The sequence below is a fragment of the Spiroplasma endosymbiont of Nomada rufipes genome, from assembly GCF_964277355.1.
GTDB lineage: Bacteria > Bacillota_I > Bacilli_A > Mycoplasmatales > VBWQ01 > Spiroplasma_E.
Genome location: NZ_OZ195517.1, coordinates 749727 through 807397, shown reverse-complemented (window position 1 = coordinate 807397; position 57671 = coordinate 749727). Strand labels below are relative to the sequence as shown.

The following is a 57671-nucleotide window of genomic DNA, read 5'->3' as shown; positions in this document are numbered from 1 at the left end:
ATTTGTATTTAAATGTATTAATGCTAAATTGTAAAGGTAAGTGCAACTAAATTATTTTTCTATCCAAATATTCGATTGGTGAAAGATAATTTAATATTTTTCTCGGTCTTTGATTTAAAGACAATATAAATTTATGAACTTCATTTTTATTAGTTTTTGAAAAAATAAATTTTTTAGGAAATTTTTCTCTAATTAAACCATTAGTATTTTCATTAGTACCTCTTTGTCAAGGTGAATATGGATTGGCAAAATAAATTTTTACATCTAAATTTTTTTCAAGTTGTTGTCAATTTGAAAATTCTTTGCCACGATCAAAAGTAATAGTTTTAACAATGTTTTTAGGAAGAATTGATAAATAATAACTGACATTTTTATTAATAACTTTAGTAGTTCTGTTTTTAACTAATATTGCTAAAGTAAATCGTGATACTTTTTCAACTAAAGTTATTAAACATGATTTGCTTTTACCTCGTGATGATACTATAGTATCTCCTTCTCAATGACCAAGTGTTATACGATCATTAACATTTATATCTCGTTCTTTAATTGATTTACCATTAAACTTGCCACGATTCTCTTGAGATTTTCGTTTTTTACATTTTCTTCTTAAATTTTTACTAGTAACTTTATCAAGCATTCCAAAATAAATTCAAGTATAAATTGTTTTAAAACTAATAACTCATTGTTTATGAAAATTTTTAATTCTGCCATAAATTTGTTCAGGTGATCAACCTAATAGTAATTTCTGTTCTATATATTTTACTAAATTTTTATTTTTAAACTTGTGAAAAGAAATATGTGATTGTTTTCGATTTTCAGCTTTATTTTGTGCAATTAATGAAAAATAATGATTATTATCTTTATTTCTATTAATTTCTCGAATAATAGTACTAATACTTCTGTTAAGACTTTTAACTATTTTACTAATTTTTATTTTAAATTTCAATTGATTCTCAATATAAATTCTCTCATCTATGCCAAGATGTTTATAACTCATATAAAAAATCCTTACTTTTTTTCTAAATTAAATTTAGAATTATGAAACTTTTATATGAGAATTTTTTTGCAATTTTATTTACTTGCACTTACAAGTATAATTCAGCATTCAGCAGATATTAAAGATAAATTAGAAAAAGAATTAAAAGCTGATTATCAAAATAATAAACTTACTAATTTTAAAGTTCTTTTAGAAATACCAAAAAAAGCAAATTTTAAAATAGCATCTTTAGAAAAACAAATTACTAATTTAGAAATTAAGCAATATGAATTACATGTTCAAATGCAAACATTACAACAAAAAAATAATGAATCAAATTTGAATCAAAGAAATATTAATAATCAAACAATAACTATCCAATTAAATAAACCAGAATTGACAAATAAAACATTAGTTAATAATTTAACAATGTCATTACAATTTTTAAAACCAACAAGTAATTTTAATTAAAATTAAGAAAGTTACTTAAAAGAATAAAAATAAATATTTTATTAAAATATTCATTAATTGTTAATAAGACAAATGATGATTTAGTAATTTAAGGAAATTTAATTGAAAATGTAGATTTTAAATAAAATATTAGTATATAAAATTGATAATAAAAATATTCAAAGTATAATATAAAAATTCTTAATTAAAAATTGATTGAAACTAATTATAGTTTTCAATCAATTTTTTTAATATTTCTTTAGAAACTTGTGGATTTGCTTGTCCTTTAGTTAGTTTCATTAATTGACCCATAAAAAATTTCATTGCTTTTTCTGGATTGACTTTATAAATAGTAATCATGTTTTCATTTGCTTTTAAAATTGTGATTAATATTTTTTCTAAATCATTACTATCACTTACTAAAGTAATACCTAATGTTCTAATAAGATCGGTAGGGCTTTTTTCACTATTAATCATAATTGCATTTAATAACTGTTTACTTTGTTTATCATTAATTTTTTGCTCACAAACCAGACTAACTAATTGTGATAGATTATTAGCAGTAAGTTCGCTGTTTTTAATAGTAGTGTTATTAGTATTACAATAAGCTTGCACAGGACCTACTAAATAATTAAAGGTAGGTAATGCTAAATTATTAATGGCAACTGTTTGTTCAAAAATAGTTAATATTTCTACTTTGTCAATTAATAAATTAATATCTTTTGTTGGTAGATTATATTGTTTTTTTAATCTTTCCATTATTTCTTTAGGCAATTCAGGAAGATTTTTAGAAATCATTTTGATTCATTTTTCATCTAGTTGAATTGGAAAAATATTTGGTTCAGGAAAATATTTATAATCAATTTTATTTTCTTTGCTACGCATGCTAACGGTTTTATTAGTTTTTTCATCAAATCTTCTAGTTTCAAGATTAATTTTTTGTTTTTTATTTAAAATATTAGTTTGACGATTAATTTCATCATTTATTGCTAAAGTAATATTATGTGTAGAATTTAAGTTTTTAATTTCAACTTTGGTACCTAAAATATCACTACCATGTGGTTTTACCGATATATTAATATCACATCGTAATGAGCCTTCATTCATTTTAGCATCACTAACTTGTAAATGAATTAATAATTGACGTAGAGTATTAATATATGCTACTACTTGTGCACTTGTGTTAAAAATTGGCTTAGTAACAATTTCCAATAAGGGAATTCCCGCTCGATTATAGTCTAATAATGTTTTTTTATTATTATGAATTTGTTTTGCTGTATCTTCTTCAATATGTAAGCGTTCAAAACTAACAATAAATTCTTCATTATTTACAACTATTGGTAATTCACCATTTGTGCCAATTGGATGAAAAAATTGTGTGATTTGATAACCTTTAGGTAAATCGGGATAAAAATAACTTTTTCGATCAAAACGTAAGAGTTGATCAATATTCATTTTTAAAGCAGTACATGTTTGAATTGCCATTATAATAACAGCTTGATTAACTGTTGGTAATGTTCCTGGATATCCGCAATCAATGGCATTAATTTGAGTATTTGGTTTTTGACCAAAAGTATTGGCGGCGTTGGAAAAACATTTAGTTTTAGTTTTTAATTCACAGTGGATTTCAATACCTATTACAACATCATATTTATTATTCATGATCATCACCTAGTAGTTTATTATTAAAATTAATTTTTTTACTTAAAAATGAAGCAATATTCAATATAACTTGATCATTGAAAGGTGCACCATTAATATTAAAACCAATCGGTAAACCATTAACAGTAGTTAATGGAATATTAATGCTTGGTCCACCATTTAAATTAGAAAGTAGTAGTAAGTCTTCTAAATAATCATGTTCACTTTTAATAACTTTTTTTTGTTCTAATACATCTTTAATTTTTGGAGCTGGATTAATATTTGGCATAATAATGAAAGCATCATATTTTTTAAAGATAGTATTTAAATGTTCAACAATTAATCTTCTTACTTTTTTAGCTTTGTTAAATAATTCTTCTTGATAATTTTCAGATAAAGCATATGCACCAATAATGTATCTGCGTTTTACCATATCACCGAAACCAAATGTTCGTGAATTTGTCATAACTTCTTGATAATTTTTACCATTTTTACGAACACCAAAATTAATACCAGTTAGATTTGCGTGGCAACTAGTTGCTTCAGCAAAAGAAATAATCATATAAACTGGTAATAAAGATTGTAATAATTCTTTATTAAATTTAATTTGTTGAACTTTTGCACCACCATCAGTTAAATGCTTTATTGCTTCATCAAAACTAGATTTAACTATATCATTTCACTGATAATCATTATAATTTAAAATAGCAATATTTTTACCTTCTATATTTTGATTTAAGTTTTGAGTATAATCTTTTTCTTTACTTTGAACACTAGTAAAGTCTTGTTCATCAAATAAAGCAATACTATCCAAGACAATGGCAATATCTTCGACATGATTAGTAAATATACCAACTGTGTCTAAACTTGGAGCATAAGGAAAAACACCATTTCTTGAAATTAAACCATATGTTGGTTTAAAACCAACAATACCACAATAAGCGGCAGGTTTACGTATTGAATCACCAGTATCTGTTCCTAAAGCAAATGGTACAATTCCAGCAGCGACTAAAGCTGCACTGCCACTAGAACTACCACCAGTGATATGTTTTAAATTCCAAGGGTTTAAGACATGACCAGTAGCTGCATATAAACCATCTCCACCCATTCCTAGTTCATCAAGAGCAGTTTTAGCTATATTAATGGCTTTATTATTTGTTAATAACATATTAACAGTACTGTCATAATTAGGAATAAAATTAGCAAGAATTTTTGATGAACCTGTTGTTAAGAAATTAATAGTAGCAATATTATCTTTCATTACAAATGGAATTGCTGCTAATAAATTATCATTAATTTCTTGTTCAGTAATTGATTTTGTTTGTTTAATGGCATTTTGTTCCAGTGAAGTAACAACAGCATTTAATTTTTTGAATTGTTCTAATCGTTTGTATACTAATTTAGTTAATTGATCTGGAGTAAGTATTTTTGTTTTTAATAATTCATGAAGTTGACGAATTGAAAGTTGGTGGTAATTAATTTTCATGATTAATCACCTGATTAATACTAATGTAATTATTTTCAACTTCTGGAGCAATATTTAAAACAGTTTTAGATGTTAAATGAGTTCCAACATTATCGGAACGTAATAAATTATTAATAATAGGAAATGGGTAATTTAAAGGTTCAATATCATTTGTATTAATATTTGTCACAATTTCCATTTGTTTTTCAATAGCTTTAAATTCTAGTAAAAGATTTTCACATTGTTCTTCGCTTAAATTGAACATAAGTTCTTTAGCAAATTCATGTAGCATTTTTGTTGTCATTTTCTTTTCAATTTTATCCATTTTTTGCTACCTCTTTCAATAAATTTTGTAATTGCTCTTCATTAATAATTTTAACATTAAGTTTGCGTGCTTGTGTTAATTTATTTCCTGGATTTTCTCCAACAATTAAATAAGAAGTATTATTACTAATAGTATTGGTAATTTTAGCACCATAGTTATTTAATAATTGAATGAATTCGTTACGACTTTTAGTTAAAGTTCCTGTTAAGACAAAAGTTTTACCATTAAATACTTGTGATTGGTTTTTTTGTAAATAATTAAAGTTAAGTTTAAAGTTTTGCAAGTTAGTAATTAGTTGTTGATTAGTAGGATTAAGGAAATAATCAATAACACTAGTAGCAATTGTTGGACCAATTTCATTAGTATTAGCTAGATCATCAAAGGTTGCTTCCATTAAGTTATTTAAAGTTAAATATTTTTTTGCAAGAATAATTGCTGTTTTTTGGCCAACATGGCGAATTCCCAAACCGAATAAAAGTCTTTCTAAGGAATTTTGTTTTGATAGAATAATTGAATTAGCAAGATTAGTGAAAGATTTTTCACCAAAACGTGGTAATGATAGTATTTCTTTTCGTAAATTAACTAAATTGTAAATATCACTAATAGTTTTAATTCATTTTAAATCTAAAAAACGTAATAATATTTTTTCATTTAAACCAATAATATCCATAGCATTTCTTGAACAGAAGTGCATTAATGATTTAAGAATTCGTGATGGACAATCACTATTAATGCAAAATTGATCAACTTCTGGCGGAACTTGTTCCAATTTTGTTTTACACACTGGACAATGGATAGCTTTTTTAAAAATAATATTGTTTATTTGACGATTACTAATAATTGGGGCAATTACTTCTGGAATAATATCACCCGCTTTTTTAACACTTACTAAATCATTAATACGTAAATCACGATTAATAATATAATCACCATTATGAAGTGTGGCAAAAGTAACGGTAGTACCAGCAATTATCACTGGTTGTAATCTAGCATTATAGGTTATTTTTCCTGTTCTACCAACAGTTGGAAATATATCTAAAAGCTTAGTAACACTAGTAACAGCAGGAAATTTATAAGCTATTGCTCATTTTGGTGCCTTATTAGTTCTTCCTAACATATCATAACTGGTTAGATCATTAATTTTAATGACAATACCATCAATTTCATATGGTAATGTATTTCTCAACTTTTCATATTTTTGAATATAAGTTAATACTTCTTCAATATTTTTACATAACTGTCATTGTTCATTAATTTTGAAACCATATTTTTGTAAGGTAAATAATGCTTGTTCATGGGTTTTAATATTATCATTAGTAGCATTAATATAATAGTAAAGAAAACCATCTAATTTTCTTGAATTAACAATATTAATATCAAGTTGGCGAATAGTACCGGCTGCAGCATTGCGAGGATTAGCAAAGAGTGGTAAGTTTTGTTGTTGTGGTTTTTCATTAATGCGATTAAATTCTTCTTTACTTAAATATATTTCTCCTCTTACTTCTAATTTAGAATTAATTGGTATTGTTTTTGGTATTGTTTTAATTGTCAAAATATTATTGGTAATGTCTTCACCAGCAATACCATCACCTCTGGTAGCAGCAGTTTTTATTTTTCCTTTTTCATAAGTTATAGAAATTGATAGACCATCAATTTTTAGCTCACAAACATATTCAATGTTATTTTCTGATAATGTTTTTTTAATTTGTTGATCAAATTTTAGTAAATCTTCATAGTTAAAGGCATTACCCAAACTTAGCATTGGTTGTTGGTGAAAAATTTTTGTTAAAGAATTAAGTGGTTTATTACCAACAGTTTTAGTTGGAGAATCATTACTATTAAATTGGGGATATTGTTCTTCTAATTTTATTAATCTATGATAGGCGCTATCATAAAGTTCATCACTAACAGTAGGTTTATCTAAAACATGATATTCATAATTTCATTGTTTAATTTGGTTTCTTAATTGTATTATTTCATTTTTAATATCATTATTTTTGTTACTCATATTACTTTCTCCCCTAATTGGTTTGTTAATAAGACATAATTAATTATAAATGAATTATTACTTTAATTGTAATATTGTTTTATAAAAGTATAATTTAGTAATGTAAATAAAATAAATAAATAATAATATACATTTTTTAAAAAAAATGATTATAATAAAATTAGTATTAAAAAAATAATGGCTAATTAAGTATTTAGTTTTTAAACTCCTGTTAAGTTTATTTTAACTTAAAGTTTTTTTTATATATAACTAGACACATTTTTTAATATTAACCTTTGATAAGTTTTAAGTATAGTATTAAAACTAAAAATAATTACTTTAATTTTATATGAGTTAGGAGTAAGTTATGAAAGATACATATGCATCTGTTCGTTTAGCACAAAAGCCAGAAAATGCTTTTGCTTGTCATCGATGTGGTAGGGTTATTTTAATTGCCGAATTTTTAGAAGCAAAAAATATTCAATTGAATTGTAATCGATGTGGTTTTAAAAAGCATGTTGAAAAAATTAAAATAGAAAAAAAAGCAGAAATTGAAAAAACTAGAATTGCTGCTATTTCTTCGAAAAATTCTTCTAAAAAATAATTTAGATTAGATTAATATTAATAATATTATAAAAAAAGAACTCAATTGAGTTCTTTTTTACTTATTTTTTAGTTTTTTCATTTAAATACTCTTGATAATTGTTATTTACTTGTTCTCAATTGATAACTTTTAATAATGCTTGTAAGTATTTCTCTTGTTCGTTTTTATATTGTAGATAATGTGCATGTTCTCATACATCAATAGCGATCAATGGATACATATTCAAGAATCATGGATTGTCTTGATTAAAAGTTTTGCATAGTCTTAATGTACCATTATTGTCAATTACTAATCATGCTCAACCACTTCCAAAAATATCTATGGCAGTTTTTGTTAAAGCAGCTTCAAATTTTTCATAAGATTCAAAGCGATTAATTATTGCTTTAGCAATAGCTGATTTTTCATTAAAACCTTTATTTTTCCCCAATAGTGAAAAGAAAAGATTATGATTAATTACTCCCCCACCAAATTGTCGAATGCTACTTTGTAATTTTTTTACATTACAAGTTTCTTTATCCTCACATATATCTTCTAATTTACAATAATTACTTAATAAACGATTTAGTTCCCCTTTAGTTTCAAGATTATAATCAGAAAAAACTTTCGGATGTTTATCCATCACTAATTTTAAAGAAGTTAAATATTTCTTATGAAGTTCTTCATAATGATGTTTCATTGTTTCTTGTGAAATATAAGGTTCTAAAGCATCATAATTATATGGTAAATCGATAATATTAATCTTGTATTTAGGCATTCTTTTCTATCCTCCTTTTCTTTTTAAACTCTTCACATATAAATATTGCATTACATTATAATAAATTAATGTAAAATTACAAGTTTATTATATTACAAGATTTCTCACTATATGTTATACTAAAAATTAATATTAAATACTAATTTTACTAACAAAGGGTGAAAGTTTTCGTGCAGTACTTATACATGTTTAATAAAAAATCTAATCAAATTAATGTTTCTCACAACAATGATATCATACGTAGAATTAATGTAAACCAAACTGATAACATTAATAGTAATAATTTAGAAAAAAATGAACAAAAACAGTCATTTATTGATAAATTTACTTCAAAATCACTTAGTTGTGATGACACCAATAACTTTAATTTCAAAACAGCCAGTTGGACTCTAACAATAATTTATCTTATATCTTTTATTATAATTCCAATTCTTTATAGTTTAATCAAAACTTATGCTGTAAAAGATACTAGTCAAAGTTCATTTCTTAGTCTTTTTATTTTTAGTTTATTGCCAATTTTTGGGTTAGTTGTTTCACTTGGTATTGATTGAGAAACTATGATTAAAAAAGGTGGGTGGGCTGCTTATAGTCATAGTGTGTTTGGTTTTATTAGTGTAGTATTTGTTCTTTTATTTTTTATTGCAACAAAAGTTATTAGTGGTAAAGATGATGATGTAACTTCGCTTGCTACTACATTTTTAATTCAACAGTTATTTCAAATGTTAGGATCAATTTTAGTATTAATATTTTGTAGATCATTACGTGAGAGAATTATTAATACTTTAAAAGAAGCAAAATTAGATTTAATAACTTGAGTTACCATTTTTGCTGTTATTGGTACTATTTTAAATATTATTTTCAACATAATTCCTAAATTTAGTGAATTTAATATGTTAACAAGTAATAATACTTCAAAAAATCAAGATGTTTTAAACTTATTAATGAATAGTCCATATGGCATTTTTGTTTTAGTTCTTAGTACTATTTTTATTGCTCCAATTAATGAAGAAATATCATATCGTCATGGTACTTTTACCATTGTTCGTTATCGTTGGTTAGCATATGCTGCTTCGTTAATTTATTTCCCATCAATGCATGTTATGGATAGTGGTGATTGAAATAATATGATTGGTTATTTAGGATTTAGTATTATATTACCCTTATTATTTATAATGACACGCGGTAATACTACATATACTATTGGTTTACATGCTTTTTCTAATCTAATTGCAACTATTTCTGGTTTTATTAATAAAAATTAAAAGGAGAAATTATGACTACCCTAACAATTACTGCCAATGATGCTGATCAAACTTTAATTAATTATTTAAAAAAAGTATTTAAAACACTACCACTCTCAAAAATTTATCGTTTATTTAGAACAAAAAAAATCAGAGTTAATAATAAAACTACTACTGATTTTAAATATCGCTTACAAGAAAATGATTTAGTAGTCATTTATGAAAGTAATTTAGTTGTTAACTATAAACCAGAAAAAATTACTAAAGAAGCACCAATTGAATTGTTTTATGAAGATGATAATTTTTTAATTGTTAATAAAGATCATAATATTGTTGTCCATCAACCATATGGTTCTTGCTTAGATAACATGGTAAAATATTATTTACAACAAAAATACCCGAAGAAGAAACGTGAGCAAACATTTAATATTAGTCATCAGTATCGTTTAGATAAACTAACTAAGGGTTTAATTATTTATCCAAAAAATAAAATGACACAAAACGCACTTCATAATGCTACCAAAAATGGTCAAATTATTAAAAAATATTTGGCTATTTGTTCTGGCCAATTAACTAAAAATTTAAATATTTCTGGTTATATTACTCATGATGAGTTAACAATGAAGATGAAATTTTCAATTGAACCAAGTGAACAAAGTAAAAGTTGTAGCACCTCTTTACACCAATATTTAATACTAAAGACTTTACTTTAGTCGAGTGTCAATTAGTTACTGGTAGAAAACATCAAATTCGTAGTACTTTACAATTTTTAAATTTACCAATTGTTGGTGACACTAAGTATGGGTCAACAATAGTTACTCCTAATAAAATTGCATTATTTGCTTATTATTTGTCATTTAATGATTTAGAAGAACCATTTACTTATTTGAATGATCAAAATTTTATAATAAAAGATTTAAAAACAGATTTAATTAAACAGATTAAAAAAGAAAAATGATAAAATTAATCTATACTAATATATAGATTACGTTTTTATTTTTTTGCTATTTTTTTATTTTTAATAGTGATTAATAATATTGAACTTTTAATTTTGGGTTGTTAACATATTTAAGTAAAAAACAAAATTAATTTTATTTATATAGATTGGGTGAAGTAATGACAACTAAAAAAGGTATTTTTAATACAATTGTTGGTGTTATCATGACAATTGTTATCTCTATTTTACAGTTAACTTTTCTTTATGTTACTGGTTTAGCATACGGTGAAAAAATTAATGGTTTAATTCGTGTTATTATTTCTTTTTTGACTTACTTTAGTTTGACAGAAGGAGGACTTGGTTTAATTACCATTTTTTCTTTATATCGTCCTTTACAAAATGATGATTATGAAACCGTCAACGATATTATTAATACGACAAGAAAAAATTATCATCATTCAGGAAGAATATATTTAATTATTCTTGTCAGTGCTGGTTTTATTTTAGGATTAGCTAGTGTTCATTTACCAGAAATTGGTTTAGATATGGAAATTCCTTTTTGACAAGTAGCACTTATTATTATTTCTTTAGGATCACGTGAATTAATCTTTTTTTATTTTAGTGGTGCTTATCAAAATTTAATTCAAGCTGATCAAAAAGGTTATTTAAATCGTTTAATTTTTATTTTTTCAGAGATTATTATGTATATTTTACTAATGACGTTATTAGTTATTAGAAAATCTGATGGTAAACCAATAGATATGTATATTCCTTTTTTTGCTTATTTTGTTTGTGGTGTATTAAAAGCATTTGTTACTTTTATCGTTATTAAAATTGAATATCCATGATTACAACATAAAAAATGAACACAACAAAAAAGGATGCTAAAACAATCATGATGAGTAGCCCTGAATCGTTTACCTGACATGATTATTTCTAACATTGATATTATTTTAATTACTTTATTTTTATCACTGACAACAACATCAATTTACACTATTTATATTATTATTGCCACAACAATGCGCTCAATTGCTTTAATTTTAATTAGTTCTTTTCGCGAAGTTTTTGGATATTGAATTGCCAAAAGTGGACGAATTAGATGAACTGTGTATACTAAATTTGAGTTATATGCTTATATGATTGCTGGTTTTTTATTTATTAATCAATTTATTATTACTCAATATTTAGTGTCTGCTTTAAGTATTACAAATATTAATAATTCTGATGGTAATTTTGATTCTTCAAAAAATCTTTTTATTAATTTATTTTTGTCACAACCATGATTTATTTTACTTTTATCTTTAAAAAATACAATTCAAGTGGCAACCGAACCAGGAAAAGTTATTGTAAATGCTACTGTAAAACACAAAGAAACAATTTGAGGTTCATATATTCAATCAATAATAAATCTTGTTTTAGGTGTTATTTTGGGTTGAATACTATCAAATTTAGGTTGAAAACATCAAAGTTATCAATATTTATCATTAAGTTTATATATGATTCTTTTATCAAGTTGTATTGGTTGAGTTTATCGTTTAATTTCAATCTGAGTTTATGTTTGAAAACATTTGACGTATAATAGTGATTTACGTTTTATTATTCAAAATACTTTAGTGTTAATTATTCCAATTTTAGCAGTAACATTATTTGGATGTCTTTATTTCTTTGATAAATATCCACCAACATATAATTTCACAGATTATAGTTTTGTATTACGAGTTATCGGTTATTCATTATTATATTCATCAATTTTAATTTTTGGTTTAGCAATGACTATTAATTTTCGTCAGTTTTGATCAATTTTTAATTTTAAGAAATTCTTTACTAATTTATTTTCACGTAAACGTAAGCAAAAAGCATTTATGAATCAAGAAGTACAAGAATTTTTTAAAGATAGTAATAAACCTAAAAATAACTTTACTAATAAAACATTTGATTGAACTGCTACTTATCAAAGTACCAATATGAACGTTGATGACTTTATTGAACAAGAGTTGTTACGAAGAAAAAAAGAAGTAGATATTAAAAGTGAAACAAAAGAATCTGAAAATTCTTCTATTCGCGTTGGTATTTATAAAATTAGAGGTTAGTTTATTTAAGGAGTGAATTACATGTTATTAAATGAAGAATGATTTGCAGAAAATATTGTTGAAGAAAAATATTTAGAATTATTAAAGCGTAATTATCCTCAACATCAACTTAAAGATTTATTATTATTAAACATTGATTTACGTTTATTGTATTTAAAACATATTTTAATGATTGAAAATTCTTTAAAAAATGCTTTATTACATCAACTTTTTAATGATAATGTTCAAAATTTAGATAATGCTACTTTTCTTAATCCAGAACACCTAGCTCAAATGAAAACAGCTTTACGTTTGATTCGTGCTGGTTATAATAAATATAATAGAAGTGGTGTTTTAAAATCACGAACAATACGCAGTTTAATAGAAGTTATGTCATTTGAATGAACAATGAAATTATTACAAACTTTAAATGATAAAAGTATCGCTAAGATTGCTCATTATTTTGATATCAAAGAATTTAATGATAGTAAAATTTTATTAGAACAGTTAGAGTATATTAAAGATGTTCGTAATTATTTATCACATAATTTTAAAGTATTAGCAATTCAATTTAAGTATAAAGAACGGTTCGCTTATTATGAACAAACTTTAAATGCCAATAATGATCATCATTATTTGCACTTATTAATTACTCGTTTTTCTAGTAAAAACCAATTACTAGTGCCATTTAATGTTGATTATGAAAATTTATTTAATAGTTATGATGTTAAAATTCATGATTGTGTTAAGGAAGATAATCAAAGTATAATCCATACTTAGTATAGAAAAATTATTAAATTTTAGTAGATTTAATTTAATAAGTATATTATAATTATATCAATTAATTACTAGTTTAAAATAAACCATTGTCATTTAAAAATGACAATGGTTTATTTTATTTAGAATTAATGAAACTTGAAGAAAGTAGGAAAAAAATGAAATCAGAGTATAATGAAAAAAAAGATTTAAATATTACAGAATTAAAACGACTTGATTTATTAAAAGAGTTATTTTCCGAAGAAATTATTAGTAAAAAAAATCTTTTTCAGATAATGAATCATTTTTATAAAAACTTAGAAGTAAAATATAAAGGTATATCTAATTATTTTGCTCCAACTATTGAAAAAACTGAAAATAGTATATTACTTAATACAATTTTTAATTTAAATAAAATGAAAATCACAGATAATATACAAAAGGGTTTTTTAAATTGTTTATTATTGAAAGGTAATGCTGAACAATTATATGCAAGTTTGTTAAAAATATCAGAAGTACAAAAGGCGCTTGATCAATTTATTGAAAGAAATAGTCAATCAGTTACAAAAAGTTTTTCTGCAACAGTAGTATTAGATATCAATAAAGAAGATACAGTATCTACTTCCGTTATTGAAAAAAATAATATTTCTTTATAATTAATTATATTTATAAACTTAAAATATTAGAAAATAATAAAAAAACATTAAAGAAAATGGCTTAAATATTTAAATATTTGCTAAATTGTAAAGGTAAGTGCAACTAAATTATTTTTCTATCCAAATATTCGATTGGTGAAAGATAATTTAATATTTTTCTCGGTCTTTGGTTTAAAGACAATATAAATTTATGAACTTCATTTTTATTAGTTTTTGAAAAAATAAATTTTTTAGGAAATTTTTCTCTAATTAAACCATTAGTATTTTCATTAGTACATCTTTGTCAAGGTGAATATGGATTGGCAAAATAAATTTTTACATCTAAATTTTTTTCAAGTTGTTGTCAATTTGAAAATTCTTTGCCACGATCAAAAGTAATAGTTTTAACAATGTTTTTAGGAAGAATTGATAAATAATAACTGACATTTTTATTAATAACTTTAGTAGTTCTGTTTTTAACTAATATTGCTAAAGTAAATCGTGATACTCTTTCAACTAAAGTTATTAAACATGATTTGCTTTTGCCTCTTGATGATACTATAGTATCTCCTTCTCAATGACCAAGTGTTATACGATCATTAACATTTATATCTCGTTCTTTAATTGATTTACCATTAAACTTGCCACGATTCTCTTGAGATTTTCGTTTTTTACCTTTTCTTCTTAAATTTTTACTAGTAACTTTATCAAGCATTCCAAAATAAATTCAAGTATAAATTGTTTTAAAACTAATAACTCACTCTTTATGAAAATTTTTAATTCTGCCATAAATTTGTTCAGGTGATCAACCTAATAGTAATTTTTGTTGTACATATTTTACTAAATTCTTATTTTTAAACTTATGAAAACTAATATGTGATTGTTTTCGATTTTCAGCTTTATTTTGTGCAATTAATGAAAAATAATGATTATTATCTTTATTTCTATTAATTTCTCGAATAATAGTACTAATACTTCGATTAAGATTTTTAGCTATTTCACTAATTTTAAATTTAAATTTCAATTGATTCTCAATATAAATCCTTTCATCTATGCCAAGATGTTTATAACTCATATAAAAACTCCTTACTTTTTTCTAAACTAAATTTATCATTATGAAATTTTTATATGAGAATTTTTTGCAATTTTATTTACTTGCACTTACAAGTATAATTCAGCATTATTCATAATTTATTTATATTTTTTTCTGCTTAATTAATATTCAAAAACATTTATTACAAGTTTTATTTGCAAATGATGAATTTTTATAACATATATCACAAGAACTAATTTTTCTATAATTTCTACTATATTTCATAAGCATTTTATTCCTTTCTTTAATTTTTACTTACAGTAATTAATAAAATTATTAATCCAATTAAAGTTGAAATTAAAGTAATAATTATTTTTATTTTCAAGAACTTTTTTTGATGTTCTTTTGCTATTTTTATTTTTTGTTCTATTAATTCTTTTTTTGTCTTTTTCTTCCATTTTTACTTTCTTTTCTAATATATTCTATTGCTTTTAGCAGCATAAAGAATATATATTTTTATTTTTAGATTATTAATACTATTAATTATATTTTTTAAGAAAAATGGGCTCAAAAATAAATTATGAAATTTTAAAAAACATTAAGGCATTCGATTCAATATTTATTTAATTTGCGTTTAACAAATTAATATTTTAATTGAACCGGCACCGCTTAATTTTTTTTACAAGTTTGAAATTTATTTTTTCGCCCAAAAAAATTTTTCAAAAAACAATAAAAAATAAAACCAACACTTGCTCACTGGGGAGTGGCAAGGTTGGTTAAATGCTGAATTATACTTGTAAGTGCAAGTAAATAAAATTGCAAAAAATTCTCATATAAAAATTTCATAATGCTAAATTTAGTTTAGAAAAAAGTAAGGAGTTTTTATATGAGTTATAAACATCTTGGCATAGATGAAAGGATTTATATTGAGAATCAATTGAAATTTAAATTTAAAATTAGTGAAATAGCTAAAAATCTTAATCGAAGTATTAGTACTATTATTCGAGAAATTAATAGAAATAAAGATAATAATCATTATTTTTCATTAATTGCACAAAATAAAGCTGAAAATCGAAAACAATCACATATTAGTTTTCATAAGTTTAAAAATAAGAATTTAGTAAAATATGTACAACAAAAATTACTATTAGGTTGATCACCTGAACAAATTTATGGCAGAATTAAAAATTTTCATAAAGAGTGAGTTATTAGTTTTAAAACAATTTATACTTGAATTTATTTTGGAATGCTTGATAAAGTTACTAGTAAAAATTTAAGAAGAAAAGGTAAAAAACGAAAATCTCAAGAGAATCGTGGCAAGTTTAATGGTAAATCAATTAAAGAACGAGATATAAATGTTAATGATCGTATAACACTTGGTCATTGAGAAGGAGATACTATAGTATCATCACGAGGTAAAAGCAAATCATGTTTAATAACTTTAGTTGAAAGAGTATCACGATTTACTTTAGCAATATTAGTTAAAAACAGAACTACTAAAGTTATTAATAAAAATGTCAGTTATTATTTATCAATTCTTCCTAAAAACATTGTTAAAACTATTACTTTTGATCGTGGCAAAGAATTTTCAAATTGACAACAACTTGAAAAAAATTTAGATGTAAAAATTTATTTTGCCAATCCATATTCACCTTGACAAAGAGGTACTAATGAAAATACTAATGGTTTAATTAGAGAAAAATTTCCTAAAAAATTTATTTTTTCAAAAACTAATAAAAATGAAGTTCATAAATTTATATTGTCTTTAAATCAAAGACCGAGAAAAATACTAAATTATCTTTCACCAATCGAATATTTGGATAGAAAAATAATTTAGTTGCACTTACCTTTACAATTTAGCAAAAATGATGATATTTTTATTGGAACAAGACTTGGACCTGATAGTGGCAGAGAAGGACGATTATATAAAATGAAAAAATTTTGTATATAAGTACAAACAAAAAAACAGATTCAAAGTATAAAAATAAAAAACACCCTTGAAAGTGTTTTTTATTTAAATTATGCAACTAATTTCTTTTCAGAAGCTGTGCTTGATGATGCTAATGGTTCATTTTTATTCACTTTATTTGCGTCAAAAGGACTAACTTCTTCATCTAAATCAATACCAGAATCATCAAAACTTACATTTCTTAGTTTTTTTTCTAAAATTGCATTTTCTCTTATTAAAATACTAATTTTTTCTTTAAAAAAATCAATCTCTTGTTCCTTGGCTCTTAGCATATTATCTAAAGTTGTAAACTTACTAACATTTTTTTCATTACGTTCATTTTGAACTTTTTTATATTCGTTATTTTCAAAATCTAATTCTTTAATTCTCTCTTCATTTTTTTCTAAAATTTGTTCCAATTCTTTAATCTTAGTCTTATTTTTATCTATTTTTTGCTTTATTTTTTCATATTTTTCGTTCATATCTTGCAATTTTTTTTCCTTACTTTGTAACTCTTTTTTTAATTGTTTAGTTTCATTTCTTAATACTTCATTTTCTGTTCGTAATTTTTTTTCTTTATCAATCATTCTTGCAAGTTCTTGAATATGATTTTTTATCTTATCTCTTTCTGTTGATAATTGCACAACTTTTTTAAAGTTAATTTCAAAATAATTAATTAATTTTTTAGTAATTTTTCTCTTGTAAAAACCAAATGTTAAAATGTTTAATCATTTTCTACTTTTTCTTGCATTTTCTAATGCTTTACGTTCAATTACTAAAGCATCAATGTCTTTTTCTAATTTTGATAAGTTATCAATACAACTTTTAAATTCATTATTGAATGAATTTCTAACAAAAATTGAATATTCTAATTTTTCAAGTTCCTCTAATTTACTTGTAAATTGCTTATATAATTCTCTATTAGCACTATTTATATTTTCAAAACTAAATAATGATAATAATAAAGAAATTATAAATATTATTTCTTTATGATCCTTCTTTTCGCCAATTTCTAAAGGAGTATCACCATTTTTATTTTTAATATCTATACTAGTATTAATACCACTTGCTTTAATGAGTAGTTTTACCATTTCAATATCTTGTTTTATAACTGCCAAATGTAAAGGGGTATTACCATCTATATCTTCAATATCTAATTTTGCACCAAGTGAAATCAGCTTTTTAACACTTCTTATTTGCCCTTTTCAAACAGCGATATGTAATAATGTTTCTTTATTTTGATTTTGCATATCTAGGGGAACACCTTTATTAATTAAATAATCAAAATCCCTATCATATCTAATAATATCATTATCAGTATTACTTTGTGAGTTTTTTTCATTTTTTAAAAATTCATTTTTAAGTGCCATTTTATATTTCTCCTAACAAAAAAACTCATTTACCTTAAAATTAAAGTAATGAGTTAAATTAAAACTTATATTAAATAAATATTTTTGTTAATACTAACATATTTTAAAACTTTTGCAATATATAATTTATTATTGTGTCATTATTTAGTGATAATTTCCTATTAGTTATCGAGCAAAAATTTCCCAAAAGTAAAGTTAAATATACTTGGTGATAAATATGGAAAGAAGCATGACTATGAAAGAAAAATATAAGTTTAATATTATAAATGACATTATTATTAATAAATTATCTAAACATCAAGCTAAGAATAAACTTAACCTAACTATTAGAAGAATTAACCAATTAATTCAAATTTTCAATAAAGAAGGTAAAGTTGGTTTTATTCATAAATCCCGAAATAAAATTTCTAATAAAACAACAAATTTTGAAATCAAAATTAAGATTATAAATTTATATAAAACCAAATATTATAATTTTAATTTTCAACATTTCCATGAGAAATTAAACAATGAAGAAAAAATTAAAATTTCATATAGTACACTTTATACTATATTAATTAAAGAAAAAATTACTTCACCAAAAAGACATAAAAATAAGAAAAATAACTTGCATCCTACAAGAAACCGAAGAACAAATTTTGGTGAATTAATTCAAATGGATGCAAGTAATCATCATTGATTTGGTAAGGATAAACCAAAAGCTTTTTTACATGCTGCAATTGATGATGCTACAGGCAATATTGTCGGACTATGATTTGATCATCAAGAAACATTAGATGGTTATTATAATGTTTTTTATCAAATTTTAACTAAATATGGCATACCAAAAACATTTTATACTGATAATAGAACAGTTTTTGGATATAAAAAACAAATCGATGCTGGCAAAATAAACACGGAAAATGATACTTATACTCAATTCCAAAAGTCTTGTAATGATTTAGGTGTTGAAATTATTAGAACTTCCATTCCACAGCTAAGGGTAGAATCGAACGCTTATTTGGAACACTTCAAAGTCGCTTAATTAGTGAACTTAGACTTAATAAAATTAAAAATTTAGAAGAAGCTAATCAATTTCTTAAAATATATATAAGTATTTTTAATAAGCAATTTGCCTTACCTATTGATAATAATAAATCTGCTATGATTAAAGCTCCAAACCAAGAAGAAATAAATATTTATCTTTCAAGATTTTCTAAAAGAAAAACGGATAGTGGTTAAACTATAACATATTATGGTAAAAAGTATTTTCCTTATAAAAATAGCAAAGTTCAATACATACAACCTAGAACTGATGTAATTGTACTTAAATCGTTTATTTTTATTAATGAGTTATATCTTAGTTATAATCATCAAATATATGAATTAAAAGAAATAGCACCAAAACCAATTATCAAAGAAGAGTTGATAAAAACGCTGAATTATACTTGTAAGTGCAAGTAAATAAAATTGCAAAAAATTATCATATAAAAATTTCATAATGCTAAATTTAATTTAGAAAAAAGTAAGGAGTTTTTATATGAGTTATAAACATCTTGGCATAGATGAAAGGATTTATATTGAGAATCAATTGAAATTTAAATTTAAAATTAGTGAAATAGCTAAAAATCTTAATCGAAGTATTAGTACTATTATTCGAGAAATGAATAGAAATAAAGATAATAATCATTATTTTTCATTAACTGCACAAAATAAAGCTGAAAATCGAAAACAATCACATATTAGTTTTCATAAGTTTAAAAATAAGAATTTAGTAAAATATGTACAACAAAAATTACTATTAGGTTGATGACCTGAACAAATTTATGGCAGAATTAAAAATTTTCATAAAGAGTGAGTTATTAGTTTTAAAACAATTTATAGTTGAATTTATTTTGGAATGATTGATAAAGTTACTAGTAAAAATTTAAGAAGAAAAGGTAAAAAACGAAAATCTAAAGAAAATCGTGGCAAGTTTAATGGTAAATCAATTAAAGAACGAGATATAAATGTTAATGATCGTATAACACTTGGTTATTGAGAAGGAGATACTATAGTATCATCACGAGGTAAAAGCAAATCATGTTTAATAACTTTAGTTGAAAGAGTATCACGATTTACTTTAGCAATATTAGTTAAAAACAGAACTACTAAAGTTATTAATAAAAATGTCAGTTATTATTTATCAATTCTTCCTAAAAACATTGTTAAAACTATTACTTTTGATCGTGGCAAAGAATTTTCAAATTGACAACAACTTGAAAAAAATTTAGATGTAAAAATTTATTTTGCCAATCCATATTCACCTTGACAAAGATGTACTAATGAAAATACTAATGGTTTAATTAGAGAAAAATTTCCTAAAAAATTTATTTTTTCAAAAACTAATAAAAATGAAGTTCATAAATTTATATTGTCTTTAAATCAAAGACCGAGAAAAATATTAAATTATCTTTCACCAATCGAATATTTGGATAGAAAAATAATTTAGTTGCACTTACCTTTACAATTTAGCATTCATAATATTATTAAATGTTATATTATTTAATTTAATATCAGAATATGAAGTTGATCCTAAAAAAGTAGCTGTCATTATATGTCATTTTCAATAAATATTATTATCATCATGTCAAAGTTCTAAATAAATATCAATGGCAGTTCCTACACCTCCTGGGTAATTTGGATCATATGGTGGTCACGTACTAATATTGACTTGAAAAATTGAATTATCAATATCTTTTTGTTGATTAGTTTTTATATTTGTTGTTGTGACTTGAGAATTTAGAGATTTATAGTCTTCTTTACCACTTCCCGTTGAAACTTTTAAATATGAATTAGCATCAAAATTAAAAGTTGGATATTTATTAGTAAAAGTATTTCAATCACTTGCATAGTCAGTTCATTTTACTATTGTATATGTATTAGAATAATCACTATAATTTGAACTAAATCAATTATATGAGTCATTTCATTTATAATTTAAGATATTTTCTATATTTGATTTATCAAATTCAGTATAATAAACTTCAATTAAATTATTATCTTTATCAAAAATATAATTAATTGAATAATTTTTATCATTTACGTTCATTGGTGCACTATATATAAAATTAAAAACATTATTATTGCTACTAATTAAATTAATAATAATATTAATTAAATTATCATTAATTTGCCCTTTTAAACTACTTTGTGTCATAAAATATTGGCCTATTTTATTAGCAATAGTATTATCAATTAAATTATTTTTTGCTGCTTTTGCAATATAATATAAACCTAATGTTTCACTTAAACTACTACTATGTTCAACTTTATCAGCACCTGCTTGTTGCGAAATATCAATATGTTTTTCAACTCCACCAAATTGAATATATTGTCAATCAGTATTATCACCACTAAAATATTTGTTAGAATATTCACTTTTACTATATGGATTATATTTATCTTTAACTGTGGTAATTTTTTTATGAGTAATCATTTCTTGTTTAGTAGCATCAACTTCGACTTTATCTTTTGGTGGTATTACAGTATCCTTTTTATAAACTAATTCACCTTTATTATCAACAGTAAATAATGTTCGTGCTGATGTCTTACCATCACTTAATAAATAATCAGCATGACTAGTATCATAACTATAATAGTTATTATCTATTTGATTAGTAATTCAATCACTACTACTTAAATAACCATATTGATTATTCAACACTGAAGATAAAGTATCATTTATTGATGATTTATTTGTAAATAGTTTATTAACAGTAGTGTTAGTAACATCAATAGTATTAATAATACTACTTGTTAAAGTTAATGTTGTTAATGTATTTAATGTTATTAGTAATTGTTTCATGTTACATTCTCCTTTCGTTTTAAGTTTACTAAAAATTATTTTATAAAAAATATCTGACTAATCTATACTAAATATAACACTTTATTAATTTTATTTAAGAAGATTAATAAAATGCTTATTTTAAAAACTAAATTTAGTATGTAAGTACTTAATTTCATTGAGAAATACTTTTAATATAAAATGTATTAATTAAAGAAGGATGTCATATATCTGTACCATAACAGTCAATATGAATTATTATTCCATTAACACCCACATTATTTAAAAATTTTGTTAAATTAACTTTAAATATAGAATTTCAAAAATTTTTAAAAGTTCAATTATCACCAATTTCATGCTCCATATTACTATAATCAAATAAGTTTCCATTAATAAAATACTTATAAATTACATCTCAATTATTTTGATTATTAATTAAATAATATAAATCCTGATAATTAATATAAATATCACCTGTATAATCAACTGAAGCAAAAGGACCAGGACTAACATGAGTTTCAAAATTACTTGTATTACTTTTTTCGTAACTATAATGATTATAATTTAACTCAATAATATTATTATTATGATCAAAAATATAACTAATGACATAACTTGTATCATCATTTGAAAATGGCATATTTAACATAAAATTATAAACGTATTTATTATTAATAATTAAATCAATAATTTTAGTAATTAATTCATTATTAATTTTTCCTTTTAAACTACTTTGTGCTATAAAATATATTCCCAAATTAATAGCAACTGACTGACTAATCTTATTTTCAATTACTGCTTTAGCAATATAATATAAACCTGATGTTTCGCTTAAACTATTGCTATATTCAACTTTATCAGCACCTAATTGTTGTGAAATATCAATATGTTTTTCAACTCCACCAAATTGCAAATATTGTCAATCAGTATTATCACCACTAAAATCAGTAGATGAATACTGACTATTACTATAAGAATTGTAATTTGCTTTAACTGTAGTTATTTTTTTATGACTAATCATTTCTTGCATCGTATTTTCAATATTTAATTTTTGATCAGCAGGAATAATAACATCAGGATTATAAATTAAAGTTCCTTCATTATTTACTAAAAAAACATCTCTTGCATTAGCAAAAGTATAACTTTTTAAAGCTGATGTGTCATAACTATAAAACTTATGATCAGTTATTGAATGATTAGTTATTATATCACTATCATTTAAATAGCCGTATTGATTATTAAATAATGAAGTTACAGAATCACTTATTGATGATTTATTTGCTAATAATTTATTAATGGTAGTATTAGTATCATCAATAGTATTAATAATACTATTACTTGCCAAAGTTAATGTTGTTAATGTACTTAAAATGATTAATAATTGTTTCATATTACTTTTTCTTTTTTTTAACTTACTAACTGGTAATTAAAATTAAAATTAAAATCAGGGAATGTTAAAGTAGCACGATCACTAATAGTTTTGCCAGCAAACCTTTCTGATAAATCAAGAGTATAAAGTGTATTATCTTTAGTTGGTTGTGTTTCGCTGTCAGTAAATACTAGTTTTACATTATTTAACTCTCAACCTGATTTTGTTGTTACTGAAACATCGGTTTCTAGAAAAATACTTTTTGTTTGAGTAATTAAATCTCAGAAATTATTTACCTTACCACCTTTAATATCTTTACTAATATCAACTGACATACCACTTGGTTTTGTGTCACCATCTAATAAATAATTCATAGTGAACTGTCCAGTAAATGCATTCTCAACTGGACGATAAGAATTGTTATTAATTGTATTTAATAAACTATCTTTATTAGTAATTCAATTACCTAATAAATTATCTTGTTCATAAAAATGTTGATCTTCTTGTAAAATATTTGCATCTTGACCATCTTTTAATCAAATACCTTTTAATGCAAAATCTTTTGGCGAAGGATAATTACCAGTAATATTATTTTTATTATGACCATGAACAATAGCTTTAGCACTTAAAGAACCATCTAATTTATAACTATTATCAGCAGCTTTTATTGTTATTTCAATATTTTTACCTAATTTATTATTAAAAATATTATTACCAACATTTAAATTTGTTGATATTGTATAATCACTATCTTTAATATTAAGATCTGAATAATTTTTTTGGAAATAAGATTGACAAATCTTCTTTACACTCTCAATAATTTGACTATTAACAAATTTAACATCTTCTTCTGATAATTTACTATCGGCATTAATAAAATTACCATTTTTATCTTTTTGATTATCTAAAGTAATTTGAAAGTTTTTATTATCTTTATCATTATTATATTGTGTTTCAATTTCATTAGTTAATTCTTTCATGCTACTTAAATCAGCAATATCATTTTTAACATTTATAGTGCAATTATCTTTTTTTCCTGTAAAATTTCAAGGATTATTATCTAAAGACGTAATTGAAAATTGAACAGGAACAGATGTAGTAAAATTTTTTGGTTCTGAACTATTTTGAAATTCAATTTCGTAATAATTATGTTTAATTTCTTTTTTGGGTACATTTAATGCTTTACTTAAAGTTGTTTCAAATTGATCTTGAATTGTTGGAATTAATCATTTATCTTTTATTGAATCAATAGTAGCATTTTCAGGATTAGTAATATTAATAATTTTATCAGGAAAGTTAACTGGTAAACTAGCAATATTAATTGCAACTTGATTTATAATATTAATATTAATTTCGATATTAACGTTAGTATTTTCAATACCAAAAATTGATGCTTGATCATTAGTTGTTAAATTTAAAACATAACTTTTAGACTCATTAAAGTTCTTTGGCAAAATAAAAGAAGTATTAGTTATCGGCTTTTTATCCTTACCAACAGTAAACTTAACTGCTGGATTATAATTAGCATTTAAGAAAAAATTAATTGGTAATAAAGTTAAATTATCATTATCAATATCACTTTCAATTTTAGGATCAGTTTTTTGTAAATTATTATCAATACTACTTAAAACATTTGTAAAATCAATATTACCATTATCAGCAGCATTTTCAATAACATTAAAATTAACAATATTTGTTGATTTACTAAAATAAGCAATAGTAGAATTTAAACTAATAGGTTTAGAGTTACGATGATGCTTTTGATAATAATCATCTCATAATTTATTATTAGAATTCGGATTAAATTCAGAATTATTGAAAGCAGCAGTAGTATGTAAGAGTAATATCGTAGTAACTGTTGTAGAACCAAATGCTAATAAATACAACGAAAATAATAAGATTCTTTTCTTCTTATTTTTTTTAACATTAATTGTATATATTGAATTAGATCCTGTTTTTATTTTTTTATGTTTATCCTGATTAACCATATCTTTACTCGGGCTATTACTATTTATTTTATATTTCATTTTAACAATCCTTTCCTAGCATTATTTTTAAAATAATCTAAAATGAAAAATATAGCTTAACGCTTTAACTTGCTATTTTTAACTAAAATATTAAAATAGGAAAAAATATTAAAATACTTTAAACCTTAGTTTTAATAAAATAAAACTAAGGTTTAAAGTAAACCAATTAAATTTAGTTTTTATATTTTAATATTAATAATTTTAATAATCATATAAACTTTGCTATACACCTATTAAAATTATAAGGAAAGAAATACTCTGTCCTTAAAAATAATATTACACTTATTATAAAAAAAGACAATATTCTTTTTAAAAAAAGATTGAATATTTTTAATTAAAAAGAACACTAATAATAAAATAATTTTCAAAATAATTTTTCTTAATTAAGATAAAAATTAAATTAAATAGTCATTGAATTTTTAAATTATGATTAATTTTTTTTAATATTACATTCAACATGCATTGGTTGTAAATTTTCTAAACTATTATTATTTGGATCACCATCAATGTGATCAATATTTCAAGCAAATGCTGAAGTTGGTTGTTCACCTTGATAAGCACCTTTTATCATTGGCAAACAACACCACGGACAAGGAGCTTGCACATTCAATGTTCAAAATTCAGATAATCCTTTAAAATATTTCTCCATTTTTTGAACAGAATAGTTTCATATTTTTTCTTTGTCTTCTTTTTCTCACTTTTTACGACGTGCCACAATGAATTAACCCCTTTCGTATTAAATTATACTATAAGTTACAATATTTTTTTATATTTTTTTAAACTTAATATTACAATTTATTTTATTAACGTGCTAATAATCTATTATAAGCAGTTTGCATTTGTGGGTCAAAACTACGAGTATATAAACCGTTAAAATATCCTTCATGATGCTTACTTGGATCTAATGGATTGGGTAATTGGCCATTTTTTGGAATATATACATGCTTTCAAATTTCTGCTGAAAAATTAGTACTAACTTCATCCATGGCTGCTTGTAAAGGTGAAGTATAACCAAATTCACTACTTAAATCAACTTGTGTTTGTTTTTGCATTATATAATTAATAAATTTAAAAGCTAAATCTTTATGAGGAGAATCTTTACTAATTACCATATCATCATTTCAAACATTAGTCCCCATATATGGTCTAACAACAAGGTACTTACCATTATAAGAATCAGGATCATCAGCAATTGCAGATAATAAATCACCGTTATACATCATTGCTACATCCCACTTATTTTCATTACTAATTTCATCAACAATATCATCATTTAATAATTTTGTATTTTTATTTTTGATAACTGGTTCTAACCAGTCACTTGCATCTTTAATTTCAATTGGACTATGAGCATTAATATTATCACTAAATTCATTTCCTACTTGATTATATTGACCTGAACCGTTATTTTCTCCTCATTTATTTTTATAGTGTAAATCAGTAAGCGCAGTCATAAATAAGTTATGCATATCATCATTTAAAACGATACGTTTACCTAATTTTGCAGCATCTGTTAAAACACTTCATTGAACATTTGAACCATCAGCTTTAATACCAAGATCACTAAGATTATTTGTATTAGTAGTATTAATTACTAATACAACATCACCTCAAAAATAAGGAATACTATAACTATTTAAACCAAATTCATTTAAAATTCCATCACTATTTTCAACTCGATAATTATTCATTAATTCATATAAATCATGATTAATATCTTCATTGGGATTAAAATTAATTCTACTATCATACTCAATATCACCTACAGAATTTTTTGATGCAATTGGAAAAAGTCTATCTTCACTTGCTAATTTAGCCACCATATAATCACTAGGAACCATTACATCATAACTAGTAGTATACAATTTAGCATACAATGATTCATTATCATCAAAAGTTGAATATTTTATTTTAACTTGATATTTATTTTCAAATTCTTTTAAAATATTGGGATTCATATATTCGCCTCAATTAGCAATTGATAAATCATAAACATTAGTATAAATGTAGAAAGCACCCAAACTAATAAAACTTGATAATAAGATGATACTAATCATAATTAATTTTCACGGTCATAGTAAAAAACGATATTTCTCTCTTCTTGATTTTGAGCGTTCTTCTTTTAACTCTTTCTTTTTTTTAATCTTATTCTTTATATGTTCAATTCAAATTGATTCCATCTCAAGTTTTGCTTCAAGTTTAGAAATTTGATTAATAAGTTTCGGGTGATTTTTAATATAATCCTGAATTTTAATAATATCTTGCTCAGTTACAATTTCAAAATTACCATCACTATATAATGATTTACGTTTTCTACCTTTACTCTTAACCTTTTTATAGTTAAAACCATTTAATTGTAAATAATATTTAGTTAACAATTTCTCAGTTTTAATAATTTTTTTATCATGATAAATACCTTTATCAATTTTTTCATTACGTTGTTTAATTTGTTTTTTGCAAAGAACATAAGTATTTCAAGAAATAATAAGTACTGCAATTAATAAAATAATTATTGTTGAAAAAGCATTAATATAAGGCTTAATTCGTTTTAAAGAATAAATAAAAGTTGAAACGTTAGAAGTATTACCGCCAGTAAAATAAGAAATTAAAAAATCATCAAAACTCATAGCAAACGCAATAGCTGCTCCAGCAATAATTGCTGGTTTAATTGTTGGTAATACAATTTTGCGTAACGTATATCAAGGTGTCGCACCTAAATCTTGACTTGCTTCTAATTGTGACATATTTATTGATCTAATTTTTGGTAAAACAGTAATAATAACATAAGGAATATTAAAAGAAATATGAGCGAAAATTAATGTTCCAAGACCAAAACTAAAACCAAATGCCATAAATAATAACATTAAAGAAACAGCAGTAACAATATCAGCATTAACTAAAGGAATATTAGTAATCCCTAAAGTAATATTACGTGTTATTTTTTTTGTTTTACTTAAACCCAAAGCAGCAAACGTACCAATAATAACAGCAACAAAAGTAGAAATAAAAGCAACAATTAATGTTACACTAACCGATTCTCAAAGTTCACTTTGTTGAAATAAATCGTAATAAGGTTGCAATGATCAAGAATTTCAACTACGAACTGAATCGCCACCATTAAAAGAGAATATCATTAAAACTAAAATTGGAGTATAAAATAATAAAAATATAATAGCTAAATAACTATTTTTAAAAAAAGATCTCATTAATTAATACCTCCTATTTTTTTACCAGTAGCTCAACTACCAATCGCTTTTAAAGTAAAAATAATAATTAAAACAATAATACCTAAAATAACAGAAATAGCAGCACCATAAGCAAAATTAGCACCACGATAAAAATATGATTCAATAATATTTGCAATTAAAATAGTTTTTCCTTCACCAATATATTTAACTACTACTAGTGAAGTCATAGCACTTAACATCATTAAAGTAAAACCAGAAACAATACCAGGCACTGAAAAACGAAAGGTAACTTTTCAAAATGTTTTCATCTTAGAAGCTCCTAAATCTTGACTTGCTTCTAATAAATTGCGATCTGTTTTTTCTAAAGAATTATAAATTGGTAAAATAACGAAAGGCATAAACATATAAACCATTGCTAAAATAATACCAATTGGAGTTCCTAATAAAACATTAGGACCTAAAATACTAAAAATAATTTGTAATCCAATTGTACGTAATAAAATGTTAATTCAAATTGGTAAAGTAACTAAAACTCAAATATTTTTTGAAGCAATTTTTGTTGACATAAAAGCTATAATATAAGCAATGGGATAACCAAAAATAACAGCAATTAAAGTGGCAACAAATGAATAACCAATTGAACGTAATAAAACCATAACATAACTATTTTCTTTAAAAAAAACATTAAAATTACTAAATGTAAAACGAAATATTCAAGCATTATTAGTTGCTTTAATAATTGAATATAAAATTACAATTAATAATGGCAATACAATTAAAATTACCATCACCAATAAATATGGATAAGCAAGCGTAACTCATGATTTAAAACCAAAATTTACTGATTTATCTTTGATTTTATTTTTAATAAAACTTATTTTTTGGTTTGTTTTTTTTCAACATAACAATGCTTTTTTCTTTTTTACTCGTTTCATTTTCGATTTATTTTTTGCTACTTCTTGTAAAGAAACATTATTTTTTTTAAGCTTAAACCATTTTTTAAATCTATACTTTTTTTTATTTTGATTATCAATAATTTTTTCTGGATTTGAATTATTAACTAACATATCTTGTGATTTTAAAATTTGTGTTTTAATATTACGTTTAAACAAATTTTTCATTTTACTCTTCAATTTCCTTTCACATAACATGAATATCTTCAACATTTCATTTTAAACCAACACGGTTACCTACTTCAAAATTATCAGTAGTATGAACTATCCATTTGCGTTTATTAGTAATAATTTCAATTTCTCATAATAATCCTTTAAAAGCAATAGTTTTAATAGTTCCATCAAAAAAACCACTACCTGCATTAACTAAATCAATATCTTCTGGTCGAATAACAATATCAATATTACGTTCTTGTTCACCAAAACCAGTATCAGAGCATGCAAATTTTTTACCGTAAAAACGAACACAATAATCATTAACAAATACACCATTTTCAATAACATTCGAGCTACCAACAAACTGTGATGTTCATTTATTTTCAGGCTCATTGTAAATATCTTGTGGTGTCCCAATTTGTTGAATTTGACCTTGATTTAAAACAACTACCCGATCTGACATAATAAATGATTCTTCTTGATCATGAGTAATAAAGATAAAAGTAATATTAATTTCTTCTTGAATTTTTTTTAATTCTACTTGCATTTGTTGACGTAATTTCAAATCCAAAGCAGCAAAAGGTTCATCTAATAATAAAATTTTAGGATTAAGAACTAATGCTCTAGCTACTGCTACTCTTTGTTTTTGACCACCAGATAAATCATTAACATCTTTATCTTCCATACCATTTAATTTAACCAAATCTAAAGCTTTTTTAACTTCTTTTTTGATTTTTTCACGATCAATTTTTCTTAACTTTAAACCATAAGCAATATTATCAAAAACATTTAAATGTGGAAATAAAGCATAATTTTGAAAAATAGTATTTATTTCTCTTTTATGAATTGGAATTTTAGTTAAATCCTTACCTTTAAACAATAATTGACCATTGTTTGGTTGTTCAAAACCAGCAATAATCCTTAATAATGTTGTTTTACCACAACCACTAGGCCCAAGAATGGTAAGAAATTCACCTTCATGAATATTTAAACTAATTCCTTTTAAAACAACTTTACCATCATATTCTTTGGTAATATTACGTAATTCTAAAATATTTACACTCATAATTTCCTCCTTTAAATGGTTTAAAAAATTGGTGGATTTGAAACTCATAAAATAGTTGCAATTGAATTATTGGGATTTTCTAAATAATGTTTTTCATTACCTTTAATATAAAATGCTTCATTAGCTACTGCTTTTACTCTAGTTGCACCATAATGAACAAATACTGTTCCACTTAATACATATCCAAAGATCTGACCTTGAAATGGCGGAATTTTATTTGAATTACCAAATGGTTTTAAACTTAAAATTACTGGTTCTAATGTTAATTTTTGAGCATTAGGAATAATTCATTTTATTTGATAATCTTCTTCGTCACTAACAGTAACATCTTGTGATTTAAAAACTATTTTTTCTTTTACTTCACCAGCAAAAAAGGTTGATAATGGACAATCAAAAATGTCTAAAATACTTTTTAGTGTTTCAATACTAGGTGAAGAAACATCATGCTCTAACTGACTAATAAATCCCTTTGATAAATCACAACGTTTCCCTAACTCTTCCATAGTTAAATTGTGTTTCAATCTTAAAGTTTTTAACTTTCTTCCAATTTTCATATTGATTATTTTCTCCTTTTGTTTATTTATACTAAACTTTAAGTTAAATAATACAAATAAAATTATATAATATTTTTTTAAAAAAACAATTATTTATTTTATTTTTAATAAATAAAATAAATATAAAATTATTAGTGTAAAAATGTGTAATAAAAAGAATATTTTTTTCATTTTTCTACTATAAAATTAAAATAAAATTTATTACTTTATTTTAAAGTAATAAATTTAAAAAATATATTTTATTTTTTTAGTAAAGAAGAAATTGATGTGTTTTAATAAATTACCTTTTACATTGTTGATGTATTAGAATTGTATACACTTGTTGAAGAATATAAATTTTCTAAATTTGAATTTATAATTTTTTTTGAACCTTCAAAATCTAATTTTTGCTCTTCTTGTTTTTCATCATCTTTTTTTGCTAACATTTGAGTTATTTCAAAACCACCATCGATAGCACCACTAATGGAACCAACAGCAGCTCCACCAGCAACTAAACCAATAATAGTAGGAGTACCAAGAATAGCAACCCCTCCGGCTGCACAAGTAATAGAGGCTACATTAGTAACAATATTAGCAACATCACCCCCATCATCACCAGTAACAATAGTAGCAGCATTAGCAACCGTAGAGGCAACTAAATTAACAGCCGCAACACCAATACCAACAACTTTTGCAGCGCCAGTAACAACTCCAATAGTACTACCCGCTGCAACACCCGCTGCAATAAGTTCAATGGGAGTAACATTATTTTTTACTTTATTATTTAATTTTTCTCTTTTTTCCATAACGGGCATATCTTTTAATCTTCCTTATTTGAAATTTAGAATAAAAAACCTATTTACTTTAAAATAAAGTAAATAGGTAAAAAACTTATATTAAGTTTGATGTTATTATAACATAATACATTAGTATATATTAATATTCATGCTGAATTATACTTGTAAGTGCAATTAAATAAAATTGCAAAAAATTCTCATATAAAAATTTCATAATGCTAAATTTAGTTTAGAAAAAAGTAAAGAGTTTTTATATGAGTTATAAACATCTTGGCATAGATGAAAGGATTTATATTGAGAATCAATTGAAATTTAAATTTAAAATTAGTGAAATAGCTAAAAATCTTAATCGAAGTATTAGTACTATTATTAGAGAAATTAATAGAAATAAAGATAATAATCATTATTTTTCATTAATTGCACAAAATAAAGCTGAAAATCGAAAACAATCACATATTAGTTTTCATAAGTTTAAAAATAAGAATTTAGTAAAATATGTACAACAAAAATTACTATTAGGTTGATCACCTGAACAAATTTATGGCAGAATTAAAAATTTTCATAAACAATGAGTTATTAGTTTTAAAACAATTTATACTTGAATTTATTTTGGAATGCTTGATAAAGTTACTAGTAAAAATTTAAGAAGAAAAGGTAAAAAACGAAAATCTAAAGAAAATCGTGGCAAGTTTAATGGTAAATCAATTAAAGAACGAGATATAAATGTTAATGATCGTATAACACTTGGTCATTGGGAAGGAGATACTATAGTATCATCAAGAGGCAAAAGCAAATCATGTTTAATAACTTTAGTTGAAAGAGTATCACGATTTACTTTAGCAATATTAGTTAAAAACAGAACTACTAAAGTTATTAATAAAAATGTCAGTTATTATTTATCAATTCTTCCTAAAAACATTGTTAAAACTATTACTTTTGATCGTGGCAAAGAATTTTCAAATTGACAACAACTTGAAAAAAATTTAGATGTAAAAATTTATTTTGCCAATCCATATTCACCTTGACAAAGAGGTACTAATGAAAATACTAATGTTTTAATTAGAGAAAAATTTCCTAAAAAATTTATTTTTTCAAAAACTAATAAAAATGAAGTTCATAAATTTATATTGTCTTTAAATCAAAGACCGAGAAAAATATTAAATTATCTTTCACCAATCGAATATTTGGATAGAAAAATAATTTAGTTGCACTTACCTTTACAATTTAGCATACAGTTCAATACTACTGATTGTAAACATTCTTTTTCTAATCCTAATAATTGCTTTGAAATAGTTATTTCTGTTGTTAATTCTTTACGAAATACTTGTGTTGCTGCTACTCAAAGTATTTTTAACGCAGCCGCTTTTTTATTAGGTGATGTTTTTAACTTTAATCTATCTAAATGACTAATCTTTGTTTGACTTTTTTCTTTATTCATAAATTTTCTCCATTCAAATTAATAATCTTATTTAATTTTATTATATGACCAAGTTCTCCATTAATACCTAATATTTTAACTATTAATAAATTCATTATTTAAATAACATAGTTATTCGAAAATTATTATTTTTATTTATTTTACTGTTTTATTTAACATATCTTTTTATCTTCCTTTTCTCTAAAACTTTAATTTAATAAAAATTCCTAATATAGATAAATTTCTATATTAGGAATTAACTTTATTAAATTAGTAATTAAAATTATAGTTTATTTTTTTAGTCTATCAATAAATATGCTTATTACTAATTTTATTAACACTATAAAATGTAAGTAAATATTATCATCTTAATAAAAAGACTTTCATTTTATTTAAAAACTAATATTAATAGTCAATAATATATTAATATTATTCATTTTTCCAGTCCAATTAATTACACGACACTATCTTAATTTTTAATTTGATATAATTATAAAAAGAGTAAGTATATTAAAAATAGATTGGGGTATTTTTATGATAGAGGAAATAAATTCTAGTTCAATGAAAGAACCAAAAATTTATCGTATTGGTCTATATAGCAAATTAACAATTCTTATTAATGGCCTTATAATTACTACGAGTTTAATGATAGGTTGGGCTTTATGAGCAACTATTGGTCGAGATGCAATTGATAACTATATTAAATGATTCAATAATCCACAACAACCTAATTCTAATTTACAAATTAGTTTCAATATAATAAGTATTATTGTTTTCATAGTCTCTGGTTTATCTTTAGCATTAGTAGTCGTACCTTTTATTTTTTTAAAAACTAAAAATAGTGTATCAGCACTTTTTTGTTTAATAAGTTTTATTTTTTCAGCAATATTTGTTATCTTTCTTATTGTATTTTTTATTTTTAGATTTAAAACTTTTACTTTCTTAGCTAATAAAAAAGACGGCGAAATAATAAATACAACTGGTAACTTTCTAATAGCTTTTTTACCATGAATGTTGGCTGAACTATTTGCAATACTTTTATTAATCCACAGTCTCTGATTAATTATTAATATTACCTCTAAATACAAATCAAATACACTATTAATGCCTATTGTTAAACCAAAAGCAAAACAAGAAACAGTAATAGCAAAACAAGAAGTTGATGATACGATAACGCTTCCTAACGTCGTACCAATACCAGTACCTCAAAATAACGAAGAACAACAAGTAGCAAACCAAGAAACTAACAATACTGTTATTAAGCAAGATCTAACACAAGAAAAAATAATCACTAACCCTTCAACAGCAACTGTCCATTATACTAATCATGAACTATCACAAACACCAACGCAAGCTGCTTATCATGCCGAAACTGTTTCACCAACACCAGGTACTCTTACTAATCTTAAATCCGAATCTATTACAAATGAAGAAGAAATTAATGATAATATCGAAAATGCAACAACATATTCAGAGCCAACAGTTGAAAAAACAAGTGTAGAAGATACAACAATATATTCAAAATCACCAACAACAGAAAGTAATATTAATAGCGAAACTAATTACCAACCAAAAAATCAAGGTGGTTTTGATGTTAAAGACAGTAGTTATTATGAATCTGAAACATATAATTTTAATGAACAAGCAACAACAATAACTGTTGAAGAAAAACAACCAATAATAGAGAAAACAAATACAAATACAAAAAAAGAAACAATCGAAGTGCAAAAAGTTACTACTCACCATTGAACATTAGAACAAATTGAAGCTGTTTGAGAAAAAGCGGAAATAATTGATGGTGTTAGTGATAAATTATATCGTAAAGATTATGGTGGTGCTTGAATGTTTCGTGATTCATTTACCACTGATTATAGCGCAGCAGATAACTTAGAAACTTACTCTTGAACTATTGTTCTACATCGTCCTACTAGTCAACAAGGAACAACTGAATTATATAATCTAGATCCAATGAATATTGTTAATGCAAAAAGTAAAGGTGAAAATTACCCTTCTTGAAAAACTAAAATTTCTTCAAAAGGAAATAAAAATATTGCAAAAGAACAACATTGAAAAGCACGAACATAAATATAATAAAAAAGATTTATTTTAAAATAAATCTTTTTTATTATGCTGAATTATACTTGTAAGTGCAAGTAAATAAAATTGCAAAAAATTCTCATATAAAAATTTCATAATGCTAAATTTAGTTTAGAAAAAAGTAAGGAGTTTTTATATGAGTTATAAACATCTTGGCATAGATGAAAGGATTTATATTGAGAATCAATTGAAATTTAAATTTAAAATTAGTGAAATAGCTAAAAATCTTAATCGAAGTATTAGTACTATTATTCGAGAAATTAATAGAAATAAAGATAATAATCATTATTTTTCATTAATTGCACAAAATAAAGCTGAAAATCGAAAACAATCACATATTAGTTTTCATAATTTTAAAAATAAGAATTTAGTAAAATATGTACAACAAAAATTACTATTAGGTTGATCACCTGAACAAATTTATGGCAGAATTAAAAATTTTCATAAAGAGTGAGTTATTAGTTTTAAAACAATTTATACTTGAATTTATTTTGGAATGCTTGATAAAGTTACTAGTAAAAATTTAAGAAGAAAAGGTAAAAAACGAAAATCTAAAGAAAATCGTGGCAAGTTTAATGGTAAATCAATTAAAGAACGAGATATAAATGTTAATGATCGTATAACACTTGGTCATTGAGAAGGAGATACTATAGTATCATCACGAGGTAAAAGCAAATCATGTTTAATAACTTTAGTTGAAAGAGTATCACGATTTACTTTAGCAATATTAGTTAAAAACAGAACTACTAAAGTTATTAATAAAAATGTCAGTTATTATTTATCAATTCTTCCTAAAAACATTGTTAAAACTATTACTTTTGATCGTGGCAAAGAATTTTCAAATTGACAACAACTTGAAAAAAATTTAGATGTAAAAATTTATTTTGCCAATCCATATTCACCTTGACAAAGAGGTACTAATGAAAATACTAATGGTTTAATTAGAGAAAAATTTCCTAAAAAATTTATTTTTTCAAAAACTAATAAAAATGAAGTTCATAAATTTATATTGTCTTTAAATCAAAGACCGAGAAAAATATTAAATTATCTTTCACCAATCGAATATTTGGATAGAAAAATAATTTAGTTGCACTTACCTTTACAATTTAGCAAATGAACTTAAAGTTGAACATAATCTAATTAAATTTGTTGGTGATATTTTACAAGAAGATACTGCTTTAACAAAATATTTTGGTGATTTAGATGATGAATCTGGAAGTTTTACTATTAATGTTGGCATTGTTGAAATTAATAGCAAAAGTTCAAAATTAGGATGTAATATCCGTATTCCAGTTAAAACTGATTTACAATAAATTTTAAATAGATTAACAAAAATATTAAAACCTTATAATTTAACAATAAAACAACAACATTATGATAAACCATTATATATGCCACAAAAATCAATAATTGTTATTAAATTAATGGAAATTTATCAAGAAGTTACTGGTGATAAAAAAGCAAAACCAATTGCAATTGGTGGTGGAACTTATGCTAGAGCAATGCCAAATTGTGTAGCATTTGGTGCGATATTTGATCATACTAACTCAACTGAACATCAATATAATGAATGTATTAAAGTTGACGAATTATGAAAATCAATTTTAATTTATGTACGTGCTATTAATACACTGGGAAGTTTAGAAATTGGTAAATTATAAAAAAAGTTAGAATAGTTTATTCTAACTTTTTATATTTTCATTCAAATAAATTTTATGCAATTGAAAGAGTTCTAGGACAACCAACAAAAGCAGGACCATTAATACTATTAATAACACTTACCAATTCATCATTAAAGTTATTACTTAATTGTCGTTCATCACTACTATTAATACTCATATAATTACTATTAGTTACTATTTCCTCTAATTCATTATTTGGAGTAGACGTAAAAAATTTCTGTCATTGTTTTTTAGCATATTTATTTAATATTTTATTACCAATAGTATCATTGATAATTAAACCAAACATAATTTAAAAGACTCATACATTTTGATTGTTGAGAAAGTAATGATTCTAACTCATCATTTTCATTATTATTATTTAAACAATTAAAATATCTTTTGAAAGCAAACCACATATGTGTTTTTGTTAAATATTCTATACCCTTATCTATTAAGATAGAAGTATAACATAAAACTTCTGCTCGTATAATTGTTGATAAAATATTTGGGCCATAAACAATTTTACTTCAATATTCAGTTAAACTAGTTAAAGAACCAACTGAATACATACTAGAAGCCGTAATCATAAAATGATTCGAAATTCAATATCCAGCTTTTGCTATTAGCATTTTTCCAAAGATAGCTGTTTTTGAAAGACATGAATAACCTTCTTCAACACCAATTTCAGGATATAAAGATAAAAGCGGACTCATTTATTGATCAGCAGTTCTATTAAATATTGTTCTTCCCTCTTGTCAAATTTTTTCTGCGCCCCATTTTCATAAATTCATTGCTTGTGTACTAATTACCAATTGTACTGGAGTTACTCCAAAATCAACTAAATTATTTAAAGGATTTACTTTATTTCAATCAAATGATCCAATACTAGTAACTGCTACCTGAAATACTCGTTGTACAGTTTTCAAACCAACTGCTGCTGTTAATAAACTAGCTGTTCCAATTATTTTTTTAGTATCTGATCATATTAAACTACTTCAACTATTATTAATAGTATTTGCTTCTATATTGCTATCTATATCATTATTTATTAATAACTCTTCTTCTTGTGGCATTTTTTCTCTTCTCTCTATTTCTTTATGCTGAATTATACTTGTAAGTGCAAGTAAATAAAATTGCAAAAAATTCTCATATAAAAATTTCATAATGCTAAATTTAGTTTAGAAAAAAGTAAGGAGTTTTTATATGAGTTATAAACATCTTGGCATAGATGAAAGGATTTATATTGAGAATCAATTGAAATTTAAATTTAAAATTAGTGAAATAGCTAAAAATCTTAATCGAAGTATTAGTACTATTATTCGAGAAATTAATAGAAATAAAGATAATAATCATTATTTTTCATTAATTGCACAAAATAAAGCTGAAAATCGCAAACAATCACATATTAGTTTTCATAATTTTAAAAATAAGAATTTAGTAAAATATGTACAACAAAAATTACTATTAGGTTGATCACCTGAACAAATTTATGGCAGAATTAAAAATTTTCATAAACAATGAGTTATTAGTTTTAAAACAATTTATACTTGAATTTATTTTGGAATGCTTGATAAAGTTACTAGTAAAAATTTAAGAAGAAAAGGTAAAAAACGAAAATCTAAAGAAAATCGTGGCAAGTTTAATGGTAAATCAATTAAAGAACGAGATATAAATGTTAATGATCGTATAACACTTGGTCATTGAGAAGGAGATACTATAGTATCATCAAGAGGCAAAAGCAAATCATGTTTAATAACTTTAGTTGAAAGAGTATCACGATTTACTTTAGCAATATTAGTTAAAAACAGAACTACTAAAGTTATTAATAAAAATGTCAGTTATTATTTATCAATTCTTCCTAAAAACATTGTTAAAACTATTACTTTTGATCGTGGCAAAGAATTTTCAAATTGACAACAACTTGAAAAAAATTTAGATGTAAAAATTTATTTTGCCAATCCATATTCACCTTGACAAAGAGGTACTAATGAAAATACTAATGGTTTAATTAGAGAAAAATTTCCTAAAAAATTTATTTTTTCAAAAACTAATAAAAATGAAGTTCATAAATTTATATTGTCTTTAAACCAAAGACCGAGAAAAATATTAAATTATCTTTCACCAATCGAATATTTGGATAGAAAAATAATTTAGTTGCACTTACCTTTACAATTTAGCTTATTAAAACATAAAAAACACATTAGTAACAAACTTTACAAAAGTGGTTATAAACCATATTTTGTTAAATTGATTTTATGTGTTTTAACATTATTATAAAGGATTATCACTTAATAATCAATATATAAATTCAATAATTTAAAAATATTTATTTTGGTATTTATTATATATTTGTTACAATTATTAAGCATTTATGAAAAGTATTAAGGAGTAAAAAATGACAGAAAAAAAACGCATTGTTGTTGGTATGAGTGGTGGTGTTGATTCATCAGTAACAGCAGCACTTTTACAAGCAGAAGGCCATGAAGTTATTGGTCTTTTTATGCGTAATTGAGATTCACTTTTAAATAATGATTTAAAAGGTAACAATAATCAAGATATTTGTCCACAAGAACAAGATTATCTTGATGCTTTAGCTGTTTGTCAAAAATTAAATATTAAATTAGAAAGAATTGATTTTGTTAAGGAATATTGAGATAATGTTTTTACTTATTTTCTTGAAGAATTTAAAAAAAGTCGTACTCCTAATCCCGATATTATATGTAACAAATATATTAAATTTGATGCTTTTTTAAAATATGCACAAAAAAATTTACAAGCAGATTATATTGCAATGGGGCACTATGCACGAATTAACTACAATCCAATTACTAAACAATATCAGTTATTAAAAGGAATTGATGATAATAAAGATCAAAGTTATTTTTTATGTCAATTAACACAAAAACAATTAAAATATAGTTTATTTCCTTTAGGTAATAAAACTAAAACTGAAGTTAGGGAATTAGCAAAAAAATATAATTTACCAACAGCAACAAAAAAAGATTCTACTGGCATATGTTTTATTGGTAATCGTAATTTTCAGACATTTTTAACAAATTATTTACCAGCTAATCCTGGCAAAATTGTTGATATTAATACCAAAACTACTATTGGTAATCACAATGGTGTTTACTACTATACACTTGGTCAAAGAAAAGGTATTAATCTTTCAGGAATGAAAGTTCCGTATTTTGTTGTTGAAAAAGATGTTACTAATAATATCCTTTATGTTGCTAATGATAATGAAAATAAATGACTAATGAATAGCGGTTGTACTGTTAAATCATTGAATTGAATTAATAATAGTACATTAAAAAACTCTTTAAAATGTAATGCAAAATTTCGCTATCGTCAATCTGATATTGCTGTTATTATTAATTTTATTAATAACGATGAAATTAAGGTTGAATTTTCAGAAAAGATACGCGCTATTACGCCCGGTCAAACCGCTGTTTTTTATGATGGTGATATTTGTCTTGGTGGTGGAGTTATTGATCAAATATTTTGCTAATCAATTATTAAAAAACTAATATAAATGATAAAATTTTTAATTGCATATTTTTTTATAATTTTCAAGATTCAAAAATTACTATTAAACTATTTTTTTAGTTTTTAGATACTTTTATTGCATTTTCTTTTTTACGTTTTTAAAATATAAAATAACCTATTATTATAAAAGTTATAGAAAAAAACAAAAAGAGATTTTAATGAAAAAAAATATTAACAATATTAACTACCTTAGCATTTACAATAACTATTGAAAATTGTATTAGTAATAATAACTTAAGCACAATCACATTACAAAATGATTGTTTAAAAAAAATAATGTTCATCAAAGCAATAATGATTTTATTTTTTCTGATTTATATAAAAATAATAAAGGCAAAATATATGTAATAACTAATGATGGTATTTATAAATATACTAATGATAAAAATACATTTATAAAAATGAAAGGCATAAATGGATTAATAATAAGTTTAAAATTTGATGCAAAAGATAAGATTAATGCTTTAAAAACTAATGACATTTATAAATGTCTAGTCAATAAAAATTATAATATGGGAATATTTAATCAGTAAAACCTAATTATAATTAAGCAATATTTAGTTTTTATTTTGATATTTTTTTCTAAAATTAAATTTTAAAAAAATATTAATTTAAAATTCGTGGTTTAGATTGAAAAGTATTACTAATACCATTATTACTACTATTACTATCAACAGTATTATTTATAATTGGCTTAATACGCATATCAAATATAGTAATAGCAACATTTTTAATACTAATAAAAAATTGCTTTAAAAAATCTAATTGTTCAAATGTAAAATTTAGTTCTTGATTAGTAATCAAATCATTAATTTTTTTAATATCATAATTATTTTCATAATACACAGCAAAATTATCACATTGATTTTGTTTGATCAACATAAAAAAAGAATCAATAGTATTATTATCCAACTCTTCAATTGGTAATGCTTTTAAAATTTTAGGTTCAGTATCATTATAAGTTGTTGTTACTTTATATAAAATTTTTAAATCATTATCAATTTTATATTTTTCTAATTTATAATTTTTTAATTGATTGTTATCATTAACATAATATGATTTGTTTGCCATTTGATTACCACCTTTAAATAAAATAAATGCTTTTTCAATTTAAATAAATGAAAAGAGATTTAAAAAATCAAGTATTAGTTCTTATTTAATTTTACAACTAAATTATTTAGAAATAAAGTAAATCTATAATAAAATAATATATTTTATTATAGATTTAAATTTAATTTATATTAATTAGAAAATTTATTATTTACCTGGAGTTCCAACAGCCATTTTTTGTGCAAGAATAACACTATCAAAATGTAACTGTAAAAATGCGGGTTCACCATCATTAAAAGTTTTTATTTCTTCTGTGCCGGTAGGTGAACTAAAAAAATGAGTTGTAAAAGATGTATTTAATACTTTAAGTAAAGACTCAAACTTTGTTTTGTTTAATTCATCAGTAAACTCTAATTTAAAACCAGAAGTTTGCTGATCGGCCTTGAATCCTTGATCAGCAGTTAGTTTTAAATCAGTTAAAGGTTCTTTTATAATATTACTTGTTATTACCTTTGAAACATTTAAATTTGCTGCCTTTATATTAATATTATAAGATTTAACAAGCTTAGCAGCAGTTTTGTTACTCATAATATCAATTTGACAAATACCATCCGCTACTTTAAAGTCAGTTGTGTCAGCAACTGATATTTCACCTGGAGCAGCAGTTTTAATTGTTACAATTAAATTGGTAATAGCATCAACATCGGATTCTGAATAATCATTATCTTGATTACCAGATGTAAATCCCAATTCCCTTAAAAAGGTTGCAGCATCAACATCTTTTGCTTTCCATTTACCAGCAGCAGAACCTTCAACTAATAACTTTTCTTTAAACAAATTATCTTTAATAAGATTAGTAGAGTCAGCAGTGATAATACAAGTTCCAAGATTATCAAAATTTATTACTTCATCAATTATAATTGTATTTTCATCACTATATCATCCTAATAATTCTGCATATTTCCCATTTAATTGCAGATTATTAGGAATATTTGAACCATTATTACCGCACGCAACGACTGAAGGAGTTGCTCCTACTGTTAATGCAAGGGCACCCATTAATCTTAACATATTTTTCATATTCACATATACCTCCAATAATATTCTTTAAACTTATTATAATAACTATAAATCAATAACTTAGTTACTTTTTTTAATATAACATTGTATAATAAGTTCTCCAATATTTATTATATACTATATGTTTATAATGTTTAAAAATATGAAAAATAAACATTTTTTAAAAATAAAATACTCCTTTTAATTTAAAAGGAGTAATAATATTATTTTTATTTTATAAAATTATGCAACCGTTAATGTAGTTTTTACAGTAGTAGATCAAAATTAACATCACCTGTTTTATAACTTATTTCTATTTTTTTACCTTCTGCTCATGTTCCTTCAGCATCAGTCGATTCCATTTGCGCAGAAATTTTTAAGCCAGTTAACGTATTTAAAGCCATAAATTGTTTTCCATTATCTGTTTTATCAACAATACTTATTGCTGCTCCTTGTTTAGCACCTTCGGTAATAGTTCCATCTTTTACAAATAAAATATTTGAATTTGTAACAACATCAGTATCTGCTATTGTAATTTTACCAGCTATTGCAGCAAAACCAGCAGCAATAACACCTTTTTTTTATCAGCTTTTAACTTAATGCCATAAACATCACCAAGTGCCTCTTCACCTTTTTTAAATCGGAAGTTAAAAGTACCACCAGTAATAGCATAATCTTTACTATCATCCATTTTAGCTAATTCTGGTTTAATATTAGTAACTTCAGCAGTTATTTCGTCTAATACAGCTTTTTCAAAAACTCCATCAGCAAAAGTAGTTCCCTCTTTTGGTTTAACTTTTAATACATTAGTAATAAAATCAAAACATGCTTGATTTGCCGCTTTATCTCCTTATCCTAATAATTTACCAGCTTTAATTGCTGATGCTTCAGCAACAGCTCAACTAACATTATCCTTGACAGTTGTATCAAGTGAAGCTGTTTGTACACCTTCTCCTTTTTCATCTGTTAACCCTAATTGTTTTGATACTTCTACGTTCATGGCTACACCAGCTTTATCACCACAAGCAACAACCGAAGTAGTAGCTGCTGTTGTTAATGTTAATGCACCCATTAATCTTAATATATTTTTCATATTCATATATAGTACCTCCAATAATATGACTTTTGAACTACAAATACAATAACCACAATTTAGAATTACTTCTAAACATAATATTGAAATTAATCCAATTAACATTATACATCATATTTTACTTTCTACCATCAATATACTTTATAATAATATAAAAAAATATTCATTATTAACACCTTTAATATTACTATAAAAATTTGTCAAAAATAATAAATACTAAAAATGTATTAGTTATAATAACCAATACATTTTTAAACTTTTTTTATTCTTCGTCTTCACGCCATTCGCCTTCTGACATCAATAATTCTTTACGTACATTTTTAGCAATCGTATAATTAGGGTTTTTATCATCACCATTAATTAAAACATTACGTACTAAATAATTTTCAATTTCATTTTGTAGATTTTTTGCAACAAAAGGTCAATCATCTTTCACTCTAAATTCGCTATCCAATTCTTCTTGTAATTTAGGATTTGTAAGCATTCTTTTTCTTTGCATTGGTTTATAATAAGCAAAGTATCAAATTAGAGCAAACGCAATGCTAGCAATTAAATAAACTAATTGTAAAACATTAGAAGTTATATCAGATATTCCTTTTGTAGTATCAGTTCCACCTTTACCAATAAGACTTGCACCCGAAATTAAACCATTGATTAAAGATCTTAATCATTCTTCAAATTGTCAAACTAAGAAAAGTGTTGCTGCAAGTCAAATAATAATTTCAAAAATATTTTTTTTCAATTTCTTTTCTATAGATAGTTTAATTGCAATGGAAAGTACAAAAACATAAATAATAACCATAATAATACCGGCTTCAGCAGTTAATGTTCCATAATTAACAATCGAACTTAAAACTAATTGTCCATCCTTATAAACAGGATGTAACGTATCAACTATTACTCCAATAATATCAGGTAAAATTAATCATACAAAAGCTGAAGAAAAAGTAATAATTAAATTTAATCTAGAAGCTTTAAATGGAATGTTATCTTTTGATAATTCTTTATATTTAGGTGAAATATATCCCTCAACAGATAATGGTTCTAAAATAGCACCACTATATAAAGCATTTTGCATTCCAGCATTAGACTTTAATGAAATAGTACAAATTAACATTACAAGGATACCAATTATTCCTAATCATTGTGCATGAGCTTTATCACCTAAAATTTTAAAAATACTTAAGTTGGGATTATCTGAAAAATTACCAGCAACAGCACCAATCATAAGGATTGTTACTGCCATATAAAAAATAGTAGATAAAATCATAACAATAACTAACGAACGACTAATATTTTTTTCAGGATTTCTAACATTTTTACCAATTGTTGAATAGGTTTCAAATCCTAAAAAGAAAAAGAAACACATGGCAAAAGCTTGTGAAAAGTTATTGGCAGTTAATTGTTGATGAGAAGTAGTCATATCTCAATTTGAAGTTCCTGCCATCACAAATAATATAATAGTTGCTATGATTAATAAAAAAGTTGTTCCTCATTTTAAATAACTAGAAATATTCACAAATTTTTTAAATGCAGCCATTCCTAAAAATAATACACAAGAAGCTAAACCATAAATTAGAATTCCAATCAAATCTAATCCTAAATGTTGTCATACTCCTCAATTAGCATATAAAAAAGAAGATGGATCAGTAAAGTTAATTCTAATCATTGATACAATTTGTGAACTAACTATAACAGGTAAAGTAGCATACTGTAAAAAAGAAATTAATCAACCTCAGAAGCGACCATAACTACTTCTAACATAAATATAAGCAGCACCATTATTACCCGGATGTACTCTTGAAAGTCTTGAGAAAGCTCAAGCACAAGTTCCTGCAATTAATCCTTCTACTAAAAAAATTCAAATCATATGAGAACCTAAATTTAAACTATCTTTATTAATTAAAATTGCAAAGTTAGCAGTAAAAGTAATTCCAACAGTATAATTAAAACCAAACCAGACTAATTCTGATAAAGTTAATTTATGATTTGTCCTTTCTTTTTTATTAAAAAGTTTTAACATAATATTCTCCTTTCAATTATAATAATTATATACCTTTAAAGTGATTTCATTAATTAATGAAATAGTCAATAAAATCAAAAAAATAAAAAAATATATGTAATTTATAATAACTAATTTTATTTTAAAATACTACTAATATTTAATTAAATTTTCAAATAATACTAATAAAAAAATAACATTTTTTTAAAAACTATTATTATAATAATGTTACTTAAATAAAAATACTACTTTTTTAATAAGTTATTTTAAAAAATAAGCTTAAACATCTTTTATTCTACATGATAAATAGTGTATTATATAATAATACTTTTAAAAAAATAAAGAAGGAGGTATTAATCATATATGGGAATTACCAAAAAGAAAAAATTTCGTTTATTTCCATTTAAAATGCCAACAGCAATTACAGTCTTATTCTTTATTATTGCTCTAATTATTATTATTTCTTGGATTCCAGGAACAACAGGTAAATGATTAGAAGATGAATCAAAACTTGTAAGCACTGATAACCCCTGACAAGAAGGTGGGCCATTAGGTATCATGGACTTATTTTTGGCTCCAATTAAAGGTTTCATTGGTAGCAGTGATATTATTGTTTTTGTTTTAGTAATTGGTGGATATATTGGCATAGTTATGAAATCAGGTGCACTAGATGCAGGAATTGGTCGTTTAGTTAAACGTCTAAACGGAAAAGAAATTTGAATTATTCCTTCAATTATGACTATCCTATCGATTGGTGGAACAGTTGAAGGAATGTGTGAAGAAACTATTCCTTACTATTTAATTATTATTCCAGCAATGTTAGCTGCTGGTTTTGATGTTGTTACAGCTGTATTAATGATTTTATTGGGTGCTGGTGTTGGTGTTATGTTTTCAACACTTAATCCCTTTGCTATTGCCACAGCTTCACAAGCTAGTGGTTTAAATCCGGGTGATGGAATCATCTGACGTTTAATTTGTTGATTTTTAGCAACTATCGGTACTATTGCTTTTGTTATGTGATATGCAATCCGTGTTAAACGTAATCCCGAAAAATCAGTTGTTTTTCACTTACATAGTGAGCATCATGAAGAATTTATTAATAAAGAAGAAATACCTGAATTTACTAAACGTCGTAAAATTATTTTAGCACTATTTGGATTAACATTTTTAATTATGGTGCTTTGTATTATTCCATGAGGTAAAATTACAGGAACAACTATTTTTGATGATTTTCACAATACATTAATTAAATATTTTCCATATTTCACAAGTCAAATTAATGCATTTGGTGACTGAAATATTGAAATGTTAGCTTTTTTATTTTTCTTTGTTTCAATTATCATTGCAGCAATTGATTGAAAAGGCGAAGAACAATATGTTCGTAATTTTATTAGTGGTTCTTCAGAATTATTAGGTGTTGCTTTAATAATTGCTGTTGCTGGTGGAATTGGCTGATCATTACAACATTCAGGAATGCAACATGTTGTTGTTGGTCAATTGCAAAGTATTGATAAATTGCCAAGATTTGCTATTGTTATTATTGGTTTTTTTGCTTTTCTTTTGATTGCCTTTGTTATTCCTTCAACATCAGGATTTACAAAAGCTGTTTTCCCTATTGTTTCAAAAATAGTAATTCCTTTAGGATTAGGTTCAGGAATGATTACTACTTTTGTTATGGCTAGTGGTTGAATTAATTTATTTGCACCAAGTGCAGGTGTAATGATGGCAGGACTTGCCATTGCTAAAGTTCCCCTAACAAGTTTTTATCGATCAATCTGACCATATACTATTGGTATTACTGTCTTTGCCTTAATAATGTTAAGTATTGGAACTTTATTACCTCAATCAATATTTTAGTAGAATTTAAAGCACTATGTTAATTAAAACTTTTCTCTAATTAGAGAAAAGTTTTTTAATTTTTATTTCATTTTTATAAAATTAAACATCGTTTGGGAAAACATTCACTTTCACGATCTGTTTGCGTTTGTTCATTATTTAGTAGACTTAATTGATCATCTGCTAATTCTGAAATTTCTACAACTTCATCTTCTGGTAAAAAAATTTGTTCTAATATTTTATTAATATTATTTCAATCATTTACAAAATTTTCACTCATTTTACTGTCTCTAATTATTTTTCCAGTAGCAGGATCATATTCTGTTGATTGACAAGAATTTAACAACATTTCTTCAACAAAAGCAGAAACTTTATAAATAATTAATAATTTTTGGTTAATATTATCATCACTTTTTTCTTTCTGTAATTGCTGTTTATACTTACTTAATTCATCTCATAATGATTTAATATTTTCCTTTTTTGCTTCTATTTTTCTAAAAATTTCTATAATTTCTTTATAATCAACTTTTATTTCAGATAGTAAAGATTTTAAATTCATATTTTTCCCCTTTCAAAATAAAAAACCTACTTGCTTAAAACTTAAACAATAGGTCAAAAACTTATATTTTTTTATTTATAGAAATATTATACTTTATTATTTTTATTTTTTTCAGATATTACTTTATAACAATAAATACTAATATGATTTTAATTTTTAATTAAAATCTTAAATATTTTTAATATATTTTGATTATATTAAAAAATAAAATTATAAGTGTTTTTTATTTAATTTTACTATTAATAATTTATAAATACACTCTTAAAGGTGTAAAAAAACCATAAAATTTTTTTTATGTATTATAATAGTATTAGTGAGTTATTTAAAATAATATGTTTTACATAAGATTATTGAAGATAATTTCTCACATCTATTCTAGATTTAACTGAGGAGGTTAAGAAAAAAATGAGGAATATGAGAACATTATTAAAGTTATTAGGTGCTAGTGTCATAACAACAGTGCCAGTAACTACTGTTATAGCTTGTGGTAACAACAAAGAAGATCAAGTAAAAATATTACTAGATCAAGTATCAATCAATTTATATTTAACAAATGATGAAGGAAACGGTTTAAAAACTATTAGACTTGATTGAGAAAAAGATACATCCTTTTTCGGAATTGATAATTCCGATATTTTAGTAACTAAAATATTAGAAAATGAGGCAACTACTGGTCAAGTCAAAGCTAAAGATAAAGACAGTTTCTATTTTTTAAAATCTGTTTTACAACAGAAATTAACATCAGGAACAACACCTGAAGATGGTACTTTTGATGCAGCGGAAGTTGCTAAAATTAAAAATAAAATATCTAATATAAAAGTTTCTACTAGTAAATTTGTAGAACCAAATGATGATGAAAAACTTGTAGTTGGTGATGGGACATATAATTTACAATTCTTTAAAGAAGATGGTAAAACAAATTTAGGGGATAAATATACAGTAAAAGTAATGACTGGAACTGATGCTTTATTTAATATTTTTGCAAGTGATAGTCCTGCTAAGTTAAGTTATAATGAATTTTTTTATGAAGGAAGTTCTATTGAGCATTTCCAAGCGGGTTATAAATTAGAAGAAACTGTTAATAAATGATTAAAAGATAAAACAGAAGTACCATTAATAAGCAAAAGCAGAACTGAAAAAGCTATTAAATTTAATAACTTTGAACAATTAGTTGGTTGAAAAGCAAAATTTAATGTTATAAGTTTTGAAAGAAGAGGAGCATTCCCTCGTCCAAATAATTTAACAGACGGAGATGAACTAACACTTTCTATTGCTTTAGTAAAAAACCAAGAAACTATTTCTTTAAAGTCAACAATAATAATAAGAATAAACAATTAATAGTAAAATAATAATGATATGATTAGCATAAAATCATTATTCAATTTTTCTAAAATATATTAATTAAGGTAATACTAGTCTAGTATTACCTTATTTTTTACTTGCTAAATTGTAAAGGTAAGTGCAACTAAATTATTTTTCTATCCAAATATTCGATTGGTGAAAGATAATTTAATATTTTTCTCGGTCTTTGATTTAAAGACAATATAAATTTATGAACTTCATTTTTATTAGTTTTTGAAAAAATAAATTTTTTAGGAAATTTTTCTCTAATTAAACCATTAGTATTTTCATTAGTACCTCTTTGTCAAGGTGAATATGGATTGGCAAAATAAATTTTTACATCTAAATTTTTTTCAAGTTGTTGTCAATTTGAAAATTCTTTGCCACGATCAAAAGTAATAGTTTTAACAATGTTTTTAGGAAGAATTGATAAATAATAACTGACATTTTTATTAATAACTTTAGTAGTTCTGTTTTTAACTAATATTGCTAAAGTAAATCGCGATACTCTTTCAACTAAAGTTATTAAACATGATTTGCTTTTACCTCGTGATGATACTATAGTATCTCCTTCTCAATGACCAAGTGTTATACGATCATTAACATTTATATCTCGTTCTTTAATTGATTTACCATTAAACTTGCCACGATTTTCTTTAGATTTTCGTTTTTTACCTTTTCTTCTTAAATTTTTACTAGTAACTTTATCAAGCATTCCAAAATAAATTCAAGTATAAATTGTTTTAAAACTAATAACTCACTCTTTATGAAAATTTTTAATTCTGCCATAAATTTGTTCAGGTGATCAACCTAATAGTAATTTTTGTTGTACATATTTTACTAAATTCTTATTTTTAAACTTATGAAAACTAATATGTGATTGTTTTCGATTTTCAGCTTTATTTTGTGCAATTAATGAAAAATAATGATTATTATCTTTATTTCTATTAATTTCTCGAATAATAGTACTAATACTTCGATTAAGATTTTTAGCTATTTCACTAATTTTAAATTTAAATTTCAATTGATTCTCAATATAAATCCTTTCATCTATGCCAAGATGTTTATAACTCATATAAAAACTCCTTACTTTTTTCTAAACTAAATTTAGCATTATGAAATTTTTATATGAGAATTTTTTGCAATTTTATTTACTTGCACTTACAAGTATAATTCAGCACTTCAAAATAATATATATTATTTTAATTCTTCGCTATTAACTTTCATTGCTGAAATTTGTTTTAATTGAAATTGTTCATGCACTACTGCTTCAAATTCTAAAACAACACCTACTTTAAACTTAAGAAAAGCATCATTAACATATTTTTTATTATTAAAAATTAAAACTGCCAATTGTTCAAAAGCATAATTTAAAATTTTATCAGAATTTGGTTCTAAAGAAAGATAACAAAATATTTGTTCATTCCTTAAATATTGCGATATCCCAAAACTATTATTTAATTTATCTAATTGTTTTCATAAACATGGTGTTAAAATAATTTTAGCAATACCATTAGCACTATACTTAATACCATCTCTTTCGTAAGAAAAACCATTATTTTTAATAATGGTGTTCATTTCTAATTCTTTATAATTAATAGTATATTCGGTTATTAACTCTGCAAAAATATTATCGTTACCTACTCAATCAGCGCTAAATTCTAGATTTTTATTAACAGTAATAATAAGAGCATTTGTTATTTTTTTTACTTCATTGTAAAAATAGTTCTCATTGTTCAAGAATAACAAAAACTATTTCATCAATCAAAGTATATGGCATTGAAGATTCTTCTGCTAAAGCTGAAATTTTAGAAACAATATTACTACTTAACAAATTAGATAATAATCTTACCTTATCACTTATTTGTAAATTTTTATTTTTCTTGTAAATTTTAATAATATGTTTACATGTACTTTTTTTCAAAACTAATTTAGCAGTACCGCGACGTTGATTTGAAAAATATACAAATGCTAATAAATTATAACCGAATCTCTTTGTCATTATAATTCCCCTGACTATCTTAATAATTCCCCTGACTATCTTAAATTATAAATTAAAAACTATTTTACTTTAAATTAATATACTTTAATTATAACAGAACTAGAAAATTTAATAAACATATAAGTTTATTTCAAAAAAATTAAATTAAAAATCTCAATAAGATTTGTCCATAATCATTAAGAAAAGCAATAATAAAAAATAAATAGTAAAAATAAATAGTATTATTTCATATTTTTAGATATAATTATTCTAATTTAATAAATGTATATACCTAATATAGCTATTTTTCTATATTAGGATTTTTATTAAATTAAATATCCAAATAAAAAAGGAAAAATAAAATGTTAAAAAAAATATATAAAGAAATATTTTCAACTATGTTAGTAATTGATAATAAAGATAATAAATTTTGTTTTAAAATAAATATAATTAAAACTTCTAATAAAATTAGACAAAAATACAATATTAAAAAAGAAATAATCAATGACTTATTATTACCATATAAAAATGTTACTAGTTATTCTACTGAATTATTTCCACTACACTATTTATTAGAAAATATTAGCAAAGACATTATTAACAATAATGCCTTTCAAAAAATATTAAATAAAAATATAATAAATAAAATAGAAAAAATCTATAAAAAATATCAAGATTTTGACCATGACTTTCAAAAAAGATTCTTTTATTTAGAAGTTGCCTATAATATTAAAACACCTACAAGCCAATTAGAAAAGAATTTACAAAAAATTGGACTTCAATCATTTAAAAATATTTTAATAAATCAAGGAACTAAACCAATTAAAGAAATTTTTAATATTCAAAATAATAAATTATTAGCAACAGATATAAATAAATTAGATAATAACTTATTACCAGTAAATAATTGTAATAATAAAAGTTTCTCTATTATATAATTCCGCTATATTTTTTAACGGGCGCACAACTAATACGATGAATATCACAAATACCATAATTTTGTAATGCTATCTTATGATTTTTTGTATAATACCCTTTATGATTTTTAAACCCATAATTAGGATATTGAGTATCATAATCAATCATAATTTTATCTCTTACTACTTTAGCAATAATCGAAGCGCTAGCAATATTAAGTGATTTTTGATCACCTTTAACTATTGCTTCAACTTTTCCTAGAAAATTAGGAAATTGCGGTTTTTCAAAATCAACTAAACACACATCAGGTACTATTTTAATTTATTAAATGCTTCTATCATTGCTAAAATACTAGTCTGCTTAGGATTATGAATATTAACAAATTGATGACTTTTAATACTAACAACAACTGTTAGTGCATTATCAATTATAATTTGATACATTGCTATTCGTTGTTTTGCTGATAATTGTTTTGAATCTTTAATTAAAGGATGATTAAAGTTTGGTTTAAGAATAACGCTTGCAACAACAATTGGTCCTGCAATAGCTCCCCTTCCCACTTCATCAAAACCAGCAATTAATGTTCCTGATGAATAATTATCAATTTCGTATCGTAAACTACTTTTCATGTTTTAAAATCTTAGGTGGTATTTCAAATGAAATTAATCCTAGTTTCCCTACTTGTAAATCATTAATAAATAAATTCATGGCACGATGAGCATTATCTTCATCATTAGCCAATTTTAAATGATATTTTTGTGCTAATTTCTTAAAATAAAGAAATAATGTTTCATCATTAATATTTTTAATTTCAAAATTAATATTATAATATTTTATTAATCTTTCATAATAATTCTCAAGTAAAAAGGTTAAAGCAAAATTAGCCATTTCTTCTAAAAATAAATGTTTAACAGGAATTGCTTTAATTAAAGCTAAAATCATTACTACTTTTTGATCATTCATTTTTGGTGGTAAAATACCAGGACTATCTAACAAATCAATCGTTGGATTTAATTTAATTCATTGTTGACCTCTAGTAACACCAGGTATATTAGCAGTTTGTGTTACTTTACGTTGCAATAAATTATTGATAAATGTTGATTTACCCGTATTTGGTAATCCCATAATTAATACCTTAATTTTTGGATTAACAATACCTTTTGCCAATTCTTTTTCCATTTGCGGTTCCATTAATTTAGTAATTAAATTTAACAACTGTGGTTTCATTTTTGTAGTTAATGATTTTGCCAATAAAACAGAAAAACCTTGACTTTCAAAAAAAGTAACTCATTCTTTAGTAAAATTATCATCTGCTAAATCAACTTTGTTAAGAACAATAATTCTTATTTTTTTCTCTAATAAACGATCTAATAAAGTACTTTTTGTTGCTAATGGTGCTCGTGCATCTAAAACTTCAATTGCAACATCAATAATTGGTAACTTAGTTTCAATTGCTTTAATGGCTTTCATCATATGACCAGGGAATCAATGAATTTGATTATGGGTACTTTCATTAGGCATTTTTTTAACTCCTTTAATACATTTTATTATTATTTTATATCAATTTAGAAAACCACCATTGATTTTAATAACGGTGGTTTAATTATTATTTAACGGGTTTTACTGTTTTAATTTCTTTAATTCTAGCAGCTTTACCGCTTAATTTACGTAAGTAGAAAATACGTGCTCTTCTTACTTTACCCTTACGAATAACATTAATTTTATCAATTAATGGTGAATGTAAAGCAAATGTTTTTTCGACACCTTTACCACCAACAGTTTTACGAACAATAACATTTTGCGTAATTCCTGAACCTTTGCGAGCAATAACTACTCCTTCAAACATTTGAATACGTTCTTTTTTTTCTTCTTTAATTTTAGAAAAAACTTGGATTGTATCTCCAGATTTAAAATTAGGAAGATTATGATTTAGTTGACTTTCGCTAACTAATTTAATAATTGCATTTTGCATGTTTTATTTCTCCTTTCGTTTATTTTTTTTTAAGTGAAGATTTATATTCTTCAATTATTATTTTATCTTTTGCAGATAATTGATATTTTTTAAATAAATCAATTCTTTTTTTATAAGTATTAATTAATGCTTGTTGATGACGATATTCTGCTATCTTTTCATGGTGACCACCAATTAAAACTTCTGGAACTTTCATACCTAGTACTTCTTCTGGTCTTGTATATGTTGGATAATCCAATAATGAGTTATTAAAAGAATCATTAAGATGAGATTGATGTTGAATAACATTAGGAATTAACCTAGTAATACAATCAACAATAACCATTGCTGGTAATTCACCACCAGTTAATACATAATCACCAATTGAAATATCTTCATCAATATAAGACATAATGCGTTCATCAATACCTTCGTAATGACCACAAACTAAAATATAATTAATATTTTTTTGACTATATTTATAAGCTAATTGTTGATTTCATTGTTGACCTTGTGGACTAAGTAAAATTGTTTTAGCCTTAGGATATTTAAGTTTTACGCTATTAATAGCATTAATTACTGGCATTGCTTGTAAAACCATACCATTGCCACCACCATAAGGAGCATCATCAACTTGTTGGTGTTTATTATTAGCAAAACTTCTAATATCAATAATATCAATGCTAATTTGTTTTTTAGTAATAGCTCGTTTTATGATTGATGTTTGCATAAAATCATTAAAAGCATTGGGAAATAAAGTTATAATTGTGAATTGGTTTTTAGTCATTATTAATTAATCCTTCAATAATATTAAAATAAACTTTTTGTTCTTCTTTATTAATTTTATTAATAAATACTTTATTATTAGGAATAAAAAAGGTTTTTTTATTAGTCATTTTTATTTCTCATAAACCTTGATGATTATTATCTAAGAAAGCAATAACTTTTCCTAAAAAAGCATTATTATTAGCATCAAATGCTTCATAATTTAGAATATCTTCATAAAATCAAGGTAAGTTGTCATTAATTATTTCTTCAGTATTAATAACTAAATTTTTATTTTTCATACCTTCTACTAACTCAATAGTATTATAATTTTCAAATGTTAATAATAAAAACTGCTTATGATTTCTTACTCTTGAAATAATTAAAGGTGTTAGTTGTTTAGTTTCTTCTAAATAAACTGTTGTTTTTTCTTTTCATGAAAATTTATTACCATAATAATTACATAAAACCTTAACTTCACCAATAAGACCATGAGTATTAACAATAGTACCTAATTCTAAATATTTCATCTTAAAACTCATTAATTACTAATTTAATAGTATTGTTTTCTAAATATGCTTTGCTTTCAATAATTGTTGATAATGCACGAATAGTATTTCCTTTTTTACCAATCAATACTGATATTAATGATTGGTACCATTAATATTAAATCATAGTGATTTTTTTCTACTAATTCGCGAATCTCAACTTCACAAATTTTATCAAGTAAAATTGGTTCAATTAAACCTTCTAACAATGTTACATACATATTAATTAATCACTTGTAGCATATTTTAATATTAAGTAGCGGGTGCTTCTTCTTTTTTAATAGAATCAGTAGTAGCAGTTTTTTTATTTTTTACAGTAACTTTTTTTGTTATTTTTTTAGATTTGCTACTTTTTCTCTCTTGTCTTAAATTATGAAATTTAGTCATAATTCCTTCTGCTGATAATAAACTACGAACAGTTTCTGTTGGTTGAGCACCATTTGATAAAAATTTTAATGCTTTTACTTTATCGATAGTTACTTGTTTTTCTTTGCTTGTTGGATTATAAGTACCTAATTTATCAATATATCTACCATTTAGTTTTGTTCTTGCATCAATTGCAACAATTCTGTAACTAGGTTGCACTGATTTACTTTTTCCTGTTGGTATTAAGCGTAATTTAACCATAAATTACCTCCTTCTATTAATTTGTGGCAAATAAACCTTTTTAATAATATCTTATTCACATAATGATGTCAAGTTAAAATACTTAACAGATAAAAAGATTTTAAAATAATAATTTCTTTATTTTTACTAAGTTACATATTTTTTCTAAATAAATAAGTTTTTCTATTAAAAACACTTACTGATGTAAGTATTTAAATAATTTATTTATTAATATTTAATTATTAAAATTAACAATTATTTTAATAATTATATTTATCTATTTACATTTTTGGCAAAATTGGTTTACTAAAAATACTGGTTGATTGAGAACTTACGTCATCATCATTAATAAATGGATTTAATTTTTCTGGATAAGAAGATTCTTCACTATCGCTACTTGCATTTGAATCAAAACCACTATCTTGTGAACAAAATGAACTTCTTTTTTTACTTAGCACTTCAATTGCTTCCTCTGCAATTTCACATTCAGGTTCATTATTAGTTTTTTCACTGAGCATTTTTTTAAATTCTTCTTCTAAAATGTCAACTTCTGCAAGAACACTAGTTATTTCAAACATATTTTTATTTAGTTTTTCAATCAAAATAGTAGTTTTTTCTTGTTTTAGTTTTTCATTTTCTAATTCTTTCCCTTTTATCAATTCTTCATTATTAATTTTATAATTTTCTAATTCTTCTTGTTGAACTGTTATTTTTTTATTTCAATCTCAAAAACCAAAAGTAATAATTTTTAAAAAATTATTTTTTCATTTAGTAATTTTTTTATTATTTAAACTTGCAATAATAATACTATATTTATTATTGACTACTAAATAATTATCAATAGTCTGTTGATTTTGATCTAAAATTTTGGCAATTTGTTCTATTTCATATTTATAATTTTCCTGATATTTTTTCTTAGTTTTTATTATTTCTTCTTTTAAAAAAATAAAAAAATTGTTATATTTTTGTTCTTGTTCTATAGTTATATTAAATAATGAAAAAATATTGTCTAATTTTTCAATTAATTCATTATATATTTCTATATTTTCTCTTATTTCATGATAATAATATTGTTGCATCAAATCTATACTATTAATATTATTTGTATTTAAACTTTTTATAAACTTATTTATATTAACTAAATCAT

Annotated in this window: 61 protein-coding genes (1 of these 61 only partly in view); 20 read left to right on the top strand and 41 right to left on the bottom strand. The window is 23.8% G+C overall.

The genetic code is table 4. The features are described 5' to 3' along the window. Positions 1–46: 46 nt before the first annotated feature. Positions 47–997 carry an IS30 family transposase gene (locus tag ACICQF_RS04395; RefSeq protein ID WP_395472917.1) on the bottom strand — a complete coding sequence of 317 codons (951 nt, stop codon included), beginning with the start codon at positions 995–997 and terminating at the stop codon, positions 47–49. Positions 998–1063: 66 nt separating this feature from the next. Between ACICQF_RS04395 and ACICQF_RS04390 the strand changes: the two genes are divergently transcribed. Continuing rightward, entirely contained in the window at positions 1064–1447 is a 384-nt protein-coding gene (locus ACICQF_RS04390) for a hypothetical protein (RefSeq protein ID WP_395472916.1), read from the top strand. Between the two features lie 201 nt (positions 1448–1648). Here the strand turns inward: ACICQF_RS04390 and gatB are convergent, their stop codons facing one another. Genes gatB through ligA form a run of 4 tightly spaced genes read right to left on the bottom strand, consistent with a single transcriptional unit; the run spans position 1649 to position 6865 of the window. Next, positions 1649–3088 (bottom strand): Asp-tRNA(Asn)/Glu-tRNA(Gln) amidotransferase subunit GatB, encoded by a 1440-nt coding sequence (gatB, locus tag ACICQF_RS04385; protein WP_395472915.1) that lies wholly within the window; start codon positions 3086–3088, stop codon positions 1649–1651. Next, on the bottom strand, positions 3081–4553 hold the full coding sequence (locus ACICQF_RS04380; RefSeq protein ID WP_395472914.1) for an amidase family protein: 1473 nt from the start codon (positions 4551–4553) through the stop codon (positions 3081–3083). Before ACICQF_RS04380 ends, gatB begins: the two co-directional genes overlap by 8 nt. Next, positions 4543–4857: an Asp-tRNA(Asn)/Glu-tRNA(Gln) amidotransferase subunit GatC gene (gatC, locus tag ACICQF_RS04375; RefSeq protein WP_395472913.1), complete on the bottom strand. Its 315-nt coding sequence runs from the start codon at positions 4855–4857 to the stop codon at positions 4543–4545. The genes ACICQF_RS04380 and gatC overlap by 11 nt, the downstream gene beginning before the upstream one ends. Further along, the gene (gene ligA, locus ACICQF_RS04370) at positions 4850–6865 is read right to left on the bottom strand and encodes an NAD-dependent DNA ligase LigA (RefSeq protein WP_395472912.1); all 2016 of its coding nucleotides are present in this window, start codon (positions 6863–6865) and stop codon (positions 4850–4852) included. The genes gatC and ligA overlap by 8 nt, the downstream gene beginning before the upstream one ends. A 346-nt stretch (positions 6866–7211) precedes the next feature. On the opposite strand from ligA, the gene ACICQF_RS04365 reads away from it, so the two are divergent. Then, complete coding sequence (locus ACICQF_RS04365) at positions 7212–7448, top strand: hypothetical protein (protein ID WP_252319187.1); 237 nt, start codon at positions 7212–7214, stop codon at positions 7446–7448. 61 nt (positions 7449–7509) lie between these two features. On the opposite strand, the gene ACICQF_RS04360 is transcribed toward ACICQF_RS04365, so the two are convergent. Continuing rightward, entirely contained in the window at positions 7510–8202 is a 693-nt protein-coding gene (locus ACICQF_RS04360; protein ID WP_395472911.1) for a superoxide dismutase, read from the bottom strand. A 185-nt stretch (positions 8203–8387) separates the two neighbouring features. Between ACICQF_RS04360 and ACICQF_RS04355 the strand changes: the two genes are divergently transcribed. The 5 genes from ACICQF_RS04355 (at position 8388) to ACICQF_RS04335 (ending at position 13864) form a co-directional block, all read left to right on the top strand. Further along, on the top strand, positions 8388–9464 hold the full coding sequence (locus ACICQF_RS04355; RefSeq protein ID WP_395472910.1) for a CPBP family intramembrane glutamic endopeptidase: 1077 nt from the start codon (positions 8388–8390) through the stop codon (positions 9462–9464). A gap of 11 nt (positions 9465–9475) precedes the next feature. Beyond that, positions 9476–10156, top strand: coding sequence for a pseudouridine synthase (locus ACICQF_RS04350; protein WP_395472909.1), 681 nt, complete (start codon positions 9476–9478; stop codon positions 10154–10156). A 403-nt stretch (positions 10157–10559) separates the two neighbouring features. Then, on the top strand, positions 10560–12473 hold the full coding sequence (locus ACICQF_RS04345; protein WP_342257388.1) for a hypothetical protein: 1914 nt from the start codon (positions 10560–10562) through the stop codon (positions 12471–12473). A 21-nt stretch (positions 12474–12494) separates the two neighbouring features. Continuing rightward, positions 12495–13232: an Abi family protein gene (locus tag ACICQF_RS04340; RefSeq protein WP_395472908.1), complete on the top strand. Its 738-nt coding sequence runs from the start codon at positions 12495–12497 to the stop codon at positions 13230–13232. Positions 13233–13387: 155 nt separating this feature from the next. Continuing rightward, the gene (locus tag ACICQF_RS04335; RefSeq protein WP_395472907.1) at positions 13388–13864 is read left to right on the top strand and encodes a hypothetical protein; all 477 of its coding nucleotides are present in this window, start codon (positions 13388–13390) and stop codon (positions 13862–13864) included. Between the two features lie 103 nt (positions 13865–13967). On the opposite strand, the gene ACICQF_RS04330 is transcribed toward ACICQF_RS04335, so the two are convergent. Together ACICQF_RS04330 and ACICQF_RS04325 are read right to left on the bottom strand one after the other, a co-directional pair. After that, positions 13968–14918 (bottom strand): IS30 family transposase, encoded by a 951-nt coding sequence (locus tag ACICQF_RS04330; RefSeq protein ID WP_395472906.1) that lies wholly within the window; start codon positions 14916–14918, stop codon positions 13968–13970. A 627-nt stretch (positions 14919–15545) separates the two neighbouring features. Then, positions 15546–15722, bottom strand: a complete 177-nt coding sequence (locus ACICQF_RS04325; RefSeq protein WP_395472905.1) for a hypothetical protein — start codon at positions 15720–15722, stop codon at positions 15546–15548. A gap of 40 nt (positions 15723–15762) precedes the next feature. Here ACICQF_RS04325 and ACICQF_RS04320 point away from each other — a divergent pair, with 40 nt between their 5' ends. Next, positions 15763–16713: an IS30 family transposase gene (locus ACICQF_RS04320; RefSeq protein ID WP_395472746.1), complete on the top strand. Its 951-nt coding sequence runs from the start codon at positions 15763–15765 to the stop codon at positions 16711–16713. Positions 16714–16895: 182 nt separating this feature from the next. Here the strand turns inward: ACICQF_RS04320 and ACICQF_RS04315 are convergent, their stop codons facing one another. After that, complete coding sequence (locus ACICQF_RS04315; protein WP_395472904.1) at positions 16896–18194, bottom strand: ankyrin repeat domain-containing protein; 1299 nt, start codon at positions 18192–18194, stop codon at positions 16896–16898. Between the two features lie 217 nt (positions 18195–18411). Between ACICQF_RS04315 and ACICQF_RS04310 the strand changes: the two genes are divergently transcribed. Both ACICQF_RS04310 and ACICQF_RS04305 read left to right on the top strand, forming a co-directional pair. Next, positions 18412–19218 carry an ISNCY family transposase gene (locus ACICQF_RS04310; RefSeq protein ID WP_395472903.1) on the top strand — a complete coding sequence of 269 codons (807 nt, stop codon included), beginning with the start codon at positions 18412–18414 and terminating at the stop codon, positions 19216–19218. A 495-nt stretch (positions 19219–19713) separates the two neighbouring features. After that, positions 19714–20664, top strand: coding sequence for an IS30 family transposase (locus ACICQF_RS04305; RefSeq protein WP_395472902.1), 951 nt, complete (start codon positions 19714–19716; stop codon positions 20662–20664). Positions 20665–20676: 12 nt separating this feature from the next. On the opposite strand, the gene ACICQF_RS04300 is transcribed toward ACICQF_RS04305, so the two are convergent. The 9 genes from ACICQF_RS04300 to ACICQF_RS04260 all read right to left on the bottom strand — a co-directional run bounded on the left by ACICQF_RS04300 (position 20677) and on the right by ACICQF_RS04260 (position 32106). Then, entirely contained in the window at positions 20677–22020 is a 1344-nt protein-coding gene (locus ACICQF_RS04300; protein ID WP_395472901.1) for a hypothetical protein, read from the bottom strand. A 148-nt stretch (positions 22021–22168) separates the two neighbouring features. Then, positions 22169–23389 (bottom strand): hypothetical protein, encoded by a 1221-nt coding sequence (locus ACICQF_RS04295; protein WP_395472900.1) that lies wholly within the window; start codon positions 23387–23389, stop codon positions 22169–22171. 17 nt (positions 23390–23406) lie between these two features. Beyond that, positions 23407–25395 carry a hypothetical protein gene (locus tag ACICQF_RS04290; RefSeq protein ID WP_395472899.1) on the bottom strand — a complete coding sequence of 663 codons (1989 nt, stop codon included), beginning with the start codon at positions 25393–25395 and terminating at the stop codon, positions 23407–23409. A 430-nt stretch (positions 25396–25825) separates the two neighbouring features. Beyond that, positions 25826–26110, bottom strand: coding sequence for an HNH endonuclease signature motif containing protein (locus ACICQF_RS04285; protein ID WP_395472898.1), 285 nt, complete (start codon positions 26108–26110; stop codon positions 25826–25828). 88 nt (positions 26111–26198) lie between these two features. Continuing rightward, positions 26199–28601: an extracellular solute-binding protein gene (locus ACICQF_RS04280; protein WP_395472897.1), complete on the bottom strand. Its 2403-nt coding sequence runs from the start codon at positions 28599–28601 to the stop codon at positions 26199–26201. Next, entirely contained in the window at positions 28601–29704 is a 1104-nt protein-coding gene (gene potB / locus ACICQF_RS04275; RefSeq protein ID WP_395472896.1) for a spermidine/putrescine ABC transporter permease, read from the bottom strand. The genes ACICQF_RS04280 and potB overlap by 1 nt, the downstream gene beginning before the upstream one ends. Position 29705: 1 nt before the next feature. Further along, a complete protein-coding gene (gene potA, locus ACICQF_RS04270) occupies positions 29706–30758 on the bottom strand; it encodes a spermidine/putrescine ABC transporter ATP-binding protein (RefSeq protein WP_395472895.1) in 1053 nt (350 codons plus the stop codon). Between the two features lie 20 nt (positions 30759–30778). Continuing rightward, a complete protein-coding gene (locus ACICQF_RS04265) occupies positions 30779–31312 on the bottom strand; it encodes a helix-turn-helix domain-containing protein (protein ID WP_338957168.1) in 534 nt (177 codons plus the stop codon). 287 nt (positions 31313–31599) lie between these two features. Then, a complete protein-coding gene (locus ACICQF_RS04260; RefSeq protein WP_395472894.1) occupies positions 31600–32106 on the bottom strand; it encodes a hypothetical protein in 507 nt (168 codons plus the stop codon). 236 nt (positions 32107–32342) lie between these two features. Between ACICQF_RS04260 and ACICQF_RS04255 the strand changes: the two genes are divergently transcribed. Next, a complete protein-coding gene (locus ACICQF_RS04255) occupies positions 32343–33293 on the top strand; it encodes an IS30 family transposase (protein ID WP_395472893.1) in 951 nt (316 codons plus the stop codon). On the opposite strand, the gene ACICQF_RS04250 is transcribed toward ACICQF_RS04255, so the two are convergent. Beyond that, complete coding sequence (locus ACICQF_RS04250; RefSeq protein WP_395472892.1) at positions 33290–33526, bottom strand: hypothetical protein; 237 nt, start codon at positions 33524–33526, stop codon at positions 33290–33292. The two genes, ACICQF_RS04255 and ACICQF_RS04250, sit on opposite strands and share 4 nt — an antisense overlap. 513 nt (positions 33527–34039) lie before the next feature. Here ACICQF_RS04250 and ACICQF_RS04245 point away from each other — a divergent pair. Then, complete coding sequence (locus tag ACICQF_RS04245; protein ID WP_395472891.1) at positions 34040–35590, top strand: hypothetical protein; 1551 nt, start codon at positions 34040–34042, stop codon at positions 35588–35590. A gap of 148 nt (positions 35591–35738) precedes the next feature. Beyond that, positions 35739–36689, top strand: coding sequence for an IS30 family transposase (locus tag ACICQF_RS04240; protein WP_395472890.1), 951 nt, complete (start codon positions 35739–35741; stop codon positions 36687–36689). 12 nt (positions 36690–36701) lie between these two features. On the opposite strand, the gene ACICQF_RS04235 is transcribed toward ACICQF_RS04240, so the two are convergent. Then, a complete protein-coding gene (locus ACICQF_RS04235; RefSeq protein WP_395472889.1) occupies positions 36702–36842 on the bottom strand; it encodes a hypothetical protein in 141 nt (46 codons plus the stop codon). 151 nt (positions 36843–36993) lie between these two features. On the opposite strand from ACICQF_RS04235, the gene ACICQF_RS04230 reads away from it, so the two are divergent. Next, entirely contained in the window at positions 36994–37263 is a 270-nt protein-coding gene (locus ACICQF_RS04230) for a hypothetical protein (RefSeq protein WP_395472888.1), read from the top strand. A 52-nt stretch (positions 37264–37315) separates the two neighbouring features. Here ACICQF_RS04230 and ACICQF_RS04225 read toward each other — a convergent pair whose 3' ends face one another. Genes ACICQF_RS04225 through ACICQF_RS04215 form a run of 3 tightly spaced genes read right to left on the bottom strand, consistent with a single transcriptional unit; the run spans position 37316 to position 38429 of the window. Then, positions 37316–37573, bottom strand: a complete 258-nt coding sequence (locus ACICQF_RS04225) for a hypothetical protein (RefSeq protein WP_395472887.1) — start codon at positions 37571–37573, stop codon at positions 37316–37318. After that, positions 37539–37979, bottom strand: a complete 441-nt coding sequence (locus ACICQF_RS04220; protein ID WP_395472886.1) for a hypothetical protein — start codon at positions 37977–37979, stop codon at positions 37539–37541. Before ACICQF_RS04220 ends, ACICQF_RS04225 begins: the two co-directional genes overlap by 35 nt. Further along, entirely contained in the window at positions 37980–38429 is a 450-nt protein-coding gene (locus ACICQF_RS04215; RefSeq protein WP_395472885.1) for a hypothetical protein, read from the bottom strand. It abuts the gene before it with no gap. 40 nt (positions 38430–38469) lie between these two features. Between ACICQF_RS04215 and ACICQF_RS04210 the strand changes: the two genes are divergently transcribed. The 3 genes from ACICQF_RS04210 (at position 38470) to ACICQF_RS04200 (ending at position 41348) form a co-directional block, all read left to right on the top strand. Then, entirely contained in the window at positions 38470–39420 is a 951-nt protein-coding gene (locus ACICQF_RS04210) for an IS30 family transposase (protein ID WP_395472884.1), read from the top strand. A gap of 241 nt (positions 39421–39661) precedes the next feature. Then, on the top strand, positions 39662–40777 hold the full coding sequence (gene mnmA / locus ACICQF_RS04205) for a tRNA 2-thiouridine(34) synthase MnmA (protein ID WP_395472883.1): 1116 nt from the start codon (positions 39662–39664) through the stop codon (positions 40775–40777). Between the two features lie 298 nt (positions 40778–41075). Next, positions 41076–41348: a hypothetical protein gene (locus ACICQF_RS04200; RefSeq protein WP_395472882.1), complete on the top strand. Its 273-nt coding sequence runs from the start codon at positions 41076–41078 to the stop codon at positions 41346–41348. Positions 41349–41421: 73 nt separating this feature from the next. On the opposite strand, the gene ACICQF_RS04195 is transcribed toward ACICQF_RS04200, so the two are convergent. From ACICQF_RS04195 to ACICQF_RS04170, 6 genes are all read right to left on the bottom strand, one after another. Beyond that, positions 41422–41886 (bottom strand): hypothetical protein, encoded by a 465-nt coding sequence (locus tag ACICQF_RS04195; RefSeq protein ID WP_252319384.1) that lies wholly within the window; start codon positions 41884–41886, stop codon positions 41422–41424. 186 nt (positions 41887–42072) lie between these two features. Further along, positions 42073–42951, bottom strand: a complete 879-nt coding sequence (locus ACICQF_RS04190) for a hypothetical protein (RefSeq protein WP_395472881.1) — start codon at positions 42949–42951, stop codon at positions 42073–42075. Positions 42952–43190: 239 nt separating this feature from the next. Then, positions 43191–43328, bottom strand: a complete 138-nt coding sequence (locus tag ACICQF_RS04185; RefSeq protein WP_395472880.1) for a hypothetical protein — start codon at positions 43326–43328, stop codon at positions 43191–43193. A 140-nt stretch (positions 43329–43468) separates the two neighbouring features. After that, the gene (locus ACICQF_RS04180; RefSeq protein WP_395472879.1) at positions 43469–43615 is read right to left on the bottom strand and encodes a hypothetical protein; all 147 of its coding nucleotides are present in this window, start codon (positions 43613–43615) and stop codon (positions 43469–43471) included. A 159-nt stretch (positions 43616–43774) separates the two neighbouring features. Continuing rightward, the gene (locus tag ACICQF_RS04175; RefSeq protein WP_395472878.1) at positions 43775–44023 is read right to left on the bottom strand and encodes a hypothetical protein; all 249 of its coding nucleotides are present in this window, start codon (positions 44021–44023) and stop codon (positions 43775–43777) included. 256 nt (positions 44024–44279) lie between these two features. Beyond that, complete coding sequence (locus ACICQF_RS04170; protein ID WP_395472877.1) at positions 44280–46040, bottom strand: APC family permease; 1761 nt, start codon at positions 46038–46040, stop codon at positions 44280–44282. Positions 46041–46382: 342 nt separating this feature from the next. On the opposite strand from ACICQF_RS04170, the gene ACICQF_RS04165 reads away from it, so the two are divergent. Beyond that, a complete protein-coding gene (locus ACICQF_RS04165; RefSeq protein WP_395472876.1) occupies positions 46383–47876 on the top strand; it encodes a YfcC family protein in 1494 nt (497 codons plus the stop codon). Between the two features lie 73 nt (positions 47877–47949). Here ACICQF_RS04165 and ACICQF_RS04160 read toward each other — a convergent pair whose 3' ends face one another. Further along, positions 47950–48414 (bottom strand): hypothetical protein, encoded by a 465-nt coding sequence (locus ACICQF_RS04160; protein WP_338957210.1) that lies wholly within the window; start codon positions 48412–48414, stop codon positions 47950–47952. 414 nt (positions 48415–48828) lie between these two features. Here ACICQF_RS04160 and ACICQF_RS04155 point away from each other — a divergent pair, with 414 nt between their 5' ends. Then, complete coding sequence (locus tag ACICQF_RS04155; protein ID WP_395472875.1) at positions 48829–49752, top strand: hypothetical protein; 924 nt, start codon at positions 48829–48831, stop codon at positions 49750–49752. A gap of 127 nt (positions 49753–49879) precedes the next feature. On the opposite strand, the gene ACICQF_RS04150 is transcribed toward ACICQF_RS04155, so the two are convergent. The 3 genes from ACICQF_RS04150 to ACICQF_RS04140 all read right to left on the bottom strand — a co-directional run bounded on the left by ACICQF_RS04150 (position 49880) and on the right by ACICQF_RS04140 (position 51757). Beyond that, the gene (locus ACICQF_RS04150; protein WP_338979395.1) at positions 49880–50830 is read right to left on the bottom strand and encodes an IS30 family transposase; all 951 of its coding nucleotides are present in this window, start codon (positions 50828–50830) and stop codon (positions 49880–49882) included. A gap of 122 nt (positions 50831–50952) precedes the next feature. Then, positions 50953–51495, bottom strand: coding sequence for a hypothetical protein (locus ACICQF_RS04145; protein ID WP_395472874.1), 543 nt, complete (start codon positions 51493–51495; stop codon positions 50953–50955). Then, positions 51428–51757, bottom strand: coding sequence for a hypothetical protein (locus ACICQF_RS04140; protein WP_395472873.1), 330 nt, complete (start codon positions 51755–51757; stop codon positions 51428–51430). Before ACICQF_RS04140 ends, ACICQF_RS04145 begins: the two co-directional genes overlap by 68 nt. A 341-nt stretch (positions 51758–52098) precedes the next feature. Between ACICQF_RS04140 and ACICQF_RS04135 the strand changes: the two genes are divergently transcribed. Beyond that, positions 52099–52674: a hypothetical protein gene (locus ACICQF_RS04135; protein ID WP_338957219.1), complete on the top strand. Its 576-nt coding sequence runs from the start codon at positions 52099–52101 to the stop codon at positions 52672–52674. Here the strand turns inward: ACICQF_RS04135 and ACICQF_RS04130 are convergent. The 8 genes from ACICQF_RS04130 to ACICQF_RS04095 all read right to left on the bottom strand — a co-directional run. Next, on the bottom strand, positions 52667–52957 hold the full coding sequence (locus ACICQF_RS04130; protein WP_395472872.1) for a hypothetical protein: 291 nt from the start codon (positions 52955–52957) through the stop codon (positions 52667–52669). The two genes, ACICQF_RS04135 and ACICQF_RS04130, sit on opposite strands and share 8 nt — an antisense overlap. Before the next feature lie 8 nt (positions 52958–52965). Then, complete coding sequence (locus ACICQF_RS04125) at positions 52966–53283, bottom strand: hypothetical protein (RefSeq protein WP_395472871.1); 318 nt, start codon at positions 53281–53283, stop codon at positions 52966–52968. After that, on the bottom strand, positions 53273–54175 hold the full coding sequence (ylqF, locus tag ACICQF_RS04120) for a ribosome biogenesis GTPase YlqF (protein WP_395472870.1): 903 nt from the start codon (positions 54173–54175) through the stop codon (positions 53273–53275). The genes ACICQF_RS04125 and ylqF overlap by 11 nt, the downstream gene beginning before the upstream one ends. Positions 54176–54260: 85 nt before the next feature. Further along, the gene (gene rplS, locus ACICQF_RS04115; RefSeq protein WP_252319419.1) at positions 54261–54626 is read right to left on the bottom strand and encodes a 50S ribosomal protein L19; all 366 of its coding nucleotides are present in this window, start codon (positions 54624–54626) and stop codon (positions 54261–54263) included. A gap of 19 nt (positions 54627–54645) precedes the next feature. Further along, positions 54646–55392, bottom strand: coding sequence for a tRNA (guanosine(37)-N1)-methyltransferase TrmD (gene trmD, locus ACICQF_RS04110; protein ID WP_395472869.1), 747 nt, complete (start codon positions 55390–55392; stop codon positions 54646–54648). After that, complete coding sequence (rimM, locus tag ACICQF_RS04105; protein ID WP_252319423.1) at positions 55385–55900, bottom strand: ribosome maturation factor RimM; 516 nt, start codon at positions 55898–55900, stop codon at positions 55385–55387. The genes trmD and rimM overlap by 8 nt, the downstream gene beginning before the upstream one ends. 270 nt (positions 55901–56170) lie before the next feature. Beyond that, the gene (gene rpsP, locus ACICQF_RS04100; RefSeq protein ID WP_395472868.1) at positions 56171–56545 is read right to left on the bottom strand and encodes a 30S ribosomal protein S16; all 375 of its coding nucleotides are present in this window, start codon (positions 56543–56545) and stop codon (positions 56171–56173) included. A gap of 260 nt (positions 56546–56805) precedes the next feature. Continuing rightward, a protein-coding gene (locus ACICQF_RS04095; protein ID WP_395472867.1) for a hypothetical protein crosses the window boundary here: on the bottom strand, positions 56806–57671 show its 3' portion. It continues 7 nt past the right edge of the window; only the last 866 of its 873 coding nucleotides appear in the window; its start codon lies beyond the right edge, outside the window — the gene reads right to left on this strand; the stop codon is at positions 56806–56808.